The sequence below is a fragment of the Rhodophyticola porphyridii genome (assembly GCF_003688285.1).
GTDB lineage: Bacteria > Pseudomonadota > Alphaproteobacteria > Rhodobacterales > Rhodobacteraceae > Rhodophyticola > Rhodophyticola porphyridii.
Genome location: NZ_RCNT01000001.1, coordinates 385803 through 441681 on the forward strand (window position 1 = coordinate 385803; position 55879 = coordinate 441681).

The following is a 55879-nucleotide window of genomic DNA, read 5'->3' on the forward strand; positions in this document are numbered from 1 at the left end:
GGTGACCCATACACTCCCGGGTGCTGCCTTGGTTAACGGTCGTCGAAAGCCTGCCAGCCCTGCACCCATCTGGTGACAGTCGTCACCACACAGGCCGCGGCGAAGGCATAGGCGAGAAGAGGGAAAAGCGCAGGCCAGAGGCAGATCAGAATGAACAGCATGATCGTCTCGAACCCTTCGGTCAGGCCACCAAGATAATAGATCCCCTTCGAGGGGTAGTCTTCGGCCTTAAGACCGCGCTTGGCGGCGATGATCGAAAAGGCGAGAAAGCTGGTGCCTGATCCCATAAACGCTGCGATCAGAACGGCGGCCGGCAACGCGTTGGCAGCCGGGTCTGCGAAGGCGAAGCCAAGCGGGATCAATGCATAGAAAACGAAATCGAGTGCGATATCCAGAAACGCCCCCCGGTCGGTCGGTAGGCCAAGCCGCGCGACGGCACCATCCAACCCGTCGGCAAGACGGTTCAGCAGGATTAGCACAAGCGCCGGACCGTAGAGGCCGAATGCAATCGCCGGAAGGGCCAGGACGCCGATGAGAAAGCCCGCAATCGTGATCTGGTCGGGCTCCACGCCCCGGCGGTGCAGGAACCGCGCAGGCGGAGCCAGCAGGCGGTGTTGCAGAGGTTGAAGGGCAGCATCGATCATCAGGCGTCCGGATGAGAGTTACCCCCGGGGCGGAGGCCATGACGGATACCCTGACGGGCGGTTGCCATACGCGCAAGACACGATGCCGCGCGGAGCTTGTGAGGCAACAGGCTGCCGCGCGCCTGTCGCCCCGGGTCGCATGGCTACATCGGTAGGATCTCGGCAATCTCGACCGTTCCGCCATCGTCGAGGATCGGGCAACCGGCGGCCATTTTCGCGGCTTCGTCATGATCGGTGGCCTCGACCATGGAGTATCCCGAAATCGGATTGGCGCCGCCATCATCACTGACACCGTCTTTGGTGACGGTTTTCGACTGGCCCACAGGCGCACCGCCATCGGCAAGTTTGGGGCCGAGATCTTCCATCCAAGCGCCCCACGCGGCCATGACTCTCTGTTGCTCTGCTTCGGTCTCGGGTTTTGAGCCACCGTGATAGATATAGATGTATTTCGGCATCGGTCGGATCCTCCGCGTTGGGTCAGGTGGAAAAGAGCTTTTCAAGCTTGTTGAGGGACGAGGTCCAGCCATCGTTGTGATTGGCCGCCGCCGCCTCATCGGCCAGATCGCGATGGTGAAGCGTGAGCGTGGTGCCCCCCTCGGGCGATGGTTCCACCGCGATGGTGACATGGGTTTCATGGCCGCGCTGGTCATCCTCGTCATGCCAGGCCCATGTGAAGCCGACCGAGCTTCCGGGTGTGACATGAGTGATCTGACCGGAGACCTTGAACCGTTTGCCCTCGGGCGAGACCATCGTGGAGGTCCAGGGCCCGGTCTGGCGGAAGTCGAGCTGTTCGTCGCGAATCGTCACGCCCTCCGGTCCCCACCAGCGCAGAAGCTGCGCCGGATCGGTGATGGCGTGGAAAACCCGGTCGGGCGGGGCGGGGATATGGCGTGTGAGATCCAGATCGGGCACGGGTGGGTTACTCCTTTGGCGATAGATGCGTGGTCAGGCGGTCCAGGCTGGCAGTCCAGAACTCCTCGCGCCCGATGCTCCAGCTGCCGATGGCCTGCAGGGCTTCGGGCTCCACGGAGTAGATCCGGCGCTGCTTGTCCACGTCGCGACGGACAAGACCGGCCCTGTGCAGCACTTTGAGGTGCCGGGACATGGCAGGGGCGGAGATATCGGCCAGATCGCCCAGGTCGCCCGCGCTCTGCGGGCCGCGCTCCTTCAGGCGGTTGACAATGGCGAGTCGGGTCGGGTCGCCCAGGGCGGCGAACCGGATGGCGAGGGGGTCGGTACTTTCGTTCATTGTTAATTAACAAACATGTTAATCGAATGAAGTCAAGCGCGTCGATAACGGGTGGCTAAATTGTCCCGGGGGAGGCCTAGAGGCTGCGAAGAAGCTCCACCACCTCGCCCAGATCCGCATATTCGCGGTATCTTTCATGGCCGACCGGTGGTTCGGCATGTTCCAGCTCCCACGTGAGGCCATGGGGGATGTAGACGCCCCATGCACCCGCTTCGAGTGCTGGGATAACGTCCGATTTCAAGGAGTTGCCAATCATCATCGCGTGATCCGGGCCCGATCCGTGCCGGGTGAAGGCCTGCATGTAGATGGCCGGGGTCTTCTGCGAGACGATCTCGACCCCGTCGAAGAAATCCCCCAGACCGGACTGGGCAAGTTTGCGTTCCTGATCAAGCAGATCGCCCTTAGTTATCAGAACCAGAGTGTGGGTTTCCGAAAGCGTGCGAACGGCCTCCATCGCGTGGGGCAGGAGGTGAACGGGATGTGCCAGCATCTCCTGCCCTGCGGAGAGCAGTTCGGCAATGACGCTGGCGGGAACATTCTGGTCCGTCACTTCGATGGCGGTTTCGATCATCGATAGCATGAAGCCCTTGATGCCGAACCCGTAGCGGCCCAGATTTCGGCGTTCGGCCTCAAGCAGCTTGCGGTGCAGATGGTCGCGATCGGTGTAATCGGCCAGCAGATCGGCAAACCGCTCCTGTGTCAGGCGGTAGAAACTCTCATTTTGCCAGAGCGTGTCATCCGCGTCGAAACCGATCGTTTGCAATCCCTGCGGCATAGTTCCTTGTCCGACCCTCTTTTCTGTCGCGGCAGACGCCTTATATACTGCGGCCTAGCACGAGGCATAAACCCCCGTGGGAGACCGAATGCAAACTCAAGCCTGGACGATGATGGCCGACAAGTCCGATACGGATGACGAAACCGCCGTCATAACCAAGACAAAGCCGAAAACCCAACGACCGCCTTTGTACAAGGTGTTGTTGCTGAACGACGATTATACGCCGATGGAATTCGTCGTCCATGTTCTGGAGCGATTCTTCGGCATCACCCATTCCCAGGCGGTGGAGATCATGCTGACCGTTCACAAGAAGGGTGTGGCGGTGGTTGGCGTGTTTTCCTATGAGATAGCCGAGACGAAGGTGGCGCAAGTGATGGATTTCGCGCGGCGCAATCAGCACCCGCTGCAATGCACGATGGAGAAAGAGGAATAGGCCGCGCGGCCTGTTCCGGCTCATGACCCCTGACAGATGGACCCTGGCGCTGGAGAGCGGCATTTTGACCCTGCCCGATGAGGCGCGGACCCTGGTGTTGCGCGCGCGGGGCGGGGCAGATTTCGGCGGACTGGGCGAGGTGACGGCGGTGCAGGGATTTTATCCCGACCACCGGCTTCTGGCAGAGCGCGGTATCGCCGTGTCGACCGCGGCAGAGGGCATTTTTGACGCGGCGCTGGTACAGATCGTGAAATCGAAGGCCGAAAGCCTGTCATTGATCGCCGAAGCATTGGCACATCTGCGTATCGGTGGCCTGCTGATGGTGGATGGGCAGAAGGCCGAGGGGATCGAGAGCGTGCTGAAAACGGTGCGCGCGGTGCTATCCGTGGAGCATGTTCTGTCGAAAGCCCACGGCAAGCTTTTCTGGATCAGCCGGCCCGCGGATCTGCCTGAAACGGTGTTGACCTGGATCGCCGAACCGCAGGAGGTGGAGGGCGGGTATGTCACGGTGCCGGGCGTGTTCTCCTCCGACGGGCCGGATCCGGGATCCGAGCTGCTGATCGCGCTGGTCCCCGCACTGAAAGGCCGGGTCGCCGATCTGGGCGCAGGCTGGGGCTATATCGCCGCGGAACTGCTGACCGAGCAGAACGACATCGCGCGGCTGGACCTGATCGAGGCGGAAGCTGCCGCACTGGATGCCGCGAGGGCCAATATCGACGATCCGCGCGCGCAGTTCATCTGGGGTGATGCCACGACCTACCGACCCGACGAACCGTATGATGTTGTCGTTGCGAACCCGCCCTTTCATACCGGGCGCAATGCCGATCCCGGGCTTGGGCGCGCCTTCATCGCGGCGGCGGCACGCATCCTGAAACCCTCGGGGCAGTTTTTCATGGTGGCCAACCGGCATCTGCCCTATGAGGCCGCGCTGAAGGACCATTTCGCGGCCGGCGCGATGCTGGCCGAGATCCATGGCTACAAACTCTATCAGGCGTCCAAGCCCAAACGGGCCAAGCGCTGATCATCAGGAGCGAGACATGTCTCTTTCGATCCAAGGCAAGACGGCCATCATCACCGGCGCGGCCAATGGCGTTGGCCTGGCGATCGCCCGGCATTTTCTGGAACGAGGAGCGAATGTCATGATGGCGGATCGGGACGAAGCGCGCCTGGCCGATGAATGCGGCAAACCCGATGAGCAGACGGAAAACGCCAAATACTTCGCAGGCGACTTGCGCGAGAAACTGACGGTGGCCAATCTGCTGTCGGCCACGCTGGACGCCTTTGACCGGGTGGATATCCTCGTCAATGCAAGCCGCCAGATGATGGAGACCGACCCGCTGGACCCCGACGAGGGCTCGGTCGAGGCGCTGTTGGACCAGAACATGTTCACCGCCCTTCGCCTGAGCCAGGTCGTGGCCAAACGGATGATCGCCCAGGCCGAGGAGGATGGCGTGGAAGAGGGCTCGATCGGCTCGATCGTGAACATCTCCTCCATCGCGTCGCGGCGGACCCATCCGAACCTGCTGGGCTATTCGATCAGCGCGGCGGCCCTGGATCAGGCCACGCGCAGCCTCGCGGTGGCGCTGGCCCCGCACCGCATCAGGGTCAACGCAGTGGCGTTCGGGTCGCTGATGTCGGCCAGTCTGAAGAACTCGCTTTCCGAAACCGACGGCCTGCGCAAGGAAATCCGCGAATGCACGCCCCTTGGCCGGATCGGCTCCGCCCGCGAAATGGCGGGCGCGGTGCAGTTTCTGGCCTCAGACGGGGCCGGGTTCGTCACCGGCGAGGTGTTGACCGTGGACGGCGGGCGCACATTGCTCGACAGCGTAACAACCGCTGCGCATTAGGGGGCGCGCTATGCCGTTTCATCCCTTCGCCGTCGAACAGTTCCTGTCGGAGATGGAGCACGGAGTACGCTTCAACTTCTCCGAAAGCGGCGTGCATCCGATGAGCTATGCCGCGCTTTTCGCCATGGCGCAGATCGATACCGAGGCCCTCTTCGACACGCTGGTCGACTATCCGCAGGTCAACGGATTCCAGACGTTGCGCGAGCGGATCGCGGCCCTTTACGACGGCGCGGGTGCGGAAAACGTGCTTGTCACCGTCGGCGCCACCGAAGCCAATACACTGATCGCCAATACGCTGCTTGAGCCAGGCGACAACATGGTCGTTTTCCGCCCGACCTATGAGCAGATGGCCGGCAACGCCCGCAATCTGGGTATCGAGCTGCGCCTCGTCAACCTGATCGAGGACGAGGGGTGGGCGGTGGATCGTGACGCACTGGCCGCGTCCGTCGATGACCGCACCAAAATCATTCATGTGGTGAACCCGAACAACCCCACCGGCGGCGTCCTGTCGATTGCGGACCGGGCGGCGATACTGGCGTCGGCGGAGCGCGTCGGCGCGTGGATCGTGGCCGACGAGGTCTATGCCGGAACCGAACGTGCGACCGACATCCCGACAGCCAGTTTCTGGGGGCAGGAGGCGCGGGTGATCGCCATCAACTCGATGAGCAAGGCCTATGGCCTGCCGGGCCTGCGGCTGGGGTGGCTGGTGGCCCCCCAAGACATGATTCCGGCACTGTGGCGGCGGCATGAATACGCGTCGATTTCGGCCAGCATGATGTCGATGAAACTGGCAGAACATGCGCTCGCCCCGGCAACCCGCGCCAAGTTGACAGAGCGGGCGCGGGGCCTGATCCGGCGCGGCTTCGAGACCCTGACCGAAGCACTACAGGAGCATCCGGGCGTTTTCTCCGTCGTGCCGCCGCAGGCTTCGGCCATGTCCTTCGTGAAATTCGATTTGCCCCTGGGGGCCGAGGCTTTCGCCCTGCGCCTGCTGCGGGAACAGGACGTTCTGGTCATTCCCGGCAACAAATTCGGCCTGGAGGGGCATTTCCGCTTCAGCTCCGCCCTGCCGGAGCCGCATTTACGGGAAGGTCTGGCGCGGCTGAACGCTCTGACCTCCGAGATCCTAGCCAACGCGGGCTGAGCGGTCGATCAATCGGTGGTCTCTGCACAGTCGATGCCATCCGGAAGGTGAAGCCATCCGTCCGATTGGGGGATCACGCCCTGGCCTGACGTAACCGTCACGTAGTGCCAGTCGTCTAGCGGCTCATGGGCGAACACCACCCGGTCGCCCTCCATCACGCTGCCGACGGCGTCCGCCTCGTCATTCGGTGCGGCGCGCAATTGCACGGTTTGACCGAGATACCCGGTGCAGGTTCTCTCCGTTCCGGCAGGGGTGGGTAGCACCGTGAGCAGCCCGAGCGTGAAGGCAGGGCCCTCGCTCACCTGTGCGGCAACCGGGCCGGTCAGGGAGAAGGCCAGAATACAGGCAAGAACCGCGCCAAAGGCGCGCCAGGCCGGAATGACGGGTCCGGAGCAGAAAGTGGGTCGTCCGGTTATCATGTCCGGGCCGCGATTGATGTGTCTGGCCGTAGCCTATCACCCCCCGCGCCGAGCGCTAGTACAAGTGGCTTTTCAGCGCTGTTCATCCTCATCGTCATCCTCGGGATTGTCCGGGAGATTGAACAGACTGTCGGCATCGACCAGTTTTTCCTCGGGCTCGTCCTCGTCATTGCTGCCGAAGGAGAAAGTCTCCAGCCCCGAGATCGCACTCGGGATCTTCGGCTCCGGGTCCATGCCAAGCGATTGCTCGGTCGAAACCAGCTTGCGCCGCTCCTCGTCGCTCATCACCTCGCCGTCCTTGGCTTTCTTGGCGTTGGCCTTCTGAACAGCGGCGTCAAGTTCCGACTGTTTGCACAGTCCAAGGGCGACGGGGTCGATGGGCTGGATGTTGGAGATGTTCCAATGGGTCCGTTCGCGGATCGACTGGATCGTCGGCTTGGTGGTGCCCACGAGCTTCGAAATCTGCCCGTCAGTCAGTTCGGGGTGGAACTTCACCAGCCACAGGATCGACGCGGGCCGGTCCTGCCGTTTGGACAGCGGCGTATAGCGCGGCCCGCGGCGCTTTTCCTCGCCCACGGCGGCGGGGTTGAACTTCAGTTTGAGATCGTAGCTAGGATCGGCCTCGGCCTTGGCGATTTCCTCGGCGGTCAGCTGATTGTTGGCGATCGGATCGAAGCCTTTGACGCCTGCCGCGACATCCCCGTCCGCGATCCCCTGAACCTCAAGTTCATGCAGGCCGCAGAACACGCCGATCTGGCGAAAGTTCAGCGTTGTATTGTCGACCAGCCAGACGGCGGTGGCTTTGGCCATGATCGGTTTGTTCATCTCGGGGCTCCTCTCAGATGCACTTCGGACGTGCCGGGAAAATCGGCTGCGGGGCTGGCCCTCGCGGTTCCTCGATTTCGGGGAAGTTGGCCGCTATATAAGCCCGCAGGTCGTTGGAGGGAAGAGGCAAATGATCCGGATGCTTTTGGCGCTTGTCCTCGTGGCGGGTGCGGCCCGCGCCGACGGAGAGCCGGCGGGCGCGTTCGACTATTATGTCCTGTCACTGAGCTGGACCCCGTCATGGTGCGCGATCGAGGGGGACGCGCGCGGATCCGATCAATGCGATCCGGGCCGCGGGTTCGGCTTTACGCTGCACGGGCTTTGGCCGCAATTCGAGCGGGGCTGGCCCAGTTACTGCCCGACCACGGAGCGGATGCCTTCCCGCGCGATGACGGGGGACATGAGCGATATCATGGGCTCCAGCGGTCTGGCCTGGCATCAATGGCGCAAGCATGGAGTTTGCTCCGGGCTTTCGGCGGAGGACTACTTCGCGCTCTCCCGGGAAGCTTACGGGCGTATCTTTCGTCCGGCGCTCTTTCGTGAGTTGGACAGGGAGGTGCGATTGCCCGCGGCCGTGATCGAGGAGGCGTTCCTGGAGGCAAATCCTGAGCTGGAGCCGGATATGCTGACCGTGACTTGCCGTGATGGGCGCGTGCAGGAGGTGCGGGTCTGCTTGACGCGGGGGTTGGAGCCGAGGCGGTGCGGCGACGATGTGATGCGGGATTGCCGGATGCGGGATGCACTTTTCAGCCCCATTCGCTAAGCAGGGCGCGGCGAGAGGGGAGTTTCTGGAGCTCGCCCGGTATAGTGTGGGAGCAGAAAACGCAGCGGGACGGGTGATCGCGAGTTGACCCGATTGCGGGACATCGCGCTTTCTGGCCGATCCATCCGGCCGAGGAGGATGGATTTTCTGCTCATCGGCTTAGGATGGAGCCGGGCGCGTGTGCCCGGAATTCGGATCAGAAGGTTTTGCGTGCCTTGAGCGCGGCCGAGATGGTCCCGTCATCGAGATAATCCAGCTCCCCGCCGACGGGCACGCCTTGCGCAAGAGAGGTGACCGCCACACCGGTGGCCTCCAGCTCCTCGGCGATGTAATGGGCCGTGGTCTGGCCATCGACCGTGGCATTCAGGGCAAGGATCACCTCGGTGATATCCTCCCGAGCGACCCGTTCGCGCAGCTTGGGTATGCGAAGCTCCTCCGGGCCGACCGCATCGAGTGCCGACAGCGTGCCGCCCAGCACGTGATAGCGCCCGGCAAAAACCTGCCCGCGTTCCATCGCCCAGAGATCGGCTACATCCTCCACGACGCAAAGCTGCCCGTTCTGGCGCTTTGCGCTGGTGCAGATCCCGCAGAGATCGGATGTGCCGATATTCCCGCAATTCAGGCACTCCCGTGCGGCAGCCGCCACACCGGCCATCGCGTCGGCCAGAGGCCGCATCAACGCACCGCGCTTCTTGATCAGATGCAGCACCGCACGCCGCGCTGACCGGGGCCCAAGCCCTGGCAGCCGCGCCATCAGGTCGATCAGCGCCTCGATCTCGCGCGTGGCGTCGGACATGGCGCTACATGCCTGGCATCTGCATGCCGGGTGGAAGGTTCAGCCCTTCGGTCAACTTGGCCATCTCCTGTTGCGACCGGTCCTGCGCCTTGGCTTGCGCATCCTTGATCGCGGCCAGGATCAGATCCTCGACCACCTCTTTTTCGTCCGGGTTGAAGATCGACGGGTCAATCTCCAGCGCCGTCAACTCGCCCTTGGCGGTGGCCGTGGCCTTAACGAGTCCCGCGCCACTTTCGCCGGTCACAAGGATCGAATTCAGGCTTTCCTGCATTTCGGCCATCTTGCCCTGCATTTCCTGAGCCTGTTTCATCAACTTGGCCATGTCGCCAAGCCCGCCCAAACCTTTCAGCATGTGTCAGTCCTTTTCGGTCAATCGTTCTCAAACGGATCCCATTCATCATCAACTTCCGGCAATGCCTCTACGGCGGCCTCGGCGGCGATCTCCGCGTGGGTGCGTATCTCGGTGATCCGGGCATCCGGAAACGCGGCGCGCACGGCTTGCATCATCGGATGATCCTCAGCCTTGGCTTTCAGCGCCGCCAGCTCGGCATTCTGCTGCTCCTCGATCGTGTCGCCGCCGCCTTCGTTGACCACCGAGACAGCCCAACGAACCCCGGTCCAGCCCTTCAGACACTGGCCAAGCCGCTGCGCCAGATCGGCCGGCGCGCGCTCCGTCGGTTGGAAGCTGATCCGCCCGGGCTGGTAGCTCACCAGACGCAGAGCGGTCTTGACCTCGATCAGAAGCTTGATGTCGCGATTGGCTTCGATCAGGGCCACGATGCTGTCGAAGCTCGGGTAATGGGCAAGCGCTGTGTCCGGGATCTCCGCAAGCATCGGTTGCGCGCTGCCACGTGCCGTGGGCACGGACATACCGGAGGCGCCGGATGGGCCCCGGCCGGGCGAAGCCTGTGGCGGGGTTGGCGCCGGTGCGCCAGCGGGTGCCGGCGCGGGGCTGTTGGACAGTTTGCGCAGCAGATCCTCGGGGCTTGGCAGATCCGCCACATGGGTCAGCCGGATCACGGCCATTTCTGCCGCCATCATCGGATTGGGGGCGAGTGTCACCTCTTCCAGCGCCTTGAGGAGCATTTGCCACATCCGCGACAGCACCCGCATCGCCAGCTTTTCGGCCATACCCTGCCCGCGGGCGCGTTCATCTGGGCCGATCGTCGGATCGTTGGCCGCCTCGGGCGTGATCTTGATCACGCTCAGCCAATGGGTGATTTCCGCCAGATCCCGCAGGACCGCCAAAGGGTCGGCGCCATCGGAATATTGCGCGCCCAGTTCGTTCAGCGCGCCGGGCGCATCGCCAGACATGATCATGTCGAAGAGATCCAGAACCCGCCCCCGATCCGCAAGGCCGAGCATCGCGCGGACCTGGTCGGCGGTTGTGGCACCGTTGCCATGAGAAATCGCCTGATCCAGAAGAGAGGTCGCATCACGGGCCGATCCTTCGGCCGCGCGGGTGATCAGTGCAAGAGCATCATCGGCGATTTCGGCATTTTCGGCGGTTGCTATCCGGCGCATAAGCGCGATCATCTCTTCAGGCTCGATCCGGCGCAGATCGAACCGCTGGCACCGGCTCAGAACCGTCACCGGAACCTTGCGAATCTCGGTCGTGGCGAAGATGAACTTCACATGGGCCGGGGGCTCTTCGAGCGTTTTCAGCAGCGCGTTGAAGGCGCTGGTGGAGAGCATGTGCACTTCGTCGATGATGTAGATCTTGTAGCGGGCGGAAGCGGCACGATAGTGGACGGAATCGATGATCTCGCGGATGTCGCCCACGCCGGTGCGGCTGGCGGCGTCCATTTCCATCACATCCACATGGCGCCCCTCGGCGATAGCCACGCAGGGTTCGCACCGGCCGCAGGGGTCGGTGGTGGGCCCGCCGGTACCATCCGGCCCAATGCAGTTCAGGCCCTTGGCGACAATCCGTGCAGTCGTGGTCTTACCGGTTCCGCGAATGCCGGTGAGGATGAAGGCCTGTGCGATCCGGTCTGCGGCAAAGGCGTTTTTCAGGGTCCTGACCATCGCTTCCTGACCGACAAGATCGGCAAAGGTCTCGGGGCGGTATTTCCGCGCCAGAACCTGATAGCCGGTATCGGTTGTGTCGGACATGTGAACCTCGATCCCCCAATTCGCGGAGAGACTATTGAAGCCTGACGGCAAGGTCCACCACTGCTATAGCGCCCAGAGGATGACGCCGGTGGCCAGCGTGCCCGCGGTCAGCGCGCTGGCGGTGAAGGTCATCGCTTTCGGGCTGGTCGGTTCGGCGTCGTTGCTGTGCAGCCGGTCCAGGGTGTGGCAGGCCCGCGCACGGGCAGCCCAGTAGATGAAGATGGCCACCACCAGAAAAATGCTGGCCGTGGCCTTGGCAACCCATGTGGGCTCGAACGGGCCGAAGACGGCCTTCAGGCCGATGGCGATCGCAACCGTTCCCAACCCCGTGCGCATCCAGCCCGCGAACGTGCGTTCATTGGCCAGAACCGTGCGGTCTTCGGCCCAATCGGTGCGCTCCTGCGCGAGATCGTTCTTGTCTGCCATAGGGCAGAGCTTATCCGCAGGCTTGCCGATGTCGACCCGCTAAAGTAAGATACCCCTGCTGCTAGGGGCGGCATCCAGGTTCGCGGAAAGCTGTCATCGGCACCCCTTCTGAAGATCATATGACAGACCTCTCGGTCTTTCTCATGCCCGGATAAGCGAACCGGCGGGCTTATATGATGAGGAAGCCGATGACCAAATCCATCGAACAATTGCGCCGTGATGCGAAGGCGCTGAGAAAAGCCCATGCGTCCGGGGATCGCGTCGCTGCCGCACGGATTGCCGCCTACCGTCCGCGCCCCGAGGGCACGGACCTGAAGCTTGCGGATTACCTGCATGTGATCGCGCGGGAGAACAGCTTTGCCAGCTGGCCGCATCTGAAGCTTGCGGTGGAAAGCCTTGGCATGGACAGGGCCGCCAAACGCCAACGGCTGAAGATCGCCGTCCATCACGGGCAGACCCATGTGGTCGAGCAATTGCTGGCCGATACCCCCGATCTGGCAGAGGGCGATCTGGGGCTGGAGATCTCGCTCTATCGCCGGGATGCGGTGGCGGCGGCGCTTTCGGCCGATCCGGGGCGCGCCACGGCGAACCTCGGGGTCGCCCCGCCCCTTCTGCATCTGGCGCAATCGCGGATGATCCATCTGTGGCCCGAGCGGGAGGCCGATATGCTGGCCATCGCCGAGATGTTCCTGGCACGCGGCGCGGACGTGAATGCGGGCAGGCCTGCGGGTGAGGGCAGCGATCACATGCTTTCGCCGCTCTATTTCGCGATCGGGCATGCCGACAACATGGTGCTCGGCCGCTGGCTTCTGGAACATGGGGCCGACCCGAACGACAACGAATCGCTCTATCACGCGACAGAGCTTGGGCACCGCGAGGGTCTGAGGATGCTGCTGGATCATGGCGCCGATCCGCGCGGGACCAACGCATTGCTGCGGGCGATGGATTTTCACGATCACGAGGCGGTGCGTCTGCTGTTGGACGCAGGCGCCATGGCCGATGATTTCAACGATGCGGAAGTTGGCGGCGAGGCGCCTTTTGTCGTGCCGGCCCTTCATCAGGCGGCGCGGCGCATGTCGGACCGGCGCATGATCGAGATGCTGCTGGAGGCGGGCGCGGATGCGTCGCGGGTGTTCGAGGGGGCTACGGCCTATGGCTATGCGCGGGTGTTCGGCAATGCCGAGCTTGCCGCGGCGATCCGGGCGCGGGGCGATGTGCCGGAGTTGAGCCGGGAGGAGCGGCTGCTTGCCATGGCCGCCGATGGCGAGGTGCCCGACGGGGTCTATATCGACCCGGCCAGACTGCCGGAGGCGTATCGGAACATCATCCGAATGATCCAGCATCTGCCCGGCAAGCTGGACCATGTGAAGCGGCTGGTGGCGATGGGCGTGGAGTATGACCGCCCCGATACCGAGGGCTTGACGCCCGTGCAACTGGCCGGATGGGAAGGCCTGCCGGAGATGCTGAACTACTTCCTCAGCCTCAAGCCCGATCTCACCCATATCAACAATTACGGCGGCACATTGCTGAGCACCATCATCCACGGTTCCGAAAACTGCCCCGAGCGGGCGGAGCGGGACTATACGACCTGTCTGGAACTGACGCTGAACCAGGGCGTCGCATTGCCCAGGCGGGCGATCGAACTGGCCGGCGACCCGGGTGTATCGGAGTTTCTGGCCGACTGGGCGCGGGCCCATCCTGGTCAGGTTGTGGAGGGCGGTGTCGTCTGAGCGGTCTGATGACGCGCCGCGACCAGTCCGGCGGCCGGGTCATCCATGCGCGGCCGGGCCGTCAGCCGTCCCCCGACCCGGGGGCAAAGCCCAAAAGTCGTGGCAACCGCTTGATCGGGCCTGATGTTTTCAGGGCGCGGGCCAGAACCCAGGCCCCTTCCAGCCCGATAAACAGCGCCTCGGCCCTGTCCCGGGCGATGTCCCGGGGCAGTCCGGCGGCGCGCCCGTATTCCGCGATCTGGTCGATCCAGCCGGAGAAGACCGATGCCGCCTTTTCCCGGAACGCCTGATTCTGCGGCCCTTCGAAGAGGGTGGAGGAGACCGGGCAGCCATCCCAGTGATCCGAGAGATCGAAGAGCTTGGCCAGCTTGAAACAGAAGGTCGTGGCCCCGGCATCGAAGCTTTTGGCGGTCTCGAAAGCGTCTGCCGCCACGCGCTGCATCTGCGCCGACGCCCAATCAGCGGCGGCCAGGGCCAAGTCCGCCTTTCCGTTGGGAAAATGGTGATAAAGGGAGCCTTTGGGCGCTTTCGCCCGGGCCAGTATCTCGGCCACGCCGACGCCGTGATAGCCCTTCTGGCGGAACAAAAGGGCCGCATTCAGGACCAGACGGTCACGAGTCGAGGGGATCAAGGAGGTCACAAATCTCCTTTTGACAGAGATAGACCGATTGGTCTAGCCTACGTGTAGACCAATCGGTCTAATCCCAGGAAGGGTCTGAGCATGTCGATAAGTATCCGTACCCTGAATGCCGGAGAGCCGGTGCGGACACCGGTCGAATTCCGGTCAGGTGCGGCGAAGCTCTCGGGCACCTTGTTCCATACTGCGCGCCGGCCCTGCGCGGTGGTGGTTCTGAACGGCGCAACCGGCGTGCCGCATGGGTATTACCGCCATTTCGCGACATGGCTGGCGGCGGAGCAGAATATCGCCTGCCTGACCTATGATTATCGCGATTTCGGCGCATCGGCGAAGACCCCGCTAAAGGCATCCAAGGCGACGATGGGGGATTGGGGCGTGCATGACCAGTATGCCGCAAGGCTGGCCGCCGCGCGGATGCTGCCGGACGTTCCGATCTGGGTTGTCGGTCATTCCCTTGGCGGTCTGATGTTGCCGTTTCAGCCGGACCCGCAGCAGGTTGCGCGAGTGATCACGGTGGCCAGCGGCCCGGTTCATTTTCGCGATCATCCCTGGCACTTCCGGCCTGTGGCGGCGGCACTTTGGTATGGCGCCGGCCCGGTAGCGACCGCAATGCTGGGCTATCTGCCCGGCCGGTTGCTCAGACTGGGCGAGGATCTCCCCTCGGGCGTTTTCTGGCAGTGGCGGCGCTGGTGCACGACGCCGGGGTTCAACGCAGGCGATTATGGGCGGAGCCTGCCTTTGCCGGACATGCGCGGGGTCAGGGCGCCGGTGACATTCGTCGCCATGACCGACGACCAGATGGTTCCACCCGAAGCGGTCTGGCGTCTGATGCCCTATTATGCGGAAGCCCCGAAGCGGCAGGTCACAATCCGGCCAGAAGATTTCGGATTGGGCCCGATTGGGCATATCGGCTTTTTCCGCCGCGGAAATGCGCCAATCTGGGACAGGGTTCTTGCCGCCGAACCGCGGGGCTGATTCCCCTTCGTAGCGGAAGGGGAACCAGTCAACCGACGCCTAGCGCCCGGTCAGATCGTGTTTGTCCTTCTTTATGCTGCGATACAGCTTGCCCAGGGCACGGTCGCGTTCCCGCGCCTCGTGCAGGGTGCGGCTGTTGCGGGCGTCCTCGCGCTCCAACTTGCGCCAGCGATCCAGTCGCGCGGGCTCTATCTCGCCCCGGGCGATTGCGTCCTGAACCGCACATCCCGGCTCCGTATCATGGCGACAATCGGAAAACCGGCACTGCGCGGCGAGATCGTTCAAATCGGAAAACACAGCGTCGATACCCTCGGCCGCACCGGCAAGACGCAAGGCACGCATTCCCGGCGTATCGATCAGCCAGCCACCATGAATTGTCCGGTGGAGGCCCCGGGCCGTGGTGGTATGGCGACCCTTCGCATCATCCTCCCGGATGCTCTGGGTCGCGGCCGCCCCACCGGTCAGTGCATTGGCGAGCGTGGATTTCCCCACCCCAGAAGAGCCGAGAAGCACCAGTGTCTGGCCGTTCCGGCACCATGGCGCCAGGGCCTCGGCATCGCTGGTATCGGTTGCATTGAGCGTGATGGCCGTCACCAACGGAGACAGGCGTTCCGCCCGGGTGCGGTAGCTGCCCGGATCGTCGCATAGATCAGCCTTTGTGAGGATCACCAGTGGCAAGGCCCCGGCGGAAGCGGCCAGCGCAAGATAGCGTTCCAGCCGCGCCGGATTGAAGTCGGCATTACAGGAAGTGACGATACCAAGCGTGTCTACATTGGAGGCGATCAGTTGCCTGTCCGATCCTGTGCCAGCCGCGCGTCGGGCGAGTTCAGTAGCCGGATCAAGTCGCCGCGTCACACGCGCGCTTGCAGTGTCGAAAAGCACCCAATCGCCGGTGCAGTAAGCTCCGCTTGGAGTGTCAGAGGCCGGGATCAGCGTCAGCGGTCCATCGGGCGCGAGCGCGCCAAGACGGTCCCTTGCCACCGTTGCGATGCGGGCAGGATTGGAAGTCTCCACCTCCTCGGGCGTCAGTTGCGCAAGAAGGCGAGCCGACCATCCGAGGTCGGAGAGAGAATACTGGGTCAATTGCTTGAAGTCCCGAAAACACGTCAGAAGGGGCAAACGCCGGCGAAGGGGTCTGCGCTATTGCGTGCCGGGCTCGGGCGCCGTCTGTCTAGTCGGCGCGGGCCCGGAGGGGGGATGCAATCTCCATGATGCCTCCTGTCCGGTTCCTGTTTCGCCCCTTCGGGGCGATGCACCCGTGAGCGGAAATGGTGGTGAGAGGCTGGACTGCGACCCAAGCGGGTCTCGTTATGGCTGCTTCCTTCCGGACCTGACCAGGTTGGCGAGGTGCTTGCCCGCGCCAACCTCTCGCCTGGAGAAATAGGGATTATTTGCGTGGGCTGCAACCCATAGCGCAATTAGCGCGTTCCAATGCTAGGATCGTGTAATCCGGAAGAGGGAAGAGGCCATGCGTCTGAAAGGTGTCCGCCGCAGCAGGAATGTCGTTGACCGCCGAGGGCGCCGGGGCGGAACGACCGCCGGTATCGGCGGGCTTAGCCTGATCGTAGTGCTGGCCATCGGCTATTTCGCGGGCATCGATGTCACCCCCTTCCTGCAAGGCGCAGGCGGCCCGCAACAGCAGCAGGAGCGACCGCTGACCGCGGATGAGCAACAGGCCGGCGCCTTTGCCGCGCAGGTTCTGGCCACGACAGAGGATGTGTGGGGCGACATTTTCGTGCAGGAATTCGGCCGGCCTTATGACGCACCGCAACTTGTGCTGTTTTCCGAGGTGACGCAAAGCGGCTGCGGTGGCGCGTCGGGCGCCTCCGGCCCGTTCTATTGCCCCGCCGATCAGCGCGCCTATCTGGACACGGCCTTTTTCGCCTATATGGCGGAGCGTCTGGGCGCCGAAGGTGATTTCGCGGCGGCTTACGTGATCGCCCATGAGGTCGCCCATCATGTGCAGCAGGAACTGGGTATTCTGAGCCGCGCCAATCAGGCGCGCGCGTCAATGAGCCAGGCCGACAGCAACCGCGTCTCGGTGATGATCGAGCTTCAGGCCGATTGCCTGTCGGGTGTCTGGGCTGCTCATATTCAGGGCCTGCTGGAACCCGGCGATCTGGAAGAGGCGCTTACCACCGCGGAGCGGATTGGCGACGATTACCTGCAGGCCCGCGCGGGCCGCCAGCCGAACCCACACAGCTTCACGCATGGAACCTCTGCCCAACGAGCGGGCTGGTTCCGTCGCGGGTTCGAAAGTGCCGATCCCGGCCAGTGCGACACTTTCGCGGCTGAGAGGCTTTAGCCCGCCCCATGCCGGATTGCGGCCCATGTATCTGGCCTCCGGGCGGGCCCATGGTAAACCGCCGGAATGGTGGCCGCTTCACGTGTTTTCCCGAACCGATGCCGCGGGGGCATACGGCTGCCTAGTTCGGGGCGCGTTCGGCCCAGCCCGCAAAGATGCGTTCGAGAAACACGACAATGTAGAACAGGAATATCCCAAGGGCCGCGAGGGCAAAGAGCACCGCGAACATCAGCGGGTAATCGGCGCTGATCCGGCCACTGTCGAACAGGTCACCAAGCCCCCGGCCATGTGGGGAAACGATCTCCATCAGATTGGTCCCGATGAAAGCCAGCGTTACCGCCACCTTCAGCGCACCGAAGAACTCGGGGAGGGTTTTTGGCAGGGCAATCTTCCAGAAGATCGTGAAATTCGATGCCCCTAGCGAGCGCAGGATGTCGCGATACTCGGGCTCAAGCGTGGACAGTCCGATGGAGACCGAAACGGCGATCGGAAAGAAGGAGATCATGAAGGCAATCAGGATCGTGTTGAAATCGTGCTGACCTACGAACATCAGCGCGACAATCGGCACCACGGTTGCCTTGGGAATTGCGTTGAAGCCCACGAGGAGTGGGTAGAGGCCTTCACGCGCGATGCGCGAAAAGCCCATGACCATGCCCAGAAGGGTGCCGAAGACGACGGCAAGTCCAAGACCCACCACCGTGCGCCAGAGTGTTTCCCAAGACTTGATCAGGAACAGGTCCCAGTAGCGCACGAAGGCCGGGATCAGGTCCGACGGAGAGGCCATGCGGAAATTCGGCAACTGGTAGAACCAGACCAGAAACTCCCAGATCGCAAGCACCGCGACAATCGTGATGACCGGCGCCGCGATCTTGCGGAGCGTTGCGGAGTTCATGCGCCGGCTCCGATCTCGGCTTTGGTCGGATGACCGTCGAGCGGGGCGTCGACACTGCTGGCGCGGCCCTGGGCGACCTGAATCTGGTGACGTAAAATCGCAAGCATTTCAACGGCCTTCGGAGTGTAGAGATCGTCAAGCGTACGCTTTCCGGAGATGTCCACATCCATGGTGTATTGCGCATGGGCGGGGCGACCGGACATCACCACAACCTGATCGGCGAGAAACACGCTTTCGCGCAGATCATGGGTGATCAGCAGGCAGGTAAAGGGCTCGATCTCGCGCAGGTCATGCATGGTCTGCCACAGATCCTCCCGCGTGAAGGCATCGAGCGCGCCGAAGGGTTCATCAAGGATCAGCACTTCGGGATTGTGCACCAGAGAGCGGCAGAGGGAGGCGCGCTGGCGCATTCCGCCGGAAAGTTCGGAGGGGCGTTTTTCCTCGAAGCCTTCCAGCCCGACCAGCTTCAGCAACCCCATCGCGCGGTCCACCTGTTCGGACTTGCTCATTCCGGTGGAGACGATCTCCAGCGGGAGCATCACATTCTGCAGGATCGTGCGCCATTCCAACAGAACCGGGTTCTGGAACGCCATGCCGACGGTGGGGCGGGGTGAGGTGACCCTCTGACCGGAAAGCCAGACTTCCCCCTCATCGGGGCGCATCAGGCCCGAAACGAGCCGCGTGAGCGTCGACTTTCCGCAGCCCGACGGGCCGACCACGGCGGTGAAACTGTTCTTCTCCATCCGGATCGACAGCTTGTCGAGAACCGGCAGGGGGCCCGCATCCGTGCGGTAGGCGTGCGTCACGTCACGCAGTTCGATCTGGAAAGGAGAGGTCATGAAGCGCCCTGATCAGGGCGCGGGCCCGCCGGAACCGGCCCGCGCAAGGTATATCAATCCGACCCTATTCGGGCGCGATCATCCGCAGCTCGGCATCGGGCAGATAGGCATCGGTGAAATAGAGCGCGGCGTCGGGCTCGCTGGTGAACTCATAGGTCAACCGAAGCTGTTCGATGGCCCGGTCCATCCGGTCGGCATCGATCTGCCCCATGCCGTTTTCGCGGACATAATCGGTGAGCACATTGGCTTCGATAGCAAGTTCCAGCCGGCGTCCCTCCAGTTCCTGATCGCCTGCGGGGTTGCGCTCGATCACAGCGGCGGCGGCGGCCAGCGGATCGGCGATGGCATCGGACCAGCCGCGCGCGACGGCGGTGAGGAAGCCGGTCACGATCTCGGGGTTTTCGGCGGCGAAATCCGTGTTGACGATGATCGCGTTGCCATAGAGTTCGACCCCGTGATCGGCGAAGAGGATGGTCGTGATATCCTCCTCGGGGACGCCGAGGCGCGCGAGGCTGAGATACGAGGAGAAGTTGAACCCGGTCACCGCGTCGACATTGCCCTCAGCCAGCATCGGCTCGCGGGTGGGGAAGCCGACCGGCTCGATCGTGATGGTGGACACGTCGATGCCGTTCACCTCGGCCAGGATCGGAAACTGGGCCCAGGCACCATCAGGCGGCGGTGCGCCCAGAACCGAGCCTTCCAGATCCCCGATGCCGGAAATGCCCTGACTGACCCGGCCGACGATGGAGAAGGGCGGGCTGTCATAGACCATCATGACGGCTGTCACCGGTGCGCCGGGGTTCTGATCGAGAAAGCGCACGAGGCTGTTGATATCGGCAAAGCCGAGCGGGAAGGCCCCGGAGGCGACCTTGGGGATCGCATCGAGCGAACCCTGGCCCGCGGTGATTTCGACACTCAGCCCCTCGGCTTCGAAATGGCCGTTGTCGATGGCGAGAAAATAGGGCGCGGATGGCCCCTCGAAGCGCCAGTCGAGCGCGAAGGCGATATCGGTATCGGCGGCAACCGGGCTGGCGGCAAGCAAGCCGGCGGCAAATGCAGGCAGAATTCGGGTGAACACGGGCGCTTTCTCCTCTGTTGGGCAGCGTTTTTGTGACCTGTTACCTCAGGCAGGAGGCCCCCAGGGTCAATTGATGCACGCTCTGCCGGATATGCTGACCCGACATTTGCCCAAAAAACAAGCATTGCGATGGATATTGCAGCGATACTGTGCCGGTGACGCAGGCCTTAGAGCGTGATCGCGAACCGGGCAAATCCGTTTTGTGAGCGGCCCAGATAATCCAGCCCGTGTTCGGCGACACGATCCGGATAGGATAGGGCGCCCGGGCCGATTTCGGCGATGGCGCGAATGCCGCCGGCAGGCGCGAAGCGCCATGTCTGATTGGTGATGGCGCGAAGCTTCTCGTAATGCCTGACGTACCCGATCAGGATGTCGCGGACGGGCATGCGTCGTTTCAGGACGGGTTCGGCGGCTGCGGCGGAGGCGAAATGCCCGCCACCGGCGGCCCGGTAACTGTTGGTGACCACCAGAAACTCCTGATCGGGCTGCACGGGCCGGCCGTCATGGCACAGGTTGCGGATGCGCCCGGGCGATGGAAACCGGTCTTCGCCATCGGCGCTGTAACAGGGCGGGGCGGTCACATCGATTGCATAGGTCAGCCCGTCGATCACGTCAAAATTATAGGCCGCAAAGGCATGATTGATCAGCAACTGGTCGTCCAGGCCCGGCACAAGCTGGTGAAACGCGCAGGCGGCGCGTTCAAGCCAGTCGGTCAATTGCGCGCCACTGGTCCGCAGGATGGCGACCGTGTTGGGGTAGATGTAGAGATCGGAGGCGTTCTTGATCGCCAGAGGGCCCGCGGGAACATCGGTGTAGTTCTGCGGCCCGCCCCGCCCGCCGGCCCTGAACGGCGCGGCGGCGGACAGCAGCGGCAGGTGCCCCAGTTCATGGCCCCGCAGCATCCGTTCGGCATAGTCGCGCTGAGCGTCGGCGACCACCTGTACGGCGGCGGAATTTCCAAGAAGGGCAAAATAGCTTTCCAGCGGAACGAGGGTTTCGCCGACCCGCTGGCGCACATAGCCAAGCGTGGCGATATGGTCTTGCGCGGTGACGCTCATGACGTCGGAGTTGCTGAGAAGCGTGGACGCCGGGAGAGCGTGGTCCTCATTGCCCGAACAGGGCTCGGATGCGCAGACGGGGACGAGGTGGCTTTGATTGGCGCTCACGCGCCAGCGGTCCTTGCCGACCTCCGACAGGATGAGGTCGATTACACCCAGATGGGAGCCCTCATGCCCCGGCTGCACGACCGGCGTGCCGTGGATCGTGCCGATTTCGGGATCGATCCAGTCTGGGCGGGCGGAGCAGGGCCCGGGAAACAGTTCATGGGTGTGCCCGGCGACAAGCGCATCCACCCCGTGGAGTGCGGCCAGCGGCACGGCGGCATTTTCCATGTCGGGATATTCATGGGCGGGGCCGACGCCGGAATGACAGAGCACGATGACCAGATCGGCCCCGGCATCGCGCATCGCGCGGACCTCGCGGCGGGCCGCATCGAGAATATCCTCCGCCTCAAGCTGGCCTTCCAGCAGGCTCCGATCCCATTTCAGGGTCTGGGGTGGCGCCAGACCGATCAATCCGATCTTGAGCCGTCTGAGCCGCCCTGTCGTGTCGCGCATGTCGCGGTCGAGGATCACCCAGGGGGGTAGCAGCGGGGTGCCGCCCGTCCGCCTGATATTGGCCAGAACCGCGGGGAAGGCGGCGCCCGAAAGCGTCGATTGCAGAAAATCCAGCCCGTAGTTGAAATCGTGGTTGCCGAGCGTCATCGCGTCGTAGCCAAGCACGTTCATGGCCGCGACCATCGGGTGCGGGCGGCCATCCGAACTGCGCACCTGAGCGGCGAAATCGCCGAGCGGGGTGCCCTGCAAGGTGTCGCCGTTGTCGACGAGAATGCAGTTGTCCGAGGCGGCGCGCAGCTGTGCGATGATACGGCCCAGACGGGCAAGCCCGCCGGTGTTCTGGGGCCGGTCGGTATAGTAGTTGTACGGGTGGAGATTTGCGTGGAGATCAGAGGTCGCCAGGATACGCAAACTCAGACTACACAGTACTTCCGACTCCGAGCTTGCATCGGCTGGCATCAATTTGTCCCTTCCCGAACTGGGCGATGATATTTACTCAACGGCACCTCCCGATTATAGCGTGATCCTGTTACGCAGTCAGCAATACATGCGGGCAATGCACCGGGTTCGGTTCGCTTGCATACGTTTGCGACATTCCTGCCATACCGAATGGCAGGTGACGTTAAGTCAGGTAGGGCAGATACGACATGAAGCGAGCTGAAACCGTCACGTTCGGAGGCTCGGGCCTCGATCGGGCGGCCCATTTGCGGGGGGATGAGGCGGCGTTGGCGGCAGGCCCGGAGGCCGGCGGGGAGTGTATCCTGCCGCTTTGGCGTGGCAAGCCGCTGATGCAGGGCGAGGGCGGCGCCGCGCGGCTGACCTGGCTGCGGAGCGATCATCCGGTCCTGGCGCAGGCGGCGCCTGTGCGGGTGTTTCTGGGGCTGGATGACGGGCGGATGCGCCATGCCGCCGATATCTCGGCCTGGGTGCCCGCGGATGTGGACGAGGCGCAGATCGGCGCGTTTCTGGACCCGACGCTGCAGGCCCATCCGGCGGCGCCCACGGGGGCGGTGTTTCGCGAACTGCGCGGCGCGATGACCTGGCTGACGCCGCGCGATGCGGAACTGGCGGCAACGGCCAAGGCAGTGCTGGGCTGGCACCGGACGCACCGGTTCTGTTCGCGATGCGGCGCGGAAAGCGCGCCCGTTGACGGCGGCTGGCAACGGGAATGCGGGGCCTGCGGCGGGCGCCATTTCCCGCGTACCGACCCGGTGGTGATCATGCTGGTCACCCATGGCAACGACGTTCTTCTGGGCCGGTCCCCCGGCTGGCCGGCGGGGATGTATTCGCTGCTGGCCGGGTTCGTCGAGCCGGGCGAGACGCTGGAAGCGGCGGTGCGCCGCGAGGTTTATGAAGAAACGCAGGTGACGATCGGCGCGGTCAGCTATCTGGCGAGCCAGCCATGGCCGTATCCGGCTTCGCTGATGTTCGGCTGCCATGCGGAGGCCACCAGCCGCGAGATTACCGTCGACCCGGTGGAGATCGAGGACGCGGTCTGGCTGAGCCGGGAGGAGGTGACGGATGTTTTCGCCGGGCGCCATGATCGGGTTCTGCCGGCCCGCAAAGGTGCAATCGCGCATTTTCTTCTGGAAAACTGGCTTGCGGACCGGCTGGATTGAGCCGAGATTGCCGCGCGCAATGCCGGCTGCAACAGAAATGAGGGCAGAATGAAGTTCAAGGTCGCCGAAGATGTGGACGCGCCTGTCGGGTTTGTCTTTGAACGGATGCTGGATTTCAGCCAGTTCGAGGCCGATATCCGTGGCCGCGGCGCGGATTTGCGCCGGGTGGACAACTGGACCCGGGCGGAAAAGGGCGTGCGCTGGCGCGGGTCGGTTCAGGTGCGTGGCAAGATGCGCCGGATCGAGGCAGAACTGGACGACGTGATCCGGGACGAGATGGTGTCGATCCAGATCACGGTGGGCGGCATGGAGGCCCGATACCAGATGACATTCATCGCGCTGTCGCCGCAGGTGACGCGGGTGGCGGCCGAACTGGATCTGAAGCCGCGCACGCTGACGGCCCGTCTGATCATCCAGACGATGAAACTGGCGCGCGGGCGGGTGTTGCAGCGGATGACCGGAACACTGGCGCGGCAGGGCAACCAGATCGAAGCGGACTGGCGTCGCGGGGCGCAGGGTTAGCGTGGCATATCAGCCCTGTGGCGTCATCGCCTTGCGCTGGCGGGCGCGTTCCATACCCAGTTGGCGTTCGCGCCAGATGATCAGGATGCCCGCAAGCACGATGATGGCAGCCCCCCCCATCATCGGCCATGTCGGCACCTCGTCGAAGACAAGATACCCTACGCCGAGCGCCAGCAGCATGGACGTATATTCGAACGGCGCGATCAGGGATGCATCGGCATTGCGATAGCTGGAGGTCAGCAGGATCTGCCCCAGCCCGCCGAAGAGACCGGCGAGAACCAGCATGGCAATCTCTGCCGGGCCCGGCATGACCCACCCCCAGGGCAGGGTAAGCAGGGACAGGGTGCTGGCGGTCACCGAGAACCAGAAGACGATGGCGGCGGTACCCTCCGTCCGGACGAGCTTGCGGACGAAAACCTGTGCCAGCGCAGCGCAGATCGCACCCATCAGCACCACCACCGCACCGAGTGTTTCCCGCGTATCGGCGCTGCCGACGCCGACCTGAAGGCGCGGGGACAGCACGATGAGGACGCCAACCAGTCCAAGGGCCACGATGCTGAGACGGAAGGCGCGGACCTCTTCGCCCAGAAACATTGCGGCGAAGATCACCACCAGAAGCGGTGCGGCATAGCCGATGGCAGTCACCTCCGGCAGAGGCAGAAGGCCGAGACCGGCAAAGCCGAGACCCATCGCCATTGTGCCGATCAGGCCGCGCCAGATATGCCCCATGGGATTCTGCGTTTTCAAACCGGTCCGCAACTCGTGCCGCCAGAGCAGCCAGACCACGATGACCGGCAGCGCGCATATCGACCGGAAGAATACGGCTTGCCCGGGCGGCACGGTGTCGGACACGGATTTGATCAGGCTGGCCATCGCCATGAAGACGCAGACAGATGCGATTTTGAGGGCAATGCCGCGCAGCGGGTTCATCGGGTCGGGCTTTCGGTGGCCGGCCCCGGGTCGGGCAGCCTTGGCACCTGATTAACGCCTGAACGCCGGTACGGGCAAGGGGCCAGTCAGTTCAGCTGCAGCAGATCTGCGGTTTGCAGAAGCTGGATCGCGAAATCCTGCCGGAAGCTTTCCAGTCCGGCGTAGCTGTCGGCGCGGGTGTAGAGCGAAAAGACAACAGGTTCGGCGTCGGGGCGCAGGACGAAGCCTGTGTACCAGCCTTCGAACGGGCCGCCCATGTCACCCCGGATGACCGGGCCCGAACCGGTTTTGCCGTGCAGCGTGGCGGGCCCGAATGTGCCTGAGCGGCTGACCGAGATCAGGGCATCGGTCGTGGAGACCGAGAGACCGAGTGTGCCGGCGAAGAAACGTTCGAGGAAGGCGACCTGTTCCGAGACGGAGATTTGCAGTGTATCGCCCAGCCAGAAATCATCGGAGCCATCGGGAATGCTCGCATTTCCATAGCCCCATTCGCCGAGCCGCTGACGGTAACGCCCTGTGCCCACCTCGCCCGCGATATCCCGGAAGACCCAGACAGCAGAACGCTGAAACGCGGTGCCGAGGGTTTGATCCTGGCGCCAGGCAGGGGGCCAGAAGCCTTGGGCGGGGCGGCGCGACCGGTCCCAGATATAGGGCGACTCGAGCGATCCGGCGACGCCGCTTTCCAGCGCAATCAGCAGGTTGGGGATCTTGAAGGTCGACCAGGGCGCGTGACGGCGGGTCAGATCACTGCCTTCAAGGACATAATCGGTGTCTGTTTCCAGATCACGGGCGAGAAAGGACACCTCGCGCGCCCCGATTTCGGATGCCAGCGGCGCGCGGGCGATTTCCATTCGCGACTGCGCGGCGAGTGGTGATGCCATACCCGACAGGCAGGCCACGGCAAATGCGGCGCGCATAATCTGCTTGAGCAACGCAAACATCGCGCCTCTTCGATTTTGACGGCCATGGCCGGCATGTTGGTGCCGAACGTTGGCCCAAGATCAAAAGCATCTGGGGATCGAGGTCAAGCGCGGCGCAGCCCGACGCGGGCCGGAAGGTGGTGTGCGCCCGTCACGGGCATGTGGGAATCTTAGGGTCAGGACCCATTGTTTTCAGCGTAGGGGCATGGTTCACGGTTCGAAAACCGATCGGTGAACATGTCTGATCTTTTCTGGCTGACAGATGCGCAGATGGCGCGCGTGGAGCCGTTCTTTCCGAGGTCTTACGGAAAGCCCCGGGTCGATGACCGGCATGTGTTGAGCGGGATTACCTTCATCAATCGCAATGCTTGCGTTGACGTGATGCGCCGAAGGAGTATGGCCCGCACAAGACGCTCTACAATCGTTGGAAGCGGTGGAACGACAAGGGCGTCTTCGCCCGAATGATGGCGGGTCTGGCCGCCGAGCCCGCTCTCATCGAAACTGCGTTTCGATTGCCGCGCAAGGGTCAGCGACTATATCGGCGCACGGACACCACTCAGCAGTTTGCATAATGTCGACTGGCTGCGCGCAGACCGTGGCTATGACGCCGACTGGTTCAGAGAAGCGTTGGAAGACAGAGGAATACGCGCCTGTATCCCAGGTCGAAAGCAGCGTAAGACAACCGTGAAACACGACAAGCGCCGCTACCGCCCCTCTCAGCGAATGCTTGCATTCGCCTGCCGGGCAATGATCGAGCTCATGTTCGGCAGGCTCAAGGATTGGCGGCGTGTGGCAACGCGATACGACCGATGTCCGAAGGTCTTCCTCTCAGCCCGCGCCCTCGTGGCTCCTGTCAGCTATTGGTTATGGGGGTCCTGACCCTAGGAAATTAGGGGCACTTCAGTAGATGTGGCTCTCCCCAAACCCACGCTACGGGCGACCTTCCACACTGCCATCAGCAGTCGCGCAAGCGCTAGAACCGAGACCGAGGCGTGAAAGGCGGACCCGCGTGCAAAATCCTTTAGGGCATCGCATAACCGCCACAAAAATGTCGAGTTTTCTCCATTCCCTCATGGCTTTAGGGAAAACCGAGAGCCGAGCATGACGGGCGCACAATCAGTTGATCTGCAGGAGGGCGACGAGACCTCACCCATCGAGATTACCGAGGCTGATCGCGCGGCGCTGTCCCTGCGGTTCTCACGCGAAGCTTTGGCGACCAATGGCGCGGCGCTGATTGGTTCGGTCAGTCTTGGCCTGTTCGCACTCGCCGAAGGGGCAGCCTACGCATTTGCGGGCCTTGCGAGCGGCGGTGGTGCGATTCATTCGAGTGCCGCCATCACGTTGACCGTCGGCGTGACATGTCTGTTCATTGCCTATCTATCAGCCTTCAAAGTGGGGGAGTACTGGCCGTTTGCAACAGGCAAGACCACGCCCTTTTTTTGCCTCATCGACGGGCTAACAGCCGGTCCGGTTCAATACGTGCTCGAAAATGGTGGCATCACAAGCAATTTGGCCCTTGAGGAGGATTGCATGCATTTTGCCAGTCTGAAGGCGCCGCAGCGTCGGGGTCGGTACCTGTACTGGTTCCGAGGGTGCAACCACTTTGTCTACCGGGTTTGTCGGGATGAAGCAGAGGCCGAACGGCTTCACACCGAGGCGAAACGCTTGCATGCGACGGCGGATCCAAACGGATTTGACATGCGGGCCGTGGACGGGTGGGCAACAGCGACCGTCCCCGCAGCCCGTGTTCACGCCATCCTGTCGGCCGATGCCAAAAACAGGGGTGTAAAAGCACCGGAGGTCCGACCGGTTCTGACGACCATCGGGTTGACGGCCGGCGGGTTTGCAACCCTCCTCGTTATTGCGTTGGCCGGCTGGTATCATGCGCAATTCAACTCAACGCGCGCGGCGCTTGCTGTGTTCGCAGTCACGCTTGCCATTTGCGTGATAATCGATCTGCGCATACATGCGCGACAACTGCCACCATGGCGGCACGTAGGTGGTTTGATCCACGGTCTTCTGCGGGGGATCGATTGGGGAAAGACGGCCGCACGCTGTGATGGCGCCGGATTGCATATGCAACGTCAGTATTGGCGGGCGACCCTTTCGTGGGACGCCATCGAGACGGTGGACCGGTTCGACGGACACATGCTCGTCACGACACGGGATGGGCGCAAGATCGTTACGCCATATCTTCTGGATGCCGCGCAGCACGTGAAATCCTCGCGCCTGGAGCGCGGGCTTGGGCCCTGGCACAATCCAAAGGCCGACCCCGCGCCGCAGCCGCAGAAAGACAGCTTGGGTCGTTGGCGGCCTATTCTGGCCTGGGTCCTATTCTTCCTTCTGGCTTTATCACTTTTCAACATGGTGTCCGCCGCTCCGGCTCGGGCTGAGCTGTTGCGTGACCCGGCCGTTCCCTCATGGGTCGACACACTAGACCTTGAGCCTTGGGACCAAACCACTGATCCCGGCGTCCGAACGCCATATCTACTGTATGATCGTCAGATCCTTTTGCAGGACGGTGGGTACCGTGAGGTGCGACGGAGCATGGTTGCCGCCAGTGATCGGGGTTTCCTAGAAAACGCGGGGCAGATTTCTCTCCACGTCGACCCAAGCAGCGAAATGGCTGTGCTGCATCGGCTCTGGATACACAGGGATGGCGAGGTCATTGATCAAACGGATATTACGTTCACGCAGCTGAGGCGGGAACGGGGCTTGGCCTTTGGCTACGTCACTGGACGGGAAGAACATGTAGCGCACATCCTTGGCCTGCGTGTCGGCGACGTTGTCGAGACGATCTGGTCCGTGGACGCCACGCCCTCGATCTTCAGCGATGAGTTCTATTCCGCGATCTACCCCAGCCCGCCGGGGGAAGGTGCGATAGGGCGCACGCGCCTGTTGGTCCCAGACGATCGCGCCATTGAGATCCGCGTGCCGGACCGCTTCGCGGCAACCTATTCGACGACCCAAGGCGAAGACATGGCCGAGCATATCTGGCTAAGGACCGGCGAAGCCGAGGATACAATGAATGGCCCACGGCCCGCATCTTGGGATGTTTCGAACGACCCGGTTCAGGTTTCGACTTTCACCGGATGGTCGCAGGTGGTGGAGGGCCTCATGCTGGCCTACCGGGCGCGGCCCAACCTCTTGCCGCCTGACCTACAGGACGTTGTCACTGCAATTGCCCAAGAAACCGTAGATCCGGACATGCGCGCAAGCCTTGCCTTACGTCTGGTGCAGGATCGCGTGCGGTATCTGAGCGTCAGCATCGGCGAGGGCGGCTGGATCCCGCGCGACCCTGCGACCACGTGGACGTCGGGCTATGGCGATTGTAAGGACAAGGCGCTGCTGCTGGTCTCGATCTTGGGCAAGCTTGATATTGATGCCGATGTCGTTCTAGTGGACTTCAGTCGCGGTCGGGCCTTGCCGCGGTCGCTTCCGACACCATACGCATTCGATCACGCGATCGTCCGGATCCGGGATGCAGTCGGCGACTGGTTCGTCGATCCGACCAGCGTGCTTCAGGGGGGCGTGGGGCGCCATATCCGCATCCATGATTTTGCGTTTGCCTTGCCACTTTCGGTTGGTAGCTATGGGTTGGTGCCGGTCACGGAACAAGGGCTCAACCAGCCAACGCATGAAGTCACGCAGGACTTCACCTTCCACGACGAGGGTGAGATTGCCGCCGAGCTGGTTGTGACCGAAAGCTTCTGGGCGGAGGAGGCCGACGCGCGACGTTTCAGCTACGAAGGCGCAGACATGGCAACATTCCGGGATGACTATGAAGACTGGTATAGAGGGCGTTTTCCCGGCGCCACCGTCACCCGCTTCGAGGTCGAAGACGATCGCGATGCAAACATGATCCGCCTTGTTCAAACCTACCAGCTCCCGCGGGCGGAGTTCGCGGAGGGGGGCCTGTGGACCGATCTCAACCATTTTGGGTACGCCGTTGCGGGCGAATTAAGAGAGCTTGATGAGGATGAGGTTTTCGCAGGTCCGACTGACTTCGGCGATCCGGTCCACGCCCGTCACCGGATCATCATGCGAAACCTGCCAGCGCCGCTGACGGCACCAGGTCATGTTCGGTTTGAGAACGACGTTGTCAGCTTTGTGCGCAGCGGGGCCTGGGATGCCGAGACAAGCGTTTGGGAATACGCTTGGGAGCTTCGGACCCTTCGAACCCTACTGGAGCCGGGCGACGAGGTACCATGGCGAGAGGCCTATGCAGAGATTGATAACAACGACCACTACCGCGTGAACCTCCATCGTAGGATCGGAGAGGTTCGGGTTACACAACCCGTCCTGGCAGGTCTGGCGTTGAACGAGCTTTTTCTACTTGCCCTGTTTGCGCCGGTCATTGGCGTTCTCTGGTCGCGCGCGCGAGCAGGGCAAATATCTGCGATCAGGTTTCAGGATGAAAAGCGGGCCTCTGTAAAGACATGATGTATACGCCCCGATTTGCGCTGAACACTAACATAATCCACATCGGCCGAAGGATCCGTTTTTTGCGCCGCCCGCATTTGAGCCTCGACGGGCTCACCCCGCGGGAGTATCACCCACGGTCAAGAGAGGACCAAACCCTGAACAGAGCTAACCTATAAACGCGGACTCCAAGGGGAGCAGGTCAGGTTACCCAAAGCTTCAACACGGCCACCAGCATGGGGCGGCTGACTCTCAACATGCTGCTCAGTTTTGCCCAGTTCGAACGTGAGGTCACGGCAGAGCGCATCCGCGACAAGATCGCAGCCTCAAAACGCAAGGGCATGTGGATGGGCGGAAGCGTTCCACTTGGCTATCAGCCGGATGGCCGAACGCTGAAGATCGACGAGGATGAAGCGAACACGATCCGGACGCTTTACGACCTCTATCTGAAACACGGCATCTTACGAGAGTTGAAAGAGCGGGCAAAGCAACTTGACCTCAGGTCCCGGTAGCGTAACCGGGCGGGTGGTCGGATATCAGGGGGAAAACACTTTGATCGTGGTCACCTCCAGCACGTCCTTAGCAACCCGGTCTATGCCGGACGCATCCGTCACAAACAGCAGGTGTATGAAGGGCAGCATCCTGCGATCATTGATCCTGAGATCTGGGACACGGTTCAGGGTATGCTGCAAGGCAGGGCCTCCATCGTACGCGATTCAGTAAAAAAGGCATCAACATCTCTGCTGGCTGGAAAGCTCTTCGATGAAACTGGCGATCGCCTGACACCCAGCCACAGCCGCAAGAACGGCAGGCGCCTGCGCTATTACATCTCTCATCGGCTGGTGAAGGATCGGAGCCAAAAGCATCCGGATGCCTGGCGTCTGACGGCAGAGCAACTGGAAAGCCTGATTGCCGATGTCATCCGCAAGAAACTCGGCCAACCCGACATCGTCACAACGTTGATCCGAGAAATGTCCGCGTCCGAAATTGCCGCCAGATCGGCTGCTCTCAGTGAGTTCCAGCAGGCATCGCAACATCTGAATCTGGTCGACCGCGCTGATTTGACCCCCGGAACCCTCACGGTCCGGTTGAGTACCTGTGAACTCTCCAAGGCCCTCGACTGTCATACGGACCGGATCAATGGAGACGAACTGACCCTGACATCGCCCTTCCGGATGCGCCGGCGCGGCGTGGAGTTGAAGCTGCATCTGGGCGATGTACCGCCGGAGGTCGATCGGACGCTCGTTCAGAATATCGTCAAAGCCCAAAAATGGTTGGCCATGATCATCCAGGGCAAGACATTTGCAGAGATCGCAGAAACCGAGGGCACATCAAAACGCCGCGTCCAGGACGTGATCGATCTCGCAATGCTGGCGCCGGACATCCTCGATGCCATCGCCAATGGCGAACAACCCGAGGGCCTGACCTCCGACTATCTCGTCAAGTTAGGCGTCCCGGCAGTCTGGACAGATCAGCGCGACTTGTTCGCCAGCCTCTAGGCCAGGATCTCCCCTCATCCTCCAAACTCGTACCGCCGGAATGGCACACCGAGACTGCGGCCTGAAATCGGCCGGTTCTGCGCTCACGTTCGGGTCTCTGTCTGAAATCCCGCAGGCCAAGCGTCGGAAAGCGCGCGACAATACTGCGGCGCTCTCACGTCGTCAGAAAATGCGGGAAAGGCTGGCTGGGGTGGTAGGATTCGAACCTACGGTACACGGTACCAAAAACCGCTGCCTTACCGCTTGGCTACACCCCAACTGTGACGCGCTAGTTACGCGGTGACGGCTGCGGGATCAAGACCCCGAAGCGACAAATTTGCCCGGCCCTGCAGCCCTATTCCTGAGGCGCTTCGCGACGAAGCAGGTCATCCTCCGGAAGCGCTTCGCGCTCGGCTTCGATGATTTCCTGCAAGGCCTTGGTCTCCTCCGTCCCGACATCCTGAACTTCGACCCGCTCGGGCGTCCTGGACGGTTTGTCGCCCGGACGCGCGTCGGGCTGCGCGGGGCCGGTCGGGCCCGGACCGATCAGGCGATAGGTGGGTTCCGGCAGGTTGATCCCGGCCTCTTCCAGCCGCGCCTTGACCACACGGATCGCCTCGCCCTTGGCCATGCCGATGCCCGTTTCATGCTGCATGATCCAGCCTGCGGCGGTGATGTTTATGGTGCTGTCGCCCACCTCCTCGACCCATACGGCAGGGCCGGGGGCAGCCAGCACAAAGGGCAGTTCGGCCAGGGCATCCATCATGATCCGCTGTGCCTCTGCGATATCGGCATTGGGGTCGATCCCGAAGGTGAAAGTGAAGCGGCGTTCGTTGTTTCGGGTGTAATTGATGATCTTGGCCTTGAAGACCGTCGAGTTGGGAATTCGGATATGGTTGCCATCGAGGCTGAGCAGGATCGTCGCCCGGCTTGTCAGGCGGATCACATGGCCCAAGTCGCCCTCGATCTCGACCAGATCCTTGGGGCGGAAAGGTTGCCGGATCGACAGCATGATGGATGATATGAAGTTTTCCACCGTGTCCCGGACGGCAAATCCGATCGCCAGCCCGACGATGCCGGCCGCACCCAGAATGGTGCCGAGAAGGGCGGTTGCGTTCAGCAGATCCAGTGCCAGAACGACCGCGGCGATCGCGAAAATCAGACGGATGACCTGCCGGTAGATATCGGCGATGAACGCGTTTGGCGCGATGCTGTCCCAGGGCCGTTTCATCCGGGCGATGAACAGCCCCAGAAGAAAGACCAGGATGCCGGCGGTCGCGGCCACGAGGATCAGAGGCAGAAATGCGATGAACTGTTCGAAGCGGGCGCGAATGCGGTCGATGGCGGGGTTCAGACGCTGCACAACATCGGTGGTTTCCGTCACCTCGTTTTCGATCGCCACGACGCCCTCGACCCGGCCGACCAGCCCGTTCAGGGCTTCGATCTGGGTCGCCTCCAGCGCGGTGCCGCGCAAGGTGACGATACCGTCGGCGACCGAAACGCTGACCTGCTCGTATCCGTCAAGCTGGCGCAGGATATCGCGGATGCGCTCCGCGATGGCGGCGTCCTGCCGGGCATCGTTTTCGACCGAGATCGTCCCATCGGGCTGTTGGCCGGTTTCCTGTGCGAAACCGGCGAAAGGCAGCACAAGGCAGAGCCAGAGGATCAGGATAAAGCGCATGGGTGTAACGGGCGTTTGTCAGAAATACCCCGCCTGTCTAGGCCGATTTCCCATGCGGGGAAAGTCAGATCGTCTGATCGTAGTCGCCCACCGACTGCTCGGTCCGGATCACCGCATCCAGATCGGCAAAGATCGCGCGCATCTGCGCGTCGCTTTCGGGACTTTCGCAGACAACGACCAGATTGGGCGTGTTGGACGAGGCGCGGACCAGCCCCCAGCCCCCGTTTTCCAGCATCACCCGGGCACCGTTCACCGTCACCACATCGGCGATCTTGACCCCGCCGAGGCTGCCGCCACCGGCATGACGCGCAACCAGTTTCTTAACCAGCCTGTCGAGCACCTGATACTTTTCCGTATCGGCGCAGTGGGGCGACATCGTCGGGGTTGCATAAGTCACGGGCAGGGCGCGGCGCAGATCGGCCATGGACATCTCCGGGTTGCGATCCATCAGTTTGCAGATCTCCACCGCCACGCGCATGCCGCAATCATAGCCGCGGCCGATCGGCTCGGCCAAAAAGTAATGGCCGGATTTCTCGAACCCCGCCAGCGCGCCCAACTCATGGACCCGGCGTTTCATGTGGGAATGGCCGGTTTTCCAGTAATCGGCCTTGGCGCCATGTTTTCTCAGCTCGGGGTCCGAGGCGAAAAGCCCGGTGGACTTCACATCCGCGACAAAGGTCGCGCCCGGGTAGAGGCGCGCCAGATCGCGGGCCATGATCACGCCCATTTTGTCGGCGAAGATCTCTTCGCCCTCGTTGTCCACCACCCCGCAGCGGTCCCCGTCCCCGTCGAAGCCAAGCGCGAAATCCGCGCCGCTGTCTTTGACGCTGGCTGCCATGTCGTGCAGCATTTCCATCGCTTCGGGGTTCGGATTGTAATGCGGAAAGGTGTAGTCGAGCCTGTTATGGGACGGGATAACCTCAACCCCCATCCGCGCGAACAGTTCCGGTGCAAAGGCCGACGCGGTGCCATTGCCGGTGGCGCAAACCACGCGCAGTTTCCGGGTCATCGTGAAATCACCTACCAGATCGTCAAGATAGGCCTCCCGCACGCCGGATACGAACTCATAGCCGCCGCCTGCGCGGGCCACGCCTTGGCCGCCCATCACGATGTCGCGCAGCTCTCCCATCTCGTCAGGCCCGTGGGTCAGCGGCCGCTGAAAGCCCATCTTGACGCCGGTCCAGCCATTGGGGTTGTGGCTTGCGGTGACCATGGCGACGGCGGGGGCGTCCAGATGGAACTGGCTGAAATAGGCCATGGGGCTAAGCGCCGGGCCTATATCCCTGACCTGGATGCCGGCCTGTATCAGCCCGACGATCAGCGCGTTTTTCACCGATAGAGAATAGTCGCGATAGTCGTTTGCGACAGCGATCACCGGGTCGACACCGCGTGCGTGCATCTGGGTGCCGAGACCAAGACCAAGGGCCGTGATGCCGGGCAGGTTGATTTCGTCGGGGAATTTCCACCGCGCGTCATATTCGCGGAAGCCCGTTGGCGCGATCATCGGCTGGTACAGAAATTCCCAGGTGTTCTGCGCCACTTGGTTGAGGGGTTTCGACATCTGGAAGGCTCCACCAAGGGTTAAAGGCGAATGGGATCGGCTTTCGCAAGCTGGTCGAATTGCATCAGACTGACGACAAGCGCGGGCATGTCGTCAAGCTTGACCATGTTGGGCCCATCCGAGGGGGCCGTATCCGGCGCCTCGTGGGTTTCGATGAAAACCGCCGCGATGCCGAGCGCGACTGCCGCGCGCGCCATGACCGGGGCAAATTCCCGTTGTCCGCCGCTGCTGTCTCCCTGTCCGCCGGGTTGGGCGACGGCGTGGGTTGCATCCATCACGACCGGGTAGCCGCCCCGTGCCATGATCGGCAGGCTGCGCATGTCGGTGACCAGCGTGTTGTATCCGAACGAGACGCCGCGTTCGGTTTGCAGAATGCGCGTGTTGCCGGTGCTTTCGACCTTGGCCACCACATTCGCCATATCCCATGGGGCGAGAAACTGGCCCTTTTTGATATTGATCGCGGCGCCTGTCTTGCCCGCGGCCAGCAACAGATCGGTCTGACGGCACAAAAACGCGGGGATTTGCAGGATGTCGGCCACCTCGGCCACGGGCGCGCATTGATCGGGGGCGTGGATATCGGTCAGCACGGGGCAGCCGAACCTGTCCTTCACGCCCTGCAGGATCGCCAGCCCCTCCTCGACGCCAACCCCGCGCTCCCCGCGGACGGATGTGCGGTTGGCCTTGTCGAAACTGCCCTTGAACACATATTGCGCCCCGGCCGCGGCGCAGACCTCGACCATCCGTCCGGCAATCATCTGTGCGTGATCCGCACTCTCCAGCTGGCACGGGCCGGCGATGATCGTCAAAGGCAGATCATTGCCGCAGGCGACCGGTCCGATGTCGATTCTTTTCATGTTGCTACGCAGATATCTGTTCGCGGAGGATTGAGGCTGTCATCGATACCAGCAGGTAAATGCCAGAAAAGACCAGGAAGGCAAGCAGCGTGTTTTCAAACGCACGGGGGTAGGCGGGCTCGTCGGGCGCCACGGGGTAGACGCCGATCGACAGGTAAAGTGACTGGCGGTTGGCCTCAAGGCGGGCGGTTTCCATCTGCTGCAGGGACTGCGCCAGCATAAGCTGCCGGGTTTGCAGATCGGCCTCCGCCACGATCAGTTCCGAGGAGATCCGCGCCAGTGAGACCTCACCGTCATCAGTGTCGGTCAGGCCCCCCCGCAACTCGGCAAGCAGCGCCTCCAGCCGGGCGATATTGCGTTCGGCAACCTCCACCCGGGTCTGGTTCGGCCGGGCATTGCTCAGCAACTCCAGCAATCTCAGGCGTTCCTCCTGCAACTGAAGCTCGAAGGTGGAGATCTGCTGGAATACGGTGCTCACCTCGGCCTCGGCGCTCAGAACGCCGCGCTGTTCCTGCAATTGCAGGACCCGTTGCTGCGCCTGGACCATCCGGGCCTCGGCGTCGTTGAAGCTGGTATTGGCGTCGGCCATCTGCGCTTCGCGTACGCGTTGCGTCATCTGGTCGACCCGCTCCTCGGCATAGTCGATCAGGGCTGCGGCATAGGCCTGGCTGCTTTCCGGGTCGGCGGCAATAACCTCCATCCGCAGCAAGCCCTCGGTCGGATCATAGCCGATGTTCAGGTGCTTCAGGTAGGTGTCATACATGTCCTCGTCCGTGGCATCCGGGGCCAGACGGGTCAGCGGGTCGATCCTCTCGTCCGAGAAATGCGCACGGAACCCAAGCTCGGAATCCAGCCGCAGCATCGCCTCGCGGCTTTCCAGATAGCTTTGAACGGTGATGCTTTCCTGCACCGTGGCAAAGCTGGTACCGCCCAGAAGCCCGCCCAGACCGCCGGCAGAGCCGCCGCCTTCGGATTTCTGGATCACGAATTCCGAGTGCGTTGCATAAAGAGGCGTGGCCACGTTGAAGAAATAGTACCCAACCAGCATCGTCGGCAGCATCACGAAGAACATCAGCCGCACGCCCAGCAAAACGAGGCGCTTGCGCCGTCTGGCCGCAATATCGCGCTGCACGCGCATGATTTCGCTGGCGCGGGTGCTTTCGTCATAGGGTGCGGTGGCGGGTCCGGGGGGCGCCGGCTGGCGCACGGTCGCCGGAAGGTTCGGCTGTGCTGCATTTGCGGCGGCCTTGGCGCCCTGATCGTCATTCACGATCAGTTCCAGCATATTGGTGCGGGCGAACGGGTCGATCCCCTGAGCCCGCAGCAAGCGCACGGCGTCGAAATCGGAGGCCGGGCGCAGGCCGTGTTTCTGAGCGGTGCGGCGCGCCATGCGCAATTGCCGCCCGGTCAGGCCTTCCTGACGGATCGCGGCCAGTTGCTGCTCCATGGGGATCGCGCCGGGTTCGGCGTTCTGAGGCGCGTCGGTGGCGCCCTGGTCGTTCGCCTGCGCATGGGCCGCGGATCCGGGAAAGGCGGTGTCGCCGAACCCGTCGTCCATTTCACCCAGAAGATTGTCGTCCGCGGGCTGGGAAGGCGTTGCCTGCGCGTGACCGGCCCCCCTGCGGATGCGGAATTTCTTACCCTTGGGTTTCATAATCATATAGCCTTTTTGCTTCTTCGAGCGTGTCGAAGGAATAAAGCTGACCATCCTTCAGGACGGCCGCGCGGCGTGCAAACTTCTCAAGCGTCTTGGCCTGGTGCGAAACGATGATCACCGTGGCCGAGCGCAGCCTGTCGGCGAGGATGCTGCCGGCGCGGCGGTTGAACTCGGGGTCGGTCGACTGCGGCATGCCCTCGTCGATCAGATAGACATCGAAATCAAGCGCCAAAAGCAATGAGAAGTTGAACCGCGCCCGCATTCCCGACGAATACGTGCCGACCGGCATGTCGAAATACTCCTCGATGCCGCAAAGCCAGCGGCAGAACGCCTCCACGTAATCGGGGTCAAGCCCGTAAAGCTGCGCGATGTAACGGCTGTTTTCGGTGGCTGACAGCCGGGTCACCACGCCGCCCATGAACCCAAGCGGGAAAGACACCCGGCAGGCGCGCACGATCTCGCCCTCATCGGGCTTTTCCAGCCCCGCGATCATGTTGATCACCGTGGTCTTGCCGGTGCCGTTCGGGGCGAGGATGCCTAGCGAATATCCCAGGTCCACGCGGAACGACGCACGGTCAAGGATCACCTTGCGCTGCGTACCGGTCCAGAAGGACTTCGAGACATTGATGAATTCGAGCAAGTGATTGCCCCGCTGCTGCCAGATCTGCCACCATCCGCCCCGTCATTGTGCGCAAGGACTGGATGGCACAAGTGCTAGTGCCCCAATTGGGCACCATTATGTCCGCGATCGCCCCGCGTTCCAAGCCCGATGCGAGATTTGTGGCATCAAGATGGCACAGAAAACGCCTATTAACCTTAACAAAACGGTAATTCAGGCGTCCTGCTTCTCGACCCGCAACAGTTTGCCGACCGCGATGGATACAGCCGCGGCGGCAAAACTGAACAGCGCACCCATCTTGGCGGCATCCTGAACCGGCCCGCTGTCGAAGGCGACGGAGGCGACGAACAGCGAAACGGTGAAACCTATCGCCGCGACGCAGCCGATCACGACCAGATCGATCAGGCGCATGCCTTGCGGTATGCCGAGCCCGAGCGGCTTGGCGGCGATATAGCCGAACAAGAATATCCCGACCGGTTTGCCGATGAGCAGCCCGGCAAGAACCAGCCACGTCGCCTCGCCCATCGAGCTGAACTCCACCCCTGCATTCATCAGCCCGAACAGGCCCAGAATGATCTCCACGGGATACTTCAAGGCGTGTTCCATCTGGTTCAGAAGGTCATGCAAATGCCGCTCCGCATCGGCAAAGAAGCCGAAGGCCCGGTCGGCATGGGGGATGGTCGGCACGATTGGCAAAAGCCCGAGTGCCGGATGCAATCCGCTTTCCTGAAAGCCGTACCAGCTTAGACAGCCGGCAATGGCGTAGGGCCAGAAGCTGAAGGTCTTGCGCACGAAAGTCGACCGGGTGCGAAGCTGATCGCCCCTGTCCAGAACACGGGGCAGCCAGTTGAACAGGACGAAAACCCCGACCGCCGCGGCAAGGCTGAGCAACAGCCAGGCCGGCGCAAGCTCGGCCGAGGGATAGAAAATCGCCAGGATCAGCAGGCCGGCCGCGTCATCGGCGATGGCCAGAAGCAGCAGAAACCGCACCGCCGGGTGGCCCGCCCCGAAGACCAGCCGTCCCACCAGATAGGAAAACGCGATATCGGTCGCCGTCGGGATCGCCCAGCCATTTGCCACAGCCGAATAGGTGTCGGAGCCCAGCAACAGGGCAAGGCCTAGATAAACAGCGATCGGGCCGAACATGCCGCCTGCCGTCGCAAAGAGAGGAGTGGCGGCCTTCTTGCCGCGCAACGACCCGTTTTTCAGGATCACCGCCTCCCAAACCTCCTTGGCGGCAATGGCGAAAAACAGCGCCATCAGCACGTCATTGACCAGATAATGCAGTGTCAGAGTGCGGTGGGCATGGCCTGCCTCGTCCACATGCAGATGGCCGATGAAGAAATCCTCGATCAGCACGAACTCGACAAAATGGTGGTAGCTGGACGGGTTTATGTTGGCCCAGATCAGCGCGACAATGGCGCCACCGATCAGAAACAGCGAATAGCTGGTGACAAAATTCCAGACGCGATACATGGGTTACCTTCCGTCAGCCTTCGAAACGGGATAGCGGAAGGTTTCACGTCGCACAATGGGTCAGGCGAACGCACCCCAGGCAATGCCCGCAAGGATTGCACCGCTGAGGGCGAGCCCCAGATAAGCCACGAAAACTCGGGGTTTGACCAGAGCCCAGACGGCGACCGCGGCAGGGATGCAACTGACCCCGCCGGCGATGACGAAGGCCATGGCCGCGCCTTGGCTCATGCCCTGCTCCAGCAGCCCGCCGATCAGGGGCACAGCTGCATAGCCGTTGAGATAGGCGGGCGCGCCGACCAGCGCGGCCAGGAAAATGGGCCCCAGGCCCTCGCCGCCGACCACATTCGCGATCATTTCGGCGGGCACATACCGGATCAGAAGGGTTTGCAGCAGATAGGCAAGCGCCAGCCATTTGCCCAGAAAGAACAGGTTCGACCAGGCTGCATCGGCAAAGAGCCTGCGGCGCGGCGCCTCGGTCCAGAACCGCCAGTTCAGCGTCATTTTCGGCCCCGAGCACCCACATCCCGTGGCCGTTTGCGGCTTCAGCGGATCGGCGAAAACCGGTGTGCGCGCCATCGCCATCACCACGAGCCCTCCCATGATGCCGAGCGACACGGCCGCCAGCGTCTTGGCCAGCGCGAAATCAAAGCCCAATGCGCCGGCTGTGACGGCGAACATGGCCGGGTCCATCAGCGGCGAGGCGAGCCAGAAAGCCATGACCGCCGCCAGTGGCGCCCCGGCGGCCAGGAGCGCCGCGACGAACGGAATGACTTCGCAGGAGCAGAAGGGCGAAAGGCCCCCGGCAAGCGCGCCAAGGACGATCATGCGGATCTGATGCCCCTTGAAGGCCCCTTCGAGAAGCCGCTCGGATCCGCTGGCGCGCATCACCCCGATGGCGGCCACGGCGAACAGGATGAATGGCAGCGTGTTCAGCAGGCTGCCAAGCGCGTCGCCCAGACTCGGCGTGAATGCCGGCCTGTCGAGGATGAAAATCGCCAGAAGGATCGCGGCGCAACTCAGCAGAACCTTGTCGATCCGCATCCAGATGTGGCGGATCGGGCTCAGATCTTGCGTCAGGTCAGCCATGCGCCGTTCCCTTGTCATGCCCGCCGTGATCGGCACAGCATTCGGAAAGAAGAAAATCGGAAAGCCCGGTGATCCGGTCGAAGGCTACCGAACACAGGATACGCCGCCCGTCGCGGCGCTGCGTGACCAGCCCGGCGCTGACCAGCTGTTTCAGGTGATGGGTCAGAACCGAGCCTTCGATCCCCACATCCGCGCCAAGCGCGCCCATCGGCACACCCTCCGGTCCCGCCCTGACCAGACGGCGCAGGATCGCCAGCCGATGTTCCGAGCCAAGCGCCGCAAAGGCGGTAGCTGCCAGGGTCAGGGCGGGTGGGGAGAGAGGCGACATTTTCATGATTCTAGATTTATATAAATATAGAAATGATGTCCAGCCCCTCTGAACCTGCTGGCATTATTCATCGACCGCGCCTAGGTCTGTGCCCATGTCTTTCGAAGCGCTGACATCCGAACTGGCGAGCTGCACGATCTGCACCGACCGATTTGCAGCCACGGCAACCGCGCATACGCCCAAGCCGGTCATCTGGTTTGCCTCCGGCGCGCGTGTGCTGATCGCCGGGCAGGCGCCCGGACTGCGGGTGCATCAATCGGGAAAGCCGTTCACCGACCCTTCCGGCGACAGGCTGCGCGCGTGGATGGGCGTGGCAGAGGATGCTTTCTATGACCGACGCAGGATTGCGATCGTGCCTATGGGGTTCTGTTTCCCCGGCTACGATGCGAAGGGCAGCGACCTTCCGCCGCCGAAAATCTGTGCGCAAACATGGCGCGCGCGGGTGATGGAGGTTCTGCCGAGGGTGCGGTTGACCTTGCTGATCGGCGGCTATGCGCAAAGCTGGCATCTGGGGCGCACACGTGGCGTAACCGAAACGGTCGCCGGGTGGCGCTCCCATGCGCCCGATGTCATCCCCTTGCCGCACCCGTCCTGGCGCAACACCGGATGGCTGAAGAAAAACCCCTGGTTCGAGACGGAGCTTCTGCCTGTCCTCCGGGACCGCGTCACGGAGGTTCTGGCGTAGATGACATCGCTTGATCAGGCCCATGCGGCGATGGAGGCCGCCCCGGGCGACGATGTCGCACGGTTGAGATTTTACGATCGTTTGGCAAGCGCGGAGCTGTTCCTGCTTCTGGAGAGCGAGGCGGATGGCGACCGGGTCACGCCGCAGATCTTTCCGGTAGAGGGGCAGAGCTTCGCACTCGTCTTCGACCGGGAGGAACGGCTGACGGACTTTGTGGGCCAGATCGCGCCCTACGCGGCCCTGTCGGGGCGCACGCTGGCAGGCATGCTGGCGGGGCAGGAGATCGGTCTTGGTGTCAATCTGGGCGTAGCGCCTTCCTCGATCCTGATTGACGCTGCGGCAGTGAACTGGCTGGCGCAGACGCTGGATAACGGGCCTGACGAAGTGGAGGCGCGCCCTGACGAGCTGTTTCCGCCAAAGGGGCTGCCCGAGGCGGTGATCGCTGCGCTTGACGCGAAGCTTGCCGGCGCGGCCGGTATGGCGAAACTGGCTTATCTGGCAGGGGTGACATACGAGGGCGGGCGGCGCGCCTATCTTCTGGGCTTTGTCGACGCGGATCCGGCAGCGGAGCGGGCGCTGGCGCAGGCGGTGGCGGAGGCGCTGACCTTTTCGGGGATCGAGGCCGGCAGTCTGGACGCGGCCTTTTTCAAGGCTTCGGATCCGATCTGCGCGTCTCTGGCGCGGGTCGGGTTGAGGTTCGACTTGCCGGACCCGGTGGTGGAACAGGCGCCCGGCACGGCGCCGGGTATGGACCCGGACACCCCGCCGCGTTTGCGCTGAGGCCCAGGCAGTGTCAGGCAGCGCTCAGTAGCCCAGAGTCCGGTCAACGAGGTGCAGAAAGGGCTGCCCAGCTTCGCCGCGGCGGATATTCTCAACGATGACGCGAGCGGCGCTTTCGACGCGCGTTTCAGAGGCGATATGGGGCGTCACGGTGACCTTGGGATGGGCCCAGAAGGGATGATCCGCTGGCAGTGGTTCGATGCGGAACGTGTCGAGCGTCGCGTGACCGATCCCCCCGCTGTCGAGCGCCGCAAGAAGCGCATCGTCGTCGATCAGGGCGCCGCGTCCGGGATTCAGGATCACAGCGCCGCGGGGCATCAGCGAAAGGGTGTCCGCGTTCAGCGTATTTTCGGTTGCCGGCGTGTCAGGCAGCAAAAGGGTTACTATTTCCGCCGATTTCAGGATGTCCTGTAACCCGTCCGGGCCATGTTCGGTGCGGACCCCTTCAATCTGCTTTGGTGTCCGGGACCATCCGGTGACATGGAAGCCGAGCCCGGCAAGCGCGGCTGCACAACCCGAACCGAGTGCGCCAAGGCCGAGGATCGCGACGGTGCGGTCGCGTGCAAGTGGCGGCACGATACCTGCGCGCCAGACGCCATCCTGCCCGTGAATATGGGCGTCCATTCCCAGATGGTGGCGCAGCGTGTGGCCGGTGACCCACTCCACCATGCCTTCGGTCAGGCCGTAATCCACCATGCGCGCCAAAGGGGCCTTCAGCGTGTCGTTGCCCACCACGTCCTCTACGCCAGCCCAGAGGTTCAGGACCGCCTTCAGCCGCGTATAGGGGGTGAAATCCGTGACCGGACCGTTCGGTGCATAGACGATGTAGTCCACCTCCGACGGGTCGGCCTCGGTCGTCAGCACAGCATGTGCGAGACCGGCCTCGGCCAAGGCCTCGCGCAGATGCGGTTCGTAGAGAGTCCAGCGCTCCGGACGCGCGGCGAAAAGAATGTTGGGCATGGATCTGCGAGCCTTAGCGTGGGCGGTGAATATGTGCTGATTGCACCAGACCGAAGGCGACCATCAAGACCAACATGGCCGAGCCGCCGTAGCTGACAAGCGGCAGGGGCACCCCGACGACGGGCGCCAGCCCCATGACCATGGCCATGTTGAGCGCGAAGTAAAGAAAGAAGGCAACCGCGATCCCGAGGGTGACGAGAGACGCGAAGCGGTCCCTGGTCTGCAGGGCGGTGATGACGCAGAAGAGCAGGATCAGCAGGTAAAGCAGCAGAAGCGACGCCGCACCGATGAAACCGAACTCTTCGGCAAGGGTGGTGAAGATGAAATCGGTGTGCTTTTCCGGCAGAAAGTTGAGCCGGCTTTGGGTGCCTTGCATGAAACCGCGTCCGGCAAATCCGCCCGAGCCGAGCGCGATCTGGCTTTGGGTGATGTGATAGCCTGCCCCAAGCGGATCGGTGGAGGGATCGAGGAAGGTATCGATCCGGCGGTATTGATAGTCCTGCAGCAACTGCCATGGTGTGCCGCGAGACGCGAATACCGCCGTGACGGCGCCAACCCCCGCGGCGACAACCGCGGCGAAATAGGCCCAGTGAACGCCGGCCAGAAACATCACCGCGCCACCGCCCATCAGCAGCAGGAGCGCGGTTCCGAGATCGGGCTGGCGCAAGGTCAGCATCACGGGCACCGCGATGATGAGAAGCGGGATCAGCACGTAGAGCGGGCGCGACATTTTCCGGCTATCGAGCCAGTCGTAATAGGCCGCAAGCAGCATCACCAACGTGATCTTTGTCAATTCCGAGGGTTGCAGCCGCATGAAGCCTAGATCGATCCACCGCTGCGCGCCCATGCCGATGGCGCCGAAGAATTCCACGTAGAGAAGCAGGAGGATCGAGATGCCATAGGCAAGCCCCGACATATTGCGCCAGAACCAGATCGGCACCATGGCGACCACGAACATCGCCAAGAGCCCCAGCCCGAACCGCTGCATCTGCGGCTCGACCCAGGGCGACATGGATCCGCCCGCGACCGAGTAAAGCATCAGAAATCCGATGCTGGCGACGGCTGTCAGCAGGATGACCAGCGCCCAGTTGACGTAAAGCAGCTTTCGCAGGCCGGTGGGGGTCGATTTGACCGTGTATTCCAGAAAGCTCATGCCTGGCTGCTCCCGCCCGTCGGACCGTCGACCGGGGGAGCGGGGCGAAGCGGCAGGCGTTCGTGCAGGTTTTCGATCTCGCGGCGCTGATCAGCGGGATAAAGCTCGGGCGGGGGCACATCGCCATGCTGGGCGCGCAGGAGAATGTCGCGTGCGATGGGGGCCGCCGCCGTCGACCCGCCGCCGCCATGTTCGACCACCACCGAGACCGCGTAGCGCGGATTTTCATAGGGCGCATATCCGACGTAAAGCGCATGATCGCGCCGTTCCCATGGCAGATCGGCATTGCTGATCACGCCGGCGCGCCGTTCCGCGGCGGTGATGTTGCGAACCTGGCTGGTGCCGGTTTTGCCCGCGATGGTATAGGCTGCGTCTTCCGTCCGGCTGCGATAGGCGGTGCCGCGGCGGTGGTTGTTGACGCGGTACATGCCTTGCTGGATCAGCGCGAGATGATCGGGGTGCAGGCCCATATCCTCGCCATGAAGCGGCCCCGCCTCCCGCCCGTCGATGGATTTGACCATGCGCGGAGAAATCATCCGGCCGGTGGCGAGCCTTGCGGTCATTACCGCCAGTTGCAGCGGCGAGCTCAACACGAACCCCTGACCGATGGAGGCGTTCAGTGTATCGCCCACAAGCCAGTCCTCGCCCCGGTTCTCGCGCTTCCATTGCATCGTGGGGGCAAGACCTTCCACCACGCCGGACAGCGGCACATCATGGCGCACCCCGCAGCCAAAGCGCCGGGCCATGGCGGAAATCGCCTCGATCCCGGTGCGTTGGGCAAGCTCGTAGTAATAAACATCGCAGGACTGGGTGATGCTGTCGATCATGTTCATATGGCCATGCCCGCCCCGCCGCCAGCAATGGAAACGCCGGTTGCCAAGCTCGGTGAAGCCGCCGCAGTAGACGGTTTCCTCCGGTGTGATGACGCCCGCTTCAAGGGCTGCCATGGCGACGATCATCTTGTAGGTGGAGCCGGGCGGATACAGCCCTTGCACAGCCTTGTTGGCCAGCGGGCGATAGCGGTCCTGGTTCAGCGTGTTCCAGTCGGTGGTGGAGATACCGCGGACAAAGAGGTTGGGATCGAAGGTCGGCGCGGAGGCGAGCGCCAGCACATCGCCCGTCTGCACCTCCATAACCACGGCGCCGGCGCTTTCGCCGATCATGCGCGCCTCCACGTAATTCTGAAGGCCGGCGTCGATGGTCAGTTGCAGATCCGATCCGGGCGTCGCGGCATCGCGGTCCAGCTCGCGCATGACCCGGCCGCCGGCATTGACCTCGACCCGCTTGGTCCCCGCACGGCCGCGCAGGCTGTTCTCCATCCGGGCCTCGATATTGTACCGACCGACCTGAAAATCCGGGATCTGCAGGACCGGGTCGGTATCCCCGGTGGTTTCCAGATACCAGTCCGAGACGGGGCCGACATACCCGACCACATGGGCAAAATCGGCGCCAAGCGGATAGACGCGGCTGAGGCCGAATTCCGGCGTCACACCGGGCAGGGCGGGGGCATTGACCGCGACGGTCGACAACTCCTCCCAACTCAGCCGGTCGGCGATGGTGACCGGGACGAAGGGGGCACGGGCCAGCATCTCCTCCCGTGCGCGGGCAAGGCGACCCATGTCGAGATTGACCAGTTCGCTGAGCCGTCTGAGCACCTCGTCGATGTCATCGGCATCTTCGCGGACCATCGTGATCCGGTAATTCTGTTCATTGCCGGCAAGCAGCGTGCCGGCCCGGTCGAAGATCAGGCCGCGTGCCGGGGGAAGCAGGCGGATATTGATCCGGTTCTCTTCGGCCAGCAGGCGGAAATCATCTGCCCGTTCCAGTTGCAGATAGCGCATCCGGCCTGCCAGAACCGCGCCGGTGCCCGCCATCACACCCGCCACGATAAGACTGCGGCGTCCGATCAGGCGGGCGCTGTCTTCGGTTTCCTTGGGGGTGCGTTTCATGAGCTTGCCGCGGCTTCCGAGTCGATGGGCCCCAGTTTACGCAGGCCGAAGACGAATTTCGAGACGGCGACCACGATCGGATAGACTGCAACGGTGACAATTCCGTGTGCCAGGGTCAGGCCCAGGGTGGTCTGATCCACGACCAGCAGCCAGAGCGCGACCCTGTTCAGGATCAAAAGCGCGAAGACGGCCGCCGCGAAGGCCCCCCATTCCACCAGAAACGGAAACTCGGTCATCTGGGCGCGGCGGCGGCGGAGGCTTTCGCTTGTCACCAGCACCAGAAGGGTCCAGAGGCCGGGCGGACGTTGGAACAGGAAATCGGCCAGCAGAAAGAGGAGGATGATCGCCCCCATGGGCACGACGGCAGGCTGCCGCATGAGCCAGGCGAGCGTCAGTGCAAGCAGGATATCGGGCGCCGGGATTCCGGACTCGCCCAGACCCAGTGGCATGAGCTTATAGGCGATCACCAGGAGGCCGAGCGCAAGATAGATCAGCCGATAGGTCCAGATATGCCGTGTAACCGGGTCGATCACTGGTTCAACTCCCCGGTTTCGAGGATCGGCAGCAAGGGCCCCTGCAGCGGAGCTTCGGTGCTGTCGTCGGGCAAGGGCCAGGGCGGCCCGACCAGCCCGCCGGGATCGGACAGCGTGGTGCCCGGATGGCTGCGCATCACCCGCAGGAAGTTCAGCCGCGCGTAGTCCGCCGCCAGACGGGTGCGCATCCGGCCATCGGGGCTGAGCCCGACCTGACCGACCAGAAGGCCCGCAGGAAACAGCCCGCCATCGCCGGAGGTCACGACCCTGTCTCCGGCACTGATATCCTCGGGATCCTCCACGAACTCCAGGACCGGCGCGACGGAATTGTCGCCAAGCAGCAGGGCCTGCTGTCCCGAGGGCTGAATGGTCACCGGCACCCGGCTGTTGCTGTCGGTCAGAAGCAGTACGCGTGAAGTCCGTTGGCCCACGCCCGAAATCCGGCCCACGACGCCAAGGCCGTCCATCGTCGCCCAGCCATCCAGAATTCCGTCCCGCGCGCCCACATTCAGCAGGACCGAGCGTCGGAACGGTGAGCCGCTGTCGGCCAGAACGATGCCGGTCACGAAGGTCAGCTCCGGATCGAGCTGCACCCGGTTCAGATCCAGAAGGCGGGCGTTTTCCTGCTCCAGCTGCAACGCCGCCTCGCGCCAGGCGCGCATCTGTTGCAACTCTCGGCGCAGCTGCTCGTTCTGCTCGTAAAGCCTTGCGTAACTTTGAAAATCATCCAGCATTCGCGCCATGCCGGTTACCGGCGCCATGGCCCATTCCATGTTTGGCACGACCCGGTCGATGATTGCCGCGCGCATCCGTTCGACGCGGGGATTGTCGATCCGCCAGATCAGCACAAGCGACACCAGGCACAGGATCAGAACCGTCAACAGCAAACGCCGGACGGGGCGGGCATAGGCTTGATCATTGCGATCCCGTGCCATCTCGATCCTCGCAATCGGGCCGCGAAGGGCGCGGCGCGGGCGGGTTAACTGTCGTAATCTATCGCATGGCGGAGCAGTTTTTCATACTCCAACGCCTTGCCGGTGCCCATTGCAACGCAGTTCAGGCTTTCATCGGCAACCGAAATGGCAAGGCCTGTTTGCTCACGAAGTGCAAGGTCCAGCTCGCCCAGAAGCGCACCGCCGCCGGTCAGCATGACGCCCCTGTCGACGATATCGGCGGCCAGATCGGGCGGGGTGGCCTCCAGCGCGCCCATGACCGCCTCGCAGATCTGCTGAACCGGTTCGGCCAGCGCTTCGGCCACCTGCGCCTGGCTGATCTCCGTCTCTTTCGGAACCCCGTTGAGAAGGTCACGGCCACGGATCTGCATCGACGCGCCGCGCCCGTCATCAGGCATTCGCGCGGTGCCGATGGAGGTCTTGATGCGCTCGGCGGTCGCTTCGCCGATCAGCAGGTTCTGCTGGCGGCGCAGGTAGGAAATGATCGCCTCGTCCATCCGGTCGCCCCCGACCCGGACGGAGCGGGCATAGACGATATCGGCCAGCGACAGCACGGCCACCTCGGTCGTTCCGCCGCCGATATCGACCACCATGTTGCCGGTCGGGTCGGTGATCGGCATGCCGGCCCCGATGGCCGCGGCGATAGGTTCGGCGATCAGCCCTGCCTTGCGCGCGCCCGCGGACAGCACCGATTGCCGGATCGCGCGCTTTTCCACCGGCGTGGCCCCGTGGGGCACGCAGACGATGATTTTCGGTTTCGTGAAGGTGGTGCGCTTATGGACCTTGCGGATGAAGTGTTTGATCATCTCTTCGGCCACGTCGAAATCGGCGATCACACCGTCGCGCATCGGGCGGATCGCCTGAATGCTGCCGGGGGTCCGGCCCAGCATCAGCTTGGCATCTTCCCCGAAGGCCAGCGCCTTCTTGACCCCGTCCTTGACCTGATAGGCCACGACCGATGGCTCATTCAGGATCACACCCTTGCCCTTCACATAGACAAGTGTGTTCGCCGTGCCGAGGTCGATCGCCATGTCGGCGGAGAAAAGACTGCCAAATCCGGCCATGTGAGGGGAAATCCTGCTGTCACGTCCCAAAAAGCGCCTGACAGACTCAGGCGCCAAACCAGCATGCTTATAGGCACCCCCATGCAGCCCCGTAAAGGGCGATCTGGGATCGGATCAGCGCATTTTCGCTGCTCCGCGCCGGGGCGACCGGTGTGGCGCGAAGGTCTTGCGATCTGCCCGACCTGCGGCCACTCACGGCGCGCGCCCGGAGGCGGCCGGGCGCGGTCAGGAGACGTCTTTGTAAGACACCTCTTTCAGGTCGCCGCCGGTCTTTTCGCGGCGCAAAATCAGCCGGTTGAGCGCGTTGACATAGGCCTTGACACTGGCCACTACGGTGTCCGTGTCCGCCGACTGGCCGGTGGCGATGCGGCCTTCTTCCTCCATCCGGACGCTGACCGTGGCTTGTGCATCGGTGCCTTCGGTGACTGCATTCACCTGATAAAGCTGCAAAACCGCCTGATGGGGATAGATCGCCTTGACCGCGTTGAACGCGGCGTCGACTGGGCCGTCACCCGTGGCCTCGACCGATTTCTCGCGGCCATCGACGGATATGGTCATCGTTGCGCGTTGCGGGCCTTCGGTGCCGCAGACCACCGTCATCGAGACCAGTTGCAGATGGTCGGCCTGATCGGTGGCCGTGCTGTCGGTGACCAATGCGATCAGGTCGTCGTCGAACACTTCCTTCTTGAGATCCGCCAGCGCCTTGAACCGGACGAAAACATCGTTCAGCTGGTTGTCGGCCAGATGGTACCCCAGATCGGACAGTTTGGAGCGCAGGGCGGCGCGGCCCGAATGCTTGCCCATCACGATATTGGTTTCGGCAAGCCCCACATCTTCGGGACGCATGATCTCGAAGGTCTCGGCATTTTTCAGCATCCCGTCCTGATGGATGCCGGATTCATGGGCAAAGGCGTTCTTGCCGACGATGGCCTTATTGAACTGCACCGCGAAGCCCGACACCGTGGCGACCCGGCGGGAAATGTTCATGATCTTGGTGGAATCGATGCCCGTCGCATAGGGCATTATGTCATGGCGCACCTTCATCGCCATGACGACCTCTTCAAGCGCCGTATTGCCCGCGCGTTCGCCCAAGCCGTTGATCGTGCACTCGATTTGCCGTGCGCCGCCAGCGACCGCCGCCAGTGAATTCGCCGTCGCCATGCCCAGATCGTTGTGGCAGTGGGTGGAGAAAACCACCTCGTCCGCGCCGGGCACTTCGGCGATCAGCCGCCGGATCAGATCGGCGGATTCATTGGGCGCGGTGTAACCAACAGTGTCGGGAATGTTGATGGTGGTGGCGCCGGCCCTGATTGCGATGTCCACGACGCGCGCCAGATACTCCCACTCCGTCCGGGTGGCGTCCATCGGGCTCCACTGAACGTTGTCGCAGAGGTTGCGGGCGTGGGTGACCGTGTCGTGGATACGCTCGGCCATCTCGTCCATGGTCAGGTTGGGGATCGCGCGGTGGAGCGGTGACGTGCCGATAAAGGTATGAATTCGCGGCGCTTTTGCATGCCTTACCGCTTCCCAGCAGCGGTCGATATCCTTGAAATTCGCGCGGCTCAACCCACAGATCACAGCGTTTTTGGCGTTCTTCGCAATCTCAGAGACGGCGGCAAAATCCCCCTCCGACGCGATCGGGAAACCGGCCTCTATGATATCGACGCCCATATCGTCCAGAAGGCCGGCGATCTCCAGCTTTTCCTGATGGCTCATCGTGGCGCCGGGGCTCTGTTCGCCGTCGCGCAACGTGGTGTCGAAGATCAGCACGCGGTTTTCGTCATTACTCATGAATTTTGTCCTTAGCCTTGATTTTACGTGATTTTCTCGGCGCTTGATCCCCCTGAGCGGTCGCGCCGGATGGCACGCTCAGAGGCGGCTAAGAAGAAGGAGACCGCGCAGCCCGAAGAGGCCCGTGGGGGCGGCAATCAAGGCGATATGGCTGCGTATCGTCATGGCCGTCATTTTACGGGCGCCTGCGAAGATGAAAAGCCCCTTTTTGGGTCAATGCGATTGACCTGTGGCCCTGCCCGGCTAGATCGCTGGATATGACGGAAAAAGCTTTGATAATAGGGGCTTCCGGTGGCATCGGCGCTGCGCTGGTCGCGGAGCTGGACCGTAAGGGGGCCGAGGTGACCGGCTTGTCTCGCAGCGGCGACGGGCTGGACGTGACCGACGAAGACAGCATCGCCGCGCATCTGGGGAGGCTGGACGGACCGTTTGACCGGATCGTGGTGGCGACCGGCGCGCTGGAGATCGGCGGCGCGGTCCCGGAAAAGGCGTTGAAACAGCTTTCAGGTATATCAATGGTAGATCAATTCAGGCTCAACACGGTCGGCCCGGCGATGATCCTGAAGCACGGGCTCCGCCTGCTTCCGCGCGAGAGGCGGTCGGTCTTTGCTGTGCTCTCCGCCCGTGTCGGCTCCATCGGAGACAACCGGCTGGGTGGCTGGATCAGCTACCGGACGGCGAAGGCGGCGGTCAATCAGGTGGTCCATACCGCGGCGATCGAGATCGGGCGGACCCACAAGCAGGCGATCTGCGTGGTGTTGCATCCGGGCACGGTTCAGACCCGGTTCACGGAGAAATACGTGGGGCGGCATCCGGCGGTGCCACCGGCGGATGCGGCGGGACATCTGGTAACGGTGATGGATCGGCTGACGCCCTCGGAGACCGGAGGCTTTTTCGACTGGGCCGGGAAACCCGTGCCATGGTGAAGCTGGTCCTGATCCTTGGCGACCAACTGAGCGAAGAGATCTCCGCCCTGCGTGAGGCCGACAAGGCGTGCGATGTGGTCGTCATGGCCGAGGTCGCCGATGAGGCGGAATATGTGCCCCATCACCCCAAGAAAATCGCTTTCATCTTCGCGGCCATGCGAAAATTCGCGAACCGGTTGGAGGAGGCCGGGTGGCAGGTCCGCTATACACGGCTGGATGAGGACGCGAATTCAGGCTCGATCGCAGGTGAGCTCTTGCGCCGCGCCGAGGAGACCGGGGCCAAGGAAGTCATTGCGACGGAGCCGGGGGAATGGCGGCTGATCTCGGCGCTGGAGGACCTGCCGATCCCGGTGCACCAGTTTCCCGATGACCGGTTCCTGTGTGGGCATGACGAGTTCGACGACTGGGCGGAGGGGCGCAAGGAACTTCGGATGGAGTACTTCTATCGGCAGATGCGGCGCAAGACCGGGTTGCTGATGGAGGATGGCAAACCCGCAGGCGGCAAATGGAATTTCGACCATGAAAATCGCAGACCCGCGCCCGGTGACCTGGATTTCGGCGGGCCGATGCAGTTCACCCCGGACGATACCGTGAAAGAGGTGCTGGATCTGGTGGATGACCGTTTCGGGAAGAACTTCGGCACACTCCGCCCGTTCTGGTTCGCGACCGATCAGGGGCAGGCGCGGCGCGCCCTGAGCCATTTCGTCAAGCGGGCCCTGCCCATGTTCGGCGACTATCAGGATGCGATGCTGCAGGAGAACCGGTTTCTCTATCATTCGGTGATTTCGATGTATCTGAACGCGGGATTGCTGGGCTGGCGGGAGGTTTGCGAGGCGGCCGAGGCGGCGTGGCGCTCCGGCGATGCGCCGATCAACGCGGTGGAGGGATTCATCCGTCAGATCATCGGCTGGCGCGAATACATGCGCGGCATCTATTTCCGCGAGGGCCCGGAGTACACCGCGCGGAACATCCTGCGTTATGTCCGAAGCCTGCCCGCGTTCTACTGGACGGCGGAGACCGATATGCTCTGCGTCGCCAAGGCGGTCGAACAGACCCGCGAGGAGGCGTATGCCCACCATATCCAGCGGCTGATGATCACCGGAAATTTCGCGCTTTTGGCCGGTATCGACCCCGCGGAGGTGCATGAATGGTATCTGGCGGTCTATGCGGACGCCTATGAATGGGTCGAGGCGCCGAACGTGATCGGCATGAGCCAGTTTGCCGATGGCGGGATCGTGGGCTCGAAGCCCTATGTTTCGGGCGGAAATTACATCAACAAGATGTCGGACTATTGCGGGGATTGCGCCTATTCGGTCAGCAAGAAGACCGGCGAGGGGGCGTGCCCGTTCAACCTGCTCTACTGGGGGTTTCTGGACCGGCATCGCGACCGGTTCGAGAAAAACCCGCGCATGGCGCAGATGTACCGGACCTGGGACAAGATGGATGCGGAGCGCCGCCGTACCGTGCTGGCCGATGCGGAGGCGGTTCTGGAGCGGCTGGATGCAGGCGACCGCGTGTGACGGCGCAATCGCGTCGCGCGGGCATCGCTTGCGGTCGTGAAGACACGCGACGCTTTGGTGCGGGCGGCTTCCCGGTGTAGTATTCCCGTGAGGGGGCTGACGGATGAGCGAGATAGCGACACGACCCACGGATCAGGATGTGACGGCGTTTCTGGAGTCGGTGGAGCATCCGGTACGGCGCGCCGACGCGGTCGCGCTCGATGCGCTGTTTCGGCAGGTCACGGGCTGGGAGCCGGTGATGTGGGGCAGCAGCATCCTTGGCTACGGGCAGTATCGTTACCGTTACGAGAGCGGCCGCGAGGGGACGTTTCTGGCCACCGGGTTTTCACCGCGCAAGGCCAGTCTGTCGCTTTACATCATGCCCGGTTATGCCGAGCGCGGGGCGATCCTGTCCCGGCTGGGCAAGCACAAGACCGGGCGCGCCTGTCTTTACGTCAACAAACTTGCCGATATCGACAGGGAGGTTCTGGCCGAGTTGATCGCCGCGGGGCTGGAGGATCTGGGCCGGCGGTGGCCGGTTTCCGCCAGCCCGGCGGTTACCCCATGAGCTGGCCCGCTTCGGGCACCCACTGAAACCCGCCGTCGCGGGTGTCGACAAAGCCCAGTGCCGGAAAGGGCATGTGATAGCCGATAGCGGGCAGCCGTTCGGCGGCCAGCATGCCCAGAACCGCGCGCCGGCTGGCTGCTGCTGCTGCCTTGTCCATATCGAAGCGGACCTCCCAATCGGGGCGGGCAAGCGACCAGACGGGGTGATTGGCCAGATCGGCGAAAATCAGGAGGCCGGCGCCCTCGCTTTCCAGCCGATAGGTCATATGGCCAGGCGTATGGCCGAAGGCGGCCAGCGCGGTGATGCCCGAGGCCGCATCCTGCCCGTCGTCAAGGAAGGTCATCCGGTCGGCGAAGGGGCGCACATTGGTGTTGAAGCCCTCATCGCCTGCGGCGGCCCATGCATCGTATTCGACCCGGCCCGTGACATAGCGCGCATTGGCGAAGGTCGGCGCGCCGCCGGTCTGCATGCCGCCGATATGGTCCCCATGCATATGGGTCAGCACCACGATATCGATCTGTTCGGGCGTGTAGCCCGCCGCAGCCAGCGCCGCCGTCGTGCCCTCCGCGGACTGGCCGGTGTCGAACAGGACCAGCTCCGCCCCTGTATTGACCACAGTCGGGGTGAAGAAAAACCGGGATTCATCGGGGGAGAGGAAGTTTTCCGTACTCGCCTCCGCAAAGGCGGTTGCGCTGACATTCATGCCGAAAATCGATTGCGGGTCGGGCACCACCATCGTGTTGACCAGCAGGGTCGTGACTTCGAATGCGCCGAGGGGAATTCTGCGATAGGGGGCGAGACCGGCACCCAGCATCGGGGCCTCGGCCCGGGCGAGGGTGGGGGCAAATGTGGCAAGCGGCAGGCTGGCGCCGGCGGCGAGGCTTTGGCGGCGGGTCAGTCGGGGCATCGCGGTATCCTTTGCTCAGATTTCCGAAAGAATAGCGCGACGCGGGCCGGGATGTAGCACAAGTTGTCGTGAGGTGGCACGGACAAGGGGCCTGGCGACCGGTTCCCGCCGGACCCGTTCCCGCCGCTCAGTGCATCTTGGGCGCATCGGCCGATGGGGGCTTCAGCGGCACCACGAGGGTCAGAACCCCGCCATCGAAGGGGCCGCCAAGGGTGCTTTCGATCTTTCCGCCCCGGCTTTCGACCATGTTGCGCAGGTCATCATAGTGATCGAACGGTTCATCCAGACCCATGGCGAGCGTCGGGTTGGTGGAAAACGGAACGGATTTCCGGTCATCGGCGATCTGCAGTCTCAGGGTGCCGTCGGTTTCATGCTCGGCCTTGATTTTGATGGCGCGGATCGCCCTCCGGACGGCTTGCGCCACCGACAGGCGCAGGATCAGAGGCAGGGCGATCGGATCGGCGGGCAGCACGCAGGAGGGGTACTGAATGAGCAGACGGGCGCCCGGGTCGAACTGGGCGATCAGATCGGCACAGATATGCCCCAGATCGACGGGCTTGAGATCGGACCCGCTCGCCGGTGTCCGCATACTCTGCTCCGCCAGCTGGACCAGTTGCTTTTCCAGGCTTTCGACCACGTCGAGGGCGCAGGACAGAAGATCGAGCTTGCCGTCACCGAGATCGACGAAATCCTCCATCGCCAGCCTGATCATCGCATGCGCGGTGCCAAGCGGGCCCTGAACGTCGGTGGTCGCGACCTCCGCCAGCAGGCGCACCTCGTCATTCAGGCGGGTGAGCCGGGCTATTTTCTTTGCCGCATCGAAATGACGTTTTTGCAGCTCGGTAACGTCGCGCGAGATGCCGATCAGGCGACAGACCCGGCCATTCCTGTCGAAAACCGGCGACAGGGTAGTCGACCACCAGCGTGTCTCGCCTTCGAGTGTCAGTTCCTCGTGATAGGAGTAGGGTGCGCCGCTTTCGGCGCATTGGCGGTAGTTTCTGAGCACCGTCTCGGCCAGCCGTTCGGGGAGCAGATCGGTGGGACTCATCCCCGCGATATCGGCGTTTTTGATGCCGATATCGCGTTCATGGGCGCGGTTCAGGCTCCTGAACCGAAAGCCGCAATTCGATTGCTGGTCGATATCGACCACGAAGACGGGAAGGCTGATCAGATCAAGGATATAGTCGAGATCCTCGTCGGAGATGTCTTGGAAGTCGAACGTCATAGTAAGCGCCTAACCTGAAACTTCGGTGGACGCAGGATATCGTCCGAGAGACTAACGGTAAGCTTACCTGTGCGACAATGAACTTAGACTTTGGTGCAAATCTGAACCGAATCCTGTTGAAACGGGCTGGAACGCAGGCGGGCCTGCGACCCCCGTCGTCTATTCCCACCAGCGGTCGATCGCGGCGATATCGTCATCCGACCAGCCGAAATGATGCGCAAGTTC

At 63.0% G+C, this 55879-nt stretch carries 54 protein-coding genes, 1 tRNA gene, 1 other RNA gene and 2 pseudogenes (1 of these 58 running past the window's edge); 19 read left to right on the top strand and 39 right to left on the bottom strand.

Features of this window, described 5'->3' with window-relative positions:
* Positions 1 to 32: 32 nt before the first annotated feature.
* From D9R08_RS01955 to D9R08_RS01975, 5 genes are all read right to left on the bottom strand, one after another.
* Positions 33 to 644, bottom strand: coding sequence for a CDP-alcohol phosphatidyltransferase family protein (locus D9R08_RS01955; protein WP_121896305.1), 612 nt, complete (start codon positions 642 to 644; stop codon positions 33 to 35).
* Between the two features lie 143 nt (positions 645 to 787).
* Positions 788 to 1099 (bottom strand): YciI family protein, encoded by a 312-nt coding sequence (locus D9R08_RS01960; protein ID WP_121896306.1) that lies wholly within the window; start codon positions 1097 to 1099, stop codon positions 788 to 790.
* 22 nt (positions 1100 to 1121) lie between these two features.
* Complete coding sequence (locus D9R08_RS01965) at positions 1122 to 1556, bottom strand: SRPBCC family protein (protein ID WP_121896307.1); 435 nt, start codon at positions 1554 to 1556, stop codon at positions 1122 to 1124.
* Positions 1557 to 1563: 7 nt separating this feature from the next.
* A complete protein-coding gene (locus D9R08_RS01970) occupies positions 1564 to 1893 on the bottom strand; it encodes an ArsR/SmtB family transcription factor (protein WP_121896308.1) in 330 nt (109 codons plus the stop codon).
* A 76-nt stretch (positions 1894 to 1969) separates the two neighbouring features.
* Entirely contained in the window at positions 1970 to 2668 is a 699-nt protein-coding gene (locus D9R08_RS01975) for an HAD family hydrolase (protein ID WP_121896309.1), read from the bottom strand.
* A gap of 88 nt (positions 2669 to 2756) precedes the next feature.
* Between D9R08_RS01975 and clpS the strand changes: the two genes are divergently transcribed.
* The 4 genes from clpS to D9R08_RS01995 are packed head-to-tail and all read left to right on the top strand — an operon-like array spanning position 2757 to position 6092.
* Complete coding sequence (gene clpS, locus D9R08_RS01980) at positions 2757 to 3101, top strand: ATP-dependent Clp protease adapter ClpS (protein ID WP_227286856.1); 345 nt, start codon at positions 2757 to 2759, stop codon at positions 3099 to 3101.
* A 22-nt stretch (positions 3102 to 3123) separates the two neighbouring features.
* On the top strand, positions 3124 to 4122 hold the full coding sequence (locus D9R08_RS01985; protein ID WP_121896311.1) for a methyltransferase: 999 nt from the start codon (positions 3124 to 3126) through the stop codon (positions 4120 to 4122).
* 16 nt (positions 4123 to 4138) lie between these two features.
* A complete protein-coding gene (locus D9R08_RS01990) occupies positions 4139 to 4948 on the top strand; it encodes an SDR family NAD(P)-dependent oxidoreductase (protein WP_121896312.1) in 810 nt (269 codons plus the stop codon).
* A 10-nt stretch (positions 4949 to 4958) separates the two neighbouring features.
* Positions 4959 to 6092: an aminotransferase class I/II-fold pyridoxal phosphate-dependent enzyme gene (locus tag D9R08_RS01995; RefSeq protein WP_121896313.1), complete on the top strand. Its 1134-nt coding sequence runs from the start codon at positions 4959 to 4961 to the stop codon at positions 6090 to 6092.
* 8 nt (positions 6093 to 6100) lie between these two features.
* On the opposite strand, the gene D9R08_RS02000 is transcribed toward D9R08_RS01995, so the two are convergent.
* Positions 6101 to 6511, bottom strand: a complete 411-nt coding sequence (locus D9R08_RS02000; protein ID WP_121896314.1) for a DUF4453 domain-containing protein — start codon at positions 6509 to 6511, stop codon at positions 6101 to 6103.
* Positions 6512 to 6583: 72 nt separating this feature from the next.
* A complete protein-coding gene (locus D9R08_RS02005; protein ID WP_121896315.1) occupies positions 6584 to 7336 on the bottom strand; it encodes a DUF1013 domain-containing protein in 753 nt (250 codons plus the stop codon).
* Between the two features lie 130 nt (positions 7337 to 7466).
* On the opposite strand from D9R08_RS02005, the gene D9R08_RS02010 reads away from it, so the two are divergent.
* Entirely contained in the window at positions 7467 to 8099 is a 633-nt protein-coding gene (locus tag D9R08_RS02010) for a ribonuclease T2 family protein (protein ID WP_121896316.1), read from the top strand.
* Positions 8100 to 8295: 196 nt separating this feature from the next.
* Here D9R08_RS02010 and recR read toward each other — a convergent pair whose 3' ends face one another.
* The 4 genes from recR to D9R08_RS02030 form a co-directional block, all read right to left on the bottom strand.
* Positions 8296 to 8895 carry a recombination mediator RecR gene (gene recR / locus D9R08_RS02015; protein ID WP_121896317.1) on the bottom strand — a complete coding sequence of 200 codons (600 nt, stop codon included), beginning with the start codon at positions 8893 to 8895 and terminating at the stop codon, positions 8296 to 8298.
* A gap of 4 nt (positions 8896 to 8899) precedes the next feature.
* Positions 8900 to 9247: a YbaB/EbfC family nucleoid-associated protein gene (locus tag D9R08_RS02020; protein WP_121896318.1), complete on the bottom strand. Its 348-nt coding sequence runs from the start codon at positions 9245 to 9247 to the stop codon at positions 8900 to 8902.
* Positions 9248 to 9264: 17 nt separating this feature from the next.
* On the bottom strand, positions 9265 to 11010 hold the full coding sequence (locus D9R08_RS02025; RefSeq protein ID WP_121896319.1) for a DNA polymerase III subunit gamma/tau: 1746 nt from the start codon (positions 11008 to 11010) through the stop codon (positions 9265 to 9267).
* 63 nt (positions 11011 to 11073) lie between these two features.
* A complete protein-coding gene (locus D9R08_RS02030; RefSeq protein WP_121896320.1) occupies positions 11074 to 11436 on the bottom strand; it encodes a YidH family protein in 363 nt (120 codons plus the stop codon).
* Positions 11437 to 11624: 188 nt separating this feature from the next.
* Between D9R08_RS02030 and D9R08_RS02035 the strand changes: the two genes are divergently transcribed.
* Positions 11625 to 13166: an ankyrin repeat domain-containing protein gene (locus D9R08_RS02035; protein WP_121896321.1), complete on the top strand. Its 1542-nt coding sequence runs from the start codon at positions 11625 to 11627 to the stop codon at positions 13164 to 13166.
* 61 nt (positions 13167 to 13227) lie between these two features.
* On the opposite strand, the gene D9R08_RS02040 is transcribed toward D9R08_RS02035, so the two are convergent.
* Positions 13228 to 13806 carry a TetR/AcrR family transcriptional regulator gene (locus tag D9R08_RS02040; protein ID WP_233557166.1) on the bottom strand — a complete coding sequence of 193 codons (579 nt, stop codon included), beginning with the start codon at positions 13804 to 13806 and terminating at the stop codon, positions 13228 to 13230.
* Positions 13807 to 13887: 81 nt separating this feature from the next.
* Between D9R08_RS02040 and D9R08_RS02045 the strand changes: the two genes are divergently transcribed.
* A complete protein-coding gene (locus D9R08_RS02045; protein ID WP_121896322.1) occupies positions 13888 to 14778 on the top strand; it encodes an alpha/beta hydrolase family protein in 891 nt (296 codons plus the stop codon).
* 39 nt (positions 14779 to 14817) lie between these two features.
* Here D9R08_RS02045 and rsgA read toward each other — a convergent pair whose 3' ends face one another.
* Both rsgA and ffs read right to left on the bottom strand, forming a co-directional pair.
* Positions 14818 to 15861, bottom strand: coding sequence for a ribosome small subunit-dependent GTPase A (gene rsgA, locus D9R08_RS02050; RefSeq protein ID WP_121896323.1), 1044 nt, complete (start codon positions 15859 to 15861; stop codon positions 14818 to 14820).
* A 190-nt stretch (positions 15862 to 16051) separates the two neighbouring features.
* Positions 16052 to 16148: signal recognition particle sRNA small type (gene ffs, locus D9R08_RS02055), an RNA gene on the bottom strand.
* Positions 16149 to 16246: 98 nt separating this feature from the next.
* Here ffs and ypfJ point away from each other — a divergent pair.
* On the top strand, positions 16247 to 17083 hold the full coding sequence (gene ypfJ, locus D9R08_RS02060; protein WP_121896324.1) for a KPN_02809 family neutral zinc metallopeptidase: 837 nt from the start codon (positions 16247 to 16249) through the stop codon (positions 17081 to 17083).
* A gap of 121 nt (positions 17084 to 17204) precedes the next feature.
* On the opposite strand, the gene D9R08_RS02065 is transcribed toward ypfJ, so the two are convergent.
* The 4 genes from D9R08_RS02065 to D9R08_RS02080 form a co-directional block, all read right to left on the bottom strand.
* The gene (locus tag D9R08_RS02065) at positions 17205 to 17975 is read right to left on the bottom strand and encodes an ABC transporter permease (protein WP_121896325.1); all 771 of its coding nucleotides are present in this window, start codon (positions 17973 to 17975) and stop codon (positions 17205 to 17207) included.
* A complete protein-coding gene (locus tag D9R08_RS02070; protein WP_121896326.1) occupies positions 17972 to 18814 on the bottom strand; it encodes an ABC transporter ATP-binding protein in 843 nt (280 codons plus the stop codon). Before D9R08_RS02070 ends, D9R08_RS02065 begins: the two co-directional genes overlap by 4 nt.
* Positions 18815 to 18878: 64 nt before the next feature.
* Positions 18879 to 19877 carry an ABC transporter substrate-binding protein gene (locus D9R08_RS02075; RefSeq protein ID WP_407690591.1) on the bottom strand — a complete coding sequence of 333 codons (999 nt, stop codon included), beginning with the start codon at positions 19875 to 19877 and terminating at the stop codon, positions 18879 to 18881.
* A gap of 182 nt (positions 19878 to 20059) precedes the next feature.
* Positions 20060 to 21967, bottom strand: a complete 1908-nt coding sequence (locus D9R08_RS02080) for a bifunctional 2',3'-cyclic-nucleotide 2'-phosphodiesterase/3'-nucleotidase (RefSeq protein WP_121896328.1) — start codon at positions 21965 to 21967, stop codon at positions 20060 to 20062.
* Between the two features lie 188 nt (positions 21968 to 22155).
* Between D9R08_RS02080 and nudC the strand changes: the two genes are divergently transcribed.
* Both nudC and D9R08_RS02090 read left to right on the top strand, forming a co-directional pair.
* On the top strand, positions 22156 to 23127 hold the full coding sequence (gene nudC, locus D9R08_RS02085; protein WP_121896329.1) for an NAD(+) diphosphatase: 972 nt from the start codon (positions 22156 to 22158) through the stop codon (positions 23125 to 23127).
* A gap of 48 nt (positions 23128 to 23175) precedes the next feature.
* The gene (locus D9R08_RS02090; RefSeq protein ID WP_121896330.1) at positions 23176 to 23649 is read left to right on the top strand and encodes a hypothetical protein; all 474 of its coding nucleotides are present in this window, start codon (positions 23176 to 23178) and stop codon (positions 23647 to 23649) included.
* Positions 23650 to 23658: 9 nt separating this feature from the next.
* Here D9R08_RS02090 and D9R08_RS02095 read toward each other — a convergent pair whose 3' ends face one another.
* Together D9R08_RS02095 and D9R08_RS02100 are read right to left on the bottom strand one after the other, a co-directional pair.
* Entirely contained in the window at positions 23659 to 24579 is a 921-nt protein-coding gene (locus D9R08_RS02095; protein ID WP_121896331.1) for a DMT family transporter, read from the bottom strand.
* Positions 24580 to 24665: 86 nt separating this feature from the next.
* A complete protein-coding gene (locus D9R08_RS02100; protein ID WP_121896332.1) occupies positions 24666 to 25520 on the bottom strand; it encodes a class D beta-lactamase in 855 nt (284 codons plus the stop codon).
* Between the two features lie 216 nt (positions 25521 to 25736).
* Here D9R08_RS02100 and D9R08_RS02105 point away from each other — a divergent pair.
* The 4 genes and pseudogenes from D9R08_RS02105 to D9R08_RS02125 all read left to right on the top strand — a co-directional run.
* Positions 25737 to 26375 (top strand): annotated as a pseudogene (locus D9R08_RS02105) (transposase); the annotation flags it as partial.
* A gap of 225 nt (positions 26376 to 26600) precedes the next feature.
* Positions 26601 to 29942 (top strand): DUF3857 domain-containing protein, encoded by a 3342-nt coding sequence (locus tag D9R08_RS02110; protein ID WP_121896333.1) that lies wholly within the window; start codon positions 26601 to 26603, stop codon positions 29940 to 29942.
* A 200-nt stretch (positions 29943 to 30142) separates the two neighbouring features.
* Positions 30143 to 30433: pseudogene (locus D9R08_RS02120) on the top strand (recombinase family protein); the annotation flags it as partial.
* 21 nt (positions 30434 to 30454) lie between these two features.
* Positions 30455 to 31420, top strand: coding sequence for a recombinase family protein (locus D9R08_RS02125; protein ID WP_121896334.1), 966 nt, complete (start codon positions 30455 to 30457; stop codon positions 31418 to 31420).
* A 182-nt stretch (positions 31421 to 31602) separates the two neighbouring features.
* Here the strand turns inward: D9R08_RS02125 and D9R08_RS02130 are convergent.
* The 9 genes from D9R08_RS02130 to D9R08_RS02170 all read right to left on the bottom strand — a co-directional run bounded on the left by D9R08_RS02130 (position 31603) and on the right by D9R08_RS02170 (position 40667).
* Positions 31603 to 31677: transfer RNA gene (locus tag D9R08_RS02130), tRNA-Gln, on the bottom strand.
* A gap of 77 nt (positions 31678 to 31754) precedes the next feature.
* A complete protein-coding gene (locus D9R08_RS02135) occupies positions 31755 to 33080 on the bottom strand; it encodes a mechanosensitive ion channel family protein (protein ID WP_121896335.1) in 1326 nt (441 codons plus the stop codon).
* A gap of 64 nt (positions 33081 to 33144) precedes the next feature.
* On the bottom strand, positions 33145 to 34641 hold the full coding sequence (locus D9R08_RS02140) for a phosphomannomutase/phosphoglucomutase (RefSeq protein ID WP_121896336.1): 1497 nt from the start codon (positions 34639 to 34641) through the stop codon (positions 33145 to 33147).
* A gap of 20 nt (positions 34642 to 34661) precedes the next feature.
* A complete protein-coding gene (gene kdsA / locus D9R08_RS02145; protein ID WP_121896337.1) occupies positions 34662 to 35495 on the bottom strand; it encodes a 3-deoxy-8-phosphooctulonate synthase in 834 nt (277 codons plus the stop codon).
* Between the two features lie 4 nt (positions 35496 to 35499).
* Entirely contained in the window at positions 35500 to 37155 is a 1656-nt protein-coding gene (locus tag D9R08_RS02150) for a capsule biosynthesis protein (RefSeq protein WP_121896338.1), read from the bottom strand.
* A complete protein-coding gene (locus D9R08_RS02155; RefSeq protein WP_121896339.1) occupies positions 37133 to 37792 on the bottom strand; it encodes an ABC transporter ATP-binding protein in 660 nt (219 codons plus the stop codon). Before D9R08_RS02155 ends, D9R08_RS02150 begins: the two co-directional genes overlap by 23 nt.
* 192 nt (positions 37793 to 37984) lie before the next feature.
* Positions 37985 to 39247, bottom strand: coding sequence for a Na+/H+ antiporter NhaA (locus tag D9R08_RS02160; RefSeq protein ID WP_121896340.1), 1263 nt, complete (start codon positions 39245 to 39247; stop codon positions 37985 to 37987).
* 60 nt (positions 39248 to 39307) lie between these two features.
* Positions 39308 to 40333, bottom strand: a complete 1026-nt coding sequence (locus D9R08_RS02165) for a permease (RefSeq protein WP_121896341.1) — start codon at positions 40331 to 40333, stop codon at positions 39308 to 39310.
* Positions 40326 to 40667: an ArsR/SmtB family transcription factor gene (locus D9R08_RS02170; protein WP_121896342.1), complete on the bottom strand. Its 342-nt coding sequence runs from the start codon at positions 40665 to 40667 to the stop codon at positions 40326 to 40328. Before D9R08_RS02170 ends, D9R08_RS02165 begins: the two co-directional genes overlap by 8 nt.
* Positions 40668 to 40755: 88 nt before the next feature.
* On the opposite strand from D9R08_RS02170, the gene D9R08_RS02175 reads away from it, so the two are divergent.
* Together D9R08_RS02175 and D9R08_RS02180 are read left to right on the top strand one after the other, a co-directional pair.
* Positions 40756 to 41346: a uracil-DNA glycosylase family protein gene (locus tag D9R08_RS02175; RefSeq protein WP_121896343.1), complete on the top strand. Its 591-nt coding sequence runs from the start codon at positions 40756 to 40758 to the stop codon at positions 41344 to 41346.
* Entirely contained in the window at positions 41347 to 42126 is a 780-nt protein-coding gene (locus D9R08_RS02180) for an SseB family protein (protein ID WP_121896344.1), read from the top strand.
* A gap of 24 nt (positions 42127 to 42150) precedes the next feature.
* On the opposite strand, the gene D9R08_RS02185 is transcribed toward D9R08_RS02180, so the two are convergent.
* The 7 genes from D9R08_RS02185 to D9R08_RS02215 all read right to left on the bottom strand — a co-directional run bounded on the left by D9R08_RS02185 (position 42151) and on the right by D9R08_RS02215 (position 50529).
* Positions 42151 to 43086, bottom strand: coding sequence for a 2-hydroxyacid dehydrogenase (locus tag D9R08_RS02185; protein ID WP_121896345.1), 936 nt, complete (start codon positions 43084 to 43086; stop codon positions 42151 to 42153).
* 13 nt (positions 43087 to 43099) lie between these two features.
* Entirely contained in the window at positions 43100 to 44239 is a 1140-nt protein-coding gene (gene rodA, locus D9R08_RS02190) for a rod shape-determining protein RodA (protein ID WP_121896346.1), read from the bottom strand.
* Positions 44236 to 46188: a penicillin-binding protein 2 gene (gene mrdA, locus D9R08_RS02195; RefSeq protein ID WP_121896347.1), complete on the bottom strand. Its 1953-nt coding sequence runs from the start codon at positions 46186 to 46188 to the stop codon at positions 44236 to 44238. Before mrdA ends, rodA begins: the two co-directional genes overlap by 4 nt.
* Positions 46185 to 46721: a rod shape-determining protein MreD gene (locus D9R08_RS02200; RefSeq protein WP_121896348.1), complete on the bottom strand. Its 537-nt coding sequence runs from the start codon at positions 46719 to 46721 to the stop codon at positions 46185 to 46187. The genes mrdA and D9R08_RS02200 overlap by 4 nt, the downstream gene beginning before the upstream one ends.
* Complete coding sequence (gene mreC / locus D9R08_RS02205) at positions 46718 to 47656, bottom strand: rod shape-determining protein MreC (protein ID WP_121896349.1); 939 nt, start codon at positions 47654 to 47656, stop codon at positions 46718 to 46720. The genes D9R08_RS02200 and mreC overlap by 4 nt, the downstream gene beginning before the upstream one ends.
* A 44-nt stretch (positions 47657 to 47700) precedes the next feature.
* Positions 47701 to 48738: a rod shape-determining protein gene (locus D9R08_RS02210; RefSeq protein WP_121896350.1), complete on the bottom strand. Its 1038-nt coding sequence runs from the start codon at positions 48736 to 48738 to the stop codon at positions 47701 to 47703.
* A 225-nt stretch (positions 48739 to 48963) separates the two neighbouring features.
* Positions 48964 to 50529 carry a 2-isopropylmalate synthase gene (locus D9R08_RS02215; RefSeq protein ID WP_121896351.1) on the bottom strand — a complete coding sequence of 522 codons (1566 nt, stop codon included), beginning with the start codon at positions 50527 to 50529 and terminating at the stop codon, positions 48964 to 48966.
* A 257-nt stretch (positions 50530 to 50786) separates the two neighbouring features.
* On the opposite strand from D9R08_RS02215, the gene D9R08_RS02220 reads away from it, so the two are divergent.
* The 3 genes from D9R08_RS02220 to D9R08_RS02230 all read left to right on the top strand — a co-directional run bounded on the left by D9R08_RS02220 (position 50787) and on the right by D9R08_RS02230 (position 53522).
* A complete protein-coding gene (locus D9R08_RS02220; RefSeq protein ID WP_121896352.1) occupies positions 50787 to 51455 on the top strand; it encodes an SDR family NAD(P)-dependent oxidoreductase in 669 nt (222 codons plus the stop codon).
* On the top strand, positions 51449 to 52975 hold the full coding sequence (locus tag D9R08_RS02225; protein ID WP_121896353.1) for a cryptochrome/photolyase family protein: 1527 nt from the start codon (positions 51449 to 51451) through the stop codon (positions 52973 to 52975). Before D9R08_RS02220 ends, D9R08_RS02225 begins: the two co-directional genes overlap by 7 nt.
* Positions 52976 to 53078: 103 nt before the next feature.
* The gene (locus D9R08_RS02230; protein WP_121896354.1) at positions 53079 to 53522 is read left to right on the top strand and encodes a DUF1801 domain-containing protein; all 444 of its coding nucleotides are present in this window, start codon (positions 53079 to 53081) and stop codon (positions 53520 to 53522) included.
* On the opposite strand, the gene D9R08_RS02235 is transcribed toward D9R08_RS02230, so the two are convergent.
* The 3 genes from D9R08_RS02235 to D9R08_RS02245 form a co-directional block, all read right to left on the bottom strand.
* Complete coding sequence (locus D9R08_RS02235) at positions 53512 to 54429, bottom strand: MBL fold metallo-hydrolase (RefSeq protein ID WP_121896355.1); 918 nt, start codon at positions 54427 to 54429, stop codon at positions 53512 to 53514. The genes D9R08_RS02230 and D9R08_RS02235 overlap by 11 nt on opposite strands.
* Before the next feature lie 127 nt (positions 54430 to 54556).
* Positions 54557 to 55654 carry a PAS domain-containing protein gene (locus D9R08_RS02240; RefSeq protein ID WP_121896356.1) on the bottom strand — a complete coding sequence of 366 codons (1098 nt, stop codon included), beginning with the start codon at positions 55652 to 55654 and terminating at the stop codon, positions 54557 to 54559.
* A gap of 159 nt (positions 55655 to 55813) precedes the next feature.
* Positions 55814 to 55879 carry the end of a metallopeptidase family protein gene (locus D9R08_RS02245; protein WP_121896357.1) on the bottom strand. The gene runs 345 nt beyond the window's last position, so 66 of the gene's 411 nt are visible here — the last part of the coding sequence; its start codon lies off the right edge, out of view; its stop codon occupies positions 55814 to 55816.

What these genes read in the sequence shown, in the direction of transcription:
- D9R08_RS02185 (WP_121896345.1), bottom strand. Translation starts at nt 43,086, where the DNA reads ATGCCCAACATTCTTTTCGCCGCGCGTCCGGAGCGCTGGACTCTCTAC.
- D9R08_RS02080 (WP_121896328.1), bottom strand. Translation starts at nt 21,967, where the DNA reads ATGCCAGCCGATGCAAGCTCGGAGTCGGAAGTACTGTGTAGTCTGAGT.
- D9R08_RS02140 (WP_121896336.1), bottom strand. Translation starts at nt 34,641, where the DNA reads ATGTCGAAACCCCTCAACCAAGTGGCGCAGAACACCTGGGAATTTCTG.
- D9R08_RS02070 (WP_121896326.1), bottom strand. Translation starts at nt 18,814, where the DNA reads ATGACCTCTCCTTTCCAGATCGAACTGCGTGACGTGACGCACGCCTAC.
- D9R08_RS01955 (WP_121896305.1), bottom strand. Translation starts at nt 644, where the DNA reads ATGATCGATGCTGCCCTTCAACCTCTGCAACACCGCCTGCTGGCTCCG.
- D9R08_RS02230 (WP_121896354.1), top strand. Translation starts at nt 53,079, where the DNA reads ATGAGCGAGATAGCGACACGACCCACGGATCAGGATGTGACGGCGTTT.
- D9R08_RS02165 (WP_121896341.1), bottom strand. Translation starts at nt 40,333, where the DNA reads ATGGCTGACCTGACGCAAGATCTGAGCCCGATCCGCCACATCTGGATG.
- D9R08_RS02235 (WP_121896355.1), bottom strand. Translation starts at nt 54,429, where the DNA reads ATGCCCCGACTGACCCGCCGCCAAAGCCTCGCCGCCGGCGCCAGCCTG.
- D9R08_RS01970 (WP_121896308.1), bottom strand. Translation starts at nt 1,893, where the DNA reads ATGAACGAAAGTACCGACCCCCTCGCCATCCGGTTCGCCGCCCTGGGC.
- recR (WP_121896317.1), bottom strand. Translation starts at nt 8,895, where the DNA reads ATGTCCGACGCCACGCGCGAGATCGAGGCGCTGATCGACCTGATGGCG.
- D9R08_RS02030 (WP_121896320.1), bottom strand. Translation starts at nt 11,436, where the DNA reads ATGGCAGACAAGAACGATCTCGCGCAGGAGCGCACCGATTGGGCCGAA.
- D9R08_RS02150 (WP_121896338.1), bottom strand. Translation starts at nt 37,155, where the DNA reads ATGATTATGAAACCCAAGGGTAAGAAATTCCGCATCCGCAGGGGGGCC.
- D9R08_RS01960 (WP_121896306.1), bottom strand. Translation starts at nt 1,099, where the DNA reads ATGCCGAAATACATCTATATCTATCACGGTGGCTCAAAACCCGAGACC.
- D9R08_RS02170 (WP_121896342.1), bottom strand. Translation starts at nt 40,667, where the DNA reads ATGAAAATGTCGCCTCTCTCCCCACCCGCCCTGACCCTGGCAGCTACC.
- D9R08_RS02240 (WP_121896356.1), bottom strand. Translation starts at nt 55,654, where the DNA reads ATGACGTTCGACTTCCAAGACATCTCCGACGAGGATCTCGACTATATC.
- clpS (WP_227286856.1), top strand. Translation starts at nt 2,757, where the DNA reads ATGCAAACTCAAGCCTGGACGATGATGGCCGACAAGTCCGATACGGAT.
- D9R08_RS01995 (WP_121896313.1), top strand. Translation starts at nt 4,959, where the DNA reads ATGCCGTTTCATCCCTTCGCCGTCGAACAGTTCCTGTCGGAGATGGAG.
- D9R08_RS02175 (WP_121896343.1), top strand. Translation starts at nt 40,756, where the DNA reads ATGTCTTTCGAAGCGCTGACATCCGAACTGGCGAGCTGCACGATCTGC.
- D9R08_RS02135 (WP_121896335.1), bottom strand. Translation starts at nt 33,080, where the DNA reads ATGCGCTTTATCCTGATCCTCTGGCTCTGCCTTGTGCTGCCTTTCGCC.
- D9R08_RS01975 (WP_121896309.1), bottom strand. Translation starts at nt 2,668, where the DNA reads ATGCCGCAGGGATTGCAAACGATCGGTTTCGACGCGGATGACACGCTC.
- kdsA (WP_121896337.1), bottom strand. Translation starts at nt 35,495, where the DNA reads ATGAAAAGAATCGACATCGGACCGGTCGCCTGCGGCAATGATCTGCCT.
- nudC (WP_121896329.1), top strand. Translation starts at nt 22,156, where the DNA reads ATGAAGCGAGCTGAAACCGTCACGTTCGGAGGCTCGGGCCTCGATCGG.
- D9R08_RS02090 (WP_121896330.1), top strand. Translation starts at nt 23,176, where the DNA reads ATGAAGTTCAAGGTCGCCGAAGATGTGGACGCGCCTGTCGGGTTTGTC.
- D9R08_RS02005 (WP_121896315.1), bottom strand. Translation starts at nt 7,336, where the DNA reads ATGAACAAACCGATCATGGCCAAAGCCACCGCCGTCTGGCTGGTCGAC.
- ypfJ (WP_121896324.1), top strand. Translation starts at nt 16,247, where the DNA reads ATGCGTCTGAAAGGTGTCCGCCGCAGCAGGAATGTCGTTGACCGCCGA.
- rodA (WP_121896346.1), bottom strand. Translation starts at nt 44,239, where the DNA reads ATGAGCTTTCTGGAATACACGGTCAAATCGACCCCCACCGGCCTGCGA.
- D9R08_RS02215 (WP_121896351.1), bottom strand. Translation starts at nt 50,529, where the DNA reads ATGAGTAATGACGAAAACCGCGTGCTGATCTTCGACACCACGTTGCGC.
- D9R08_RS02095 (WP_121896331.1), bottom strand. Translation starts at nt 24,579, where the DNA reads ATGAACCCGCTGCGCGGCATTGCCCTCAAAATCGCATCTGTCTGCGTC.
- D9R08_RS02000 (WP_121896314.1), bottom strand. Translation starts at nt 6,511, where the DNA reads ATGATAACCGGACGACCCACTTTCTGCTCCGGACCCGTCATTCCGGCC.
- mreC (WP_121896349.1), bottom strand. Translation starts at nt 47,656, where the DNA reads ATGGCACGGGATCGCAATGATCAAGCCTATGCCCGCCCCGTCCGGCGT.
- D9R08_RS01985 (WP_121896311.1), top strand. Translation starts at nt 3,124, where the DNA reads ATGACCCCTGACAGATGGACCCTGGCGCTGGAGAGCGGCATTTTGACC.
- mrdA (WP_121896347.1), bottom strand. Translation starts at nt 46,188, where the DNA reads ATGAAACGCACCCCCAAGGAAACCGAAGACAGCGCCCGCCTGATCGGA.
- D9R08_RS02065 (WP_121896325.1), bottom strand. Translation starts at nt 17,975, where the DNA reads ATGAACTCCGCAACGCTCCGCAAGATCGCGGCGCCGGTCATCACGATT.
- D9R08_RS02110 (WP_121896333.1), top strand. Translation starts at nt 26,601, where the DNA reads ATGACGGGCGCACAATCAGTTGATCTGCAGGAGGGCGACGAGACCTCA.
- D9R08_RS02045 (WP_121896322.1), top strand. Translation starts at nt 13,888, where the DNA reads ATGTCGATAAGTATCCGTACCCTGAATGCCGGAGAGCCGGTGCGGACA.
- D9R08_RS02035 (WP_121896321.1), top strand. Translation starts at nt 11,625, where the DNA reads ATGACCAAATCCATCGAACAATTGCGCCGTGATGCGAAGGCGCTGAGA.
- D9R08_RS02210 (WP_121896350.1), bottom strand. Translation starts at nt 48,738, where the DNA reads ATGGCCGGATTTGGCAGTCTTTTCTCCGCCGACATGGCGATCGACCTC.
- D9R08_RS02010 (WP_121896316.1), top strand. Translation starts at nt 7,467, where the DNA reads ATGATCCGGATGCTTTTGGCGCTTGTCCTCGTGGCGGGTGCGGCCCGC.
- D9R08_RS01990 (WP_121896312.1), top strand. Translation starts at nt 4,139, where the DNA reads ATGTCTCTTTCGATCCAAGGCAAGACGGCCATCATCACCGGCGCGGCC.
- D9R08_RS02020 (WP_121896318.1), bottom strand. Translation starts at nt 9,247, where the DNA reads ATGCTGAAAGGTTTGGGCGGGCTTGGCGACATGGCCAAGTTGATGAAA.
- D9R08_RS02160 (WP_121896340.1), bottom strand. Translation starts at nt 39,247, where the DNA reads ATGTATCGCGTCTGGAATTTTGTCACCAGCTATTCGCTGTTTCTGATC.
- D9R08_RS02025 (WP_121896319.1), bottom strand. Translation starts at nt 11,010, where the DNA reads ATGTCCGACACAACCGATACCGGCTATCAGGTTCTGGCGCGGAAATAC.
- D9R08_RS02225 (WP_121896353.1), top strand. Translation starts at nt 51,449, where the DNA reads ATGGTGAAGCTGGTCCTGATCCTTGGCGACCAACTGAGCGAAGAGATC.
- D9R08_RS02180 (WP_121896344.1), top strand. Translation starts at nt 41,347, where the DNA reads ATGACATCGCTTGATCAGGCCCATGCGGCGATGGAGGCCGCCCCGGGC.
- D9R08_RS02100 (WP_121896332.1), bottom strand. Translation starts at nt 25,520, where the DNA reads ATGTTTGCGTTGCTCAAGCAGATTATGCGCGCCGCATTTGCCGTGGCC.
- D9R08_RS02220 (WP_121896352.1), top strand. Translation starts at nt 50,787, where the DNA reads ATGACGGAAAAAGCTTTGATAATAGGGGCTTCCGGTGGCATCGGCGCT.